The organism is Salinibacter pepae (assembly GCF_947077775.1).
Lineage (GTDB): Bacteria > Bacteroidota > Rhodothermia > Rhodothermales > Salinibacteraceae > Salinibacter > Salinibacter pepae.
In genome coordinates, this window is record NZ_CAMTTE010000001.1 from 2,960,800 (window position 1) to 3,018,470 (window position 57,671).

Annotated in this window: 39 protein-coding genes and 1 tRNA gene (2 of these 40 only partly in view); 18 read left to right on the forward strand and 22 right to left on the reverse strand. The window is 67.2% G+C overall.

Going from position 1 to position 57,671, the window contains the following annotated elements; all coding sequences use genetic code 11:
• Window positions 1-203, forward strand: the final stretch of a protein-coding gene (locus OJA40_RS12435) for a DUF4864 domain-containing protein (RefSeq protein WP_263790199.1). The gene continues 223 nt to the left of window position 1, outside the view; the window shows 203 of its 426 coding nt (coding positions 224-426); its start codon lies off the left edge, out of view; it ends in the stop codon at window positions 201-203.
• A 54-nt stretch (window positions 204-257) separates the two neighbouring features.
• Window positions 258-911: a class I SAM-dependent methyltransferase gene (locus tag OJA40_RS12440; RefSeq protein WP_263840241.1), complete on the forward strand. Its 654-nt coding sequence runs from the start codon at window positions 258-260 to the stop codon at window positions 909-911.
• 128 nt (window positions 912-1,039) lie between these two features.
• On the opposite strand, the gene OJA40_RS12445 is transcribed toward OJA40_RS12440, so the two are convergent.
• Both OJA40_RS12445 and OJA40_RS12450 read right to left on the reverse strand, forming a co-directional pair.
• Window positions 1,040-3,109 (reverse strand): methyl-accepting chemotaxis protein, encoded by a 2,070-nt coding sequence (locus OJA40_RS12445; RefSeq protein ID WP_208425861.1) that lies wholly within the window; start codon window positions 3,107-3,109, stop codon window positions 1,040-1,042.
• Between the two features lie 134 nt (window positions 3,110-3,243).
• The gene (locus OJA40_RS12450; RefSeq protein ID WP_341482958.1) at window positions 3,244-6,678 is read right to left on the reverse strand and encodes a PAS domain S-box protein; all 3,435 of its coding nucleotides are present in this window, start codon (window positions 6,676-6,678) and stop codon (window positions 3,244-3,246) included.
• Between the two features lie 598 nt (window positions 6,679-7,276).
• Here OJA40_RS12450 and OJA40_RS12455 point away from each other — a divergent pair.
• A complete protein-coding gene (locus tag OJA40_RS12455) occupies window positions 7,277-9,724 on the forward strand; it encodes a PAS domain-containing sensor histidine kinase (RefSeq protein WP_263810809.1) in 2,448 nt (815 codons plus the stop codon).
• A gap of 275 nt (window positions 9,725-9,999) precedes the next feature.
• Entirely contained in the window at window positions 10,000-12,090 is a 2,091-nt protein-coding gene (locus OJA40_RS12460; RefSeq protein ID WP_208425859.1) for an HDOD domain-containing protein, read from the forward strand.
• Between the two features lie 91 nt (window positions 12,091-12,181).
• Here the strand turns inward: OJA40_RS12460 and OJA40_RS12465 are convergent, their stop codons facing one another.
• Window positions 12,182-14,659, reverse strand: a complete 2,478-nt coding sequence (locus OJA40_RS12465) for a pyridoxal phosphate-dependent decarboxylase family protein (protein WP_208425858.1) — start codon at window positions 14,657-14,659, stop codon at window positions 12,182-12,184.
• 285 nt (window positions 14,660-14,944) lie between these two features.
• Between OJA40_RS12465 and OJA40_RS12470 the strand changes: the two genes are divergently transcribed.
• From OJA40_RS12470 to OJA40_RS12490, 5 genes are all read left to right on the forward strand, one after another.
• Window positions 14,945-15,430: a PTS sugar transporter subunit IIA gene (locus tag OJA40_RS12470; protein WP_208425857.1), complete on the forward strand. Its 486-nt coding sequence runs from the start codon at window positions 14,945-14,947 to the stop codon at window positions 15,428-15,430.
• Window positions 15,431-15,500: 70 nt separating this feature from the next.
• Window positions 15,501-16,808 (forward strand): histidine--tRNA ligase, encoded by a 1,308-nt coding sequence (gene hisS, locus OJA40_RS12475; RefSeq protein WP_263810810.1) that lies wholly within the window; start codon window positions 15,501-15,503, stop codon window positions 16,806-16,808.
• Window positions 16,809-16,968: 160 nt separating this feature from the next.
• Window positions 16,969-18,099: an endonuclease/exonuclease/phosphatase family protein gene (locus OJA40_RS12480; RefSeq protein ID WP_263810812.1), complete on the forward strand. Its 1,131-nt coding sequence runs from the start codon at window positions 16,969-16,971 to the stop codon at window positions 18,097-18,099.
• A 46-nt stretch (window positions 18,100-18,145) separates the two neighbouring features.
• Window positions 18,146-18,574 (forward strand): secondary thiamine-phosphate synthase enzyme YjbQ, encoded by a 429-nt coding sequence (locus tag OJA40_RS12485; protein WP_208425855.1) that lies wholly within the window; start codon window positions 18,146-18,148, stop codon window positions 18,572-18,574.
• A 56-nt stretch (window positions 18,575-18,630) separates the two neighbouring features.
• Window positions 18,631-19,584: an NAD-dependent epimerase/dehydratase family protein gene (locus tag OJA40_RS12490; RefSeq protein WP_208425854.1), complete on the forward strand. Its 954-nt coding sequence runs from the start codon at window positions 18,631-18,633 to the stop codon at window positions 19,582-19,584.
• A gap of 6 nt (window positions 19,585-19,590) precedes the next feature.
• On the opposite strand, the gene OJA40_RS12495 is transcribed toward OJA40_RS12490, so the two are convergent.
• From OJA40_RS12495 to OJA40_RS12525, 7 genes are all read right to left on the reverse strand, one after another.
• Window positions 19,591-20,952, reverse strand: a complete 1,362-nt coding sequence (locus tag OJA40_RS12495; protein ID WP_208425853.1) for a protoporphyrinogen/coproporphyrinogen oxidase — start codon at window positions 20,950-20,952, stop codon at window positions 19,591-19,593.
• The gene (locus OJA40_RS12500) at window positions 20,936-22,450 is read right to left on the reverse strand and encodes a hypothetical protein (RefSeq protein WP_263810814.1); all 1,515 of its coding nucleotides are present in this window, start codon (window positions 22,448-22,450) and stop codon (window positions 20,936-20,938) included. Before OJA40_RS12500 ends, OJA40_RS12495 begins: the two co-directional genes overlap by 17 nt.
• 116 nt (window positions 22,451-22,566) lie before the next feature.
• Window positions 22,567-23,829 (reverse strand): hypothetical protein, encoded by a 1,263-nt coding sequence (locus OJA40_RS12505; RefSeq protein ID WP_208427438.1) that lies wholly within the window; start codon window positions 23,827-23,829, stop codon window positions 22,567-22,569.
• Between the two features lie 90 nt (window positions 23,830-23,919).
• Window positions 23,920-26,481 carry a TonB-dependent receptor gene (locus OJA40_RS12510; RefSeq protein ID WP_208427439.1) on the reverse strand — a complete coding sequence of 854 codons (2,562 nt, stop codon included), beginning with the start codon at window positions 26,479-26,481 and terminating at the stop codon, window positions 23,920-23,922.
• Window positions 26,482-26,941: 460 nt separating this feature from the next.
• Window positions 26,942-28,810, reverse strand: a complete 1,869-nt coding sequence (gene glgB / locus OJA40_RS12515; protein WP_208427440.1) for a 1,4-alpha-glucan branching protein GlgB — start codon at window positions 28,808-28,810, stop codon at window positions 26,942-26,944.
• 44 nt (window positions 28,811-28,854) lie between these two features.
• Entirely contained in the window at window positions 28,855-32,235 is a 3,381-nt protein-coding gene (gene treS / locus OJA40_RS12520) for a maltose alpha-D-glucosyltransferase (RefSeq protein WP_263810815.1), read from the reverse strand.
• Window positions 32,236-32,326: 91 nt separating this feature from the next.
• Window positions 32,327-34,318 carry an alpha-1,4-glucan--maltose-1-phosphate maltosyltransferase gene (locus OJA40_RS12525; protein ID WP_208426610.1) on the reverse strand — a complete coding sequence of 664 codons (1,992 nt, stop codon included), beginning with the start codon at window positions 34,316-34,318 and terminating at the stop codon, window positions 32,327-32,329.
• A gap of 158 nt (window positions 34,319-34,476) precedes the next feature.
• Between OJA40_RS12525 and glgX the strand changes: the two genes are divergently transcribed.
• The 4 genes from glgX to OJA40_RS12545 all read left to right on the forward strand — a co-directional run bounded on the left by glgX (window position 34,477) and on the right by OJA40_RS12545 (window position 42,684).
• Window positions 34,477-36,771 carry a glycogen debranching protein GlgX gene (glgX, locus tag OJA40_RS12530; protein WP_208426609.1) on the forward strand — a complete coding sequence of 765 codons (2,295 nt, stop codon included), beginning with the start codon at window positions 34,477-34,479 and terminating at the stop codon, window positions 36,769-36,771.
• A gap of 337 nt (window positions 36,772-37,108) precedes the next feature.
• The gene (locus tag OJA40_RS12535) at window positions 37,109-37,378 is read left to right on the forward strand and encodes a Gfo/Idh/MocA family protein (protein WP_263811023.1); all 270 of its coding nucleotides are present in this window, start codon (window positions 37,109-37,111) and stop codon (window positions 37,376-37,378) included.
• A 632-nt stretch (window positions 37,379-38,010) separates the two neighbouring features.
• Window positions 38,011-39,876, forward strand: coding sequence for a carboxypeptidase-like regulatory domain-containing protein (locus tag OJA40_RS12540; RefSeq protein WP_263810818.1), 1,866 nt, complete (start codon window positions 38,011-38,013; stop codon window positions 39,874-39,876).
• Between the two features lie 135 nt (window positions 39,877-40,011).
• Window positions 40,012-42,684: a M14 family zinc carboxypeptidase gene (locus tag OJA40_RS12545; protein ID WP_263810819.1), complete on the forward strand. Its 2,673-nt coding sequence runs from the start codon at window positions 40,012-40,014 to the stop codon at window positions 42,682-42,684.
• 38 nt (window positions 42,685-42,722) lie between these two features.
• On the opposite strand, the gene OJA40_RS12550 is transcribed toward OJA40_RS12545, so the two are convergent.
• From OJA40_RS12550 to OJA40_RS12565, 4 genes are all read right to left on the reverse strand, one after another.
• Window positions 42,723-43,106 (reverse strand): response regulator, encoded by a 384-nt coding sequence (locus tag OJA40_RS12550; protein ID WP_263810820.1) that lies wholly within the window; start codon window positions 43,104-43,106, stop codon window positions 42,723-42,725.
• A 325-nt stretch (window positions 43,107-43,431) separates the two neighbouring features.
• A complete protein-coding gene (locus tag OJA40_RS12555; protein WP_208426606.1) occupies window positions 43,432-44,109 on the reverse strand; it encodes a potassium channel family protein in 678 nt (225 codons plus the stop codon).
• 614 nt (window positions 44,110-44,723) lie between these two features.
• Window positions 44,724-44,797, reverse strand: a tRNA-Met gene (locus OJA40_RS12560).
• A gap of 87 nt (window positions 44,798-44,884) precedes the next feature.
• The gene (locus tag OJA40_RS12565; RefSeq protein WP_043552080.1) at window positions 44,885-45,103 is read right to left on the reverse strand and encodes a hypothetical protein; all 219 of its coding nucleotides are present in this window, start codon (window positions 45,101-45,103) and stop codon (window positions 44,885-44,887) included.
• A gap of 183 nt (window positions 45,104-45,286) precedes the next feature.
• Here OJA40_RS12565 and OJA40_RS12570 point away from each other — a divergent pair, with 183 nt between their 5' ends.
• The 5 genes from OJA40_RS12570 to OJA40_RS12590 all read left to right on the forward strand — a co-directional run bounded on the left by OJA40_RS12570 (window position 45,287) and on the right by OJA40_RS12590 (window position 51,026).
• Window positions 45,287-46,474: a DNA polymerase III subunit gene (locus OJA40_RS12570; protein WP_208426605.1), complete on the forward strand. Its 1,188-nt coding sequence runs from the start codon at window positions 45,287-45,289 to the stop codon at window positions 46,472-46,474.
• Window positions 46,475-46,534: 60 nt separating this feature from the next.
• Complete coding sequence (locus OJA40_RS12575; RefSeq protein WP_208426604.1) at window positions 46,535-47,356, forward strand: tetratricopeptide repeat protein; 822 nt, start codon at window positions 46,535-46,537, stop codon at window positions 47,354-47,356.
• Window positions 47,357-47,469: 113 nt separating this feature from the next.
• A complete protein-coding gene (locus OJA40_RS12580; protein ID WP_103016583.1) occupies window positions 47,470-48,336 on the forward strand; it encodes a vWA domain-containing protein in 867 nt (288 codons plus the stop codon).
• Between the two features lie 45 nt (window positions 48,337-48,381).
• Complete coding sequence (locus OJA40_RS12585) at window positions 48,382-49,185, forward strand: protein phosphatase 2C domain-containing protein (RefSeq protein WP_208426603.1); 804 nt, start codon at window positions 48,382-48,384, stop codon at window positions 49,183-49,185.
• 17 nt (window positions 49,186-49,202) lie between these two features.
• Complete coding sequence (locus tag OJA40_RS12590) at window positions 49,203-51,026, forward strand: hypothetical protein (RefSeq protein ID WP_263810823.1); 1,824 nt, start codon at window positions 49,203-49,205, stop codon at window positions 51,024-51,026.
• Between the two features lie 38 nt (window positions 51,027-51,064).
• Here the strand turns inward: OJA40_RS12590 and OJA40_RS12595 are convergent, their stop codons facing one another.
• The 8 genes from OJA40_RS12595 to OJA40_RS12630 form a co-directional block, all read right to left on the reverse strand.
• Window positions 51,065-51,481, reverse strand: coding sequence for a co-chaperone GroES (locus OJA40_RS12595; RefSeq protein ID WP_103017888.1), 417 nt, complete (start codon window positions 51,479-51,481; stop codon window positions 51,065-51,067).
• Window positions 51,482-51,942: 461 nt separating this feature from the next.
• Window positions 51,943-52,692: a 6-phosphogluconolactonase gene (gene pgl / locus OJA40_RS12600; protein WP_263792551.1), complete on the reverse strand. Its 750-nt coding sequence runs from the start codon at window positions 52,690-52,692 to the stop codon at window positions 51,943-51,945.
• A 96-nt stretch (window positions 52,693-52,788) separates the two neighbouring features.
• Window positions 52,789-53,847 carry a sensor histidine kinase gene (locus OJA40_RS12605; RefSeq protein ID WP_208427590.1) on the reverse strand — a complete coding sequence of 353 codons (1,059 nt, stop codon included), beginning with the start codon at window positions 53,845-53,847 and terminating at the stop codon, window positions 52,789-52,791.
• 128 nt (window positions 53,848-53,975) lie between these two features.
• Window positions 53,976-54,722, reverse strand: a complete 747-nt coding sequence (locus tag OJA40_RS12610) for a PIG-L deacetylase family protein (RefSeq protein ID WP_208427591.1) — start codon at window positions 54,720-54,722, stop codon at window positions 53,976-53,978.
• 88 nt (window positions 54,723-54,810) lie between these two features.
• Window positions 54,811-55,041 carry a (2Fe-2S)-binding protein gene (locus OJA40_RS12615; protein WP_208427592.1) on the reverse strand — a complete coding sequence of 77 codons (231 nt, stop codon included), beginning with the start codon at window positions 55,039-55,041 and terminating at the stop codon, window positions 54,811-54,813.
• A 28-nt stretch (window positions 55,042-55,069) separates the two neighbouring features.
• Window positions 55,070-56,014 (reverse strand): cobalamin-binding protein, encoded by a 945-nt coding sequence (locus tag OJA40_RS12620; RefSeq protein ID WP_263810825.1) that lies wholly within the window; start codon window positions 56,012-56,014, stop codon window positions 55,070-55,072.
• 15 nt (window positions 56,015-56,029) lie between these two features.
• Window positions 56,030-56,572, reverse strand: coding sequence for a DUF6580 family putative transport protein (locus OJA40_RS12625; RefSeq protein ID WP_208427688.1), 543 nt, complete (start codon window positions 56,570-56,572; stop codon window positions 56,030-56,032).
• A gap of 55 nt (window positions 56,573-56,627) precedes the next feature.
• Window positions 56,628-57,671 carry the 3' portion of a YncE family protein gene (locus OJA40_RS12630; protein WP_208427687.1) on the reverse strand. 147 nt of this gene lie beyond the right edge of the window, so the window shows 1,044 of its 1,191 coding nt (coding positions 148-1,191); the start codon falls outside the window, past its right edge; the stop codon is at window positions 56,628-56,630.

Genomic DNA, 57,671 nt, shown 5'->3' on the forward strand with positions numbered 1-57,671 from the left:
ACCACGAGAACGCGACCTACAGCGCACCCCAGGTCGAGGGAACCGTGGCCCGCCTGGGGGTGATCCTCACCACCGCGCAGGGCGACCGCGTGGGGTACCTGTTCCGCCTTTCGAAGCAGGACGGCGGGGCGCACACGGACTGCTGGATGACCGACGCCGTTCAGCGTGTGCCGGTCGATCAGGTCGACACCCAGGAAATCTGACCCGTCCCCGACTGCCGCCATTGTTGACGAAAAGACGAGTTTAGACGCATGCCCATGCCTGATGCTGTGCTTACCGATGAGGAGCGCGCCCAACAAGACGATCGCCCCGACCGGGCGTTTTACCGGGAGCCGCGCCTCGTGCAGCACGTCGATGAGCAGTTTCGGGAGCGCCTGACCGACCTCTACCGTCGGCAGCTCGGGGTGGGCGATGAGGTCCTCGACCTGATGAGCAGCTGGGTGTCCCACCTGCCCGACGAGCTGGAGCTGGGGCGCGTGGCGGGGCACGGCATGAACGAGGAGGAGCTGGCGGCCAACGAGCGACTGACCGAATCCTTCGTGCAGGACCTGAACGAGACGCCGGACCTTCCGCTGGAAACAGGGGCCTTCGACGCGGCCCTCTGTGCGGTATCGGTACAGTACCTGCGGCACCCCGAGCAGGTCTTCGCCGAAGTGGCCCGCGTCCTGCGGCCGGGCGGACTTTTCGTCGTGAGCTTCTCGAACCGAATGTTCGCGCAGAAGGCCATCCGCGCCTGGCGGACGGCCTCCAGGCCCGGACGCCTGCAACTCGTGAGGCAGTATTTTGAGGCCGTCGAGGCCTTTCGGGGCCCCACGACGATCAGCGAGAATCCCTTCGTGCCGCCCACGCGCCGGTTCCTGGGAGGGGCCCCGGACCCCTTTTACGCCGCTCACGCCCGCACACAGGAATGAGGGGCCGGTGCACAGGCGCGTGCGCCGGAAGGGGCCGGGAAGCGGTCACGGCAGGGGCAGGCCGTCTCCGCCCCAGCCCTTCGAGGGGCTTCGGCCCAGGGGGGCGGCGTTCCGGTCGCTCGGCGGCTCTACAGCGTCGCCTCCTCCGACGGATGCCCGTCCCCGCTGTACCCCTGCGGCACCTCCTCCGGCGACTGGCCGGCGGAGGGCGACTGGCCTGACGGGGAGGGCTGGCCTGCTGAAGGCGATGGGCCTGCCCCCGCCTCGATCCGGAACTGCCGAACCGTCTCTTCCAGCTCGGTACTGAGCCGCTCCAGCCGGCCGGCGGTGTCGGACACCTGGGTGACCCCTGCGGCCGACTCCTGGGCCGCCGTCGAGATCGACTCGACCGACCGAGCGATCTCCTCGCTGGTGGTGGACTGCTGCTCGGAGGCCGCCGCAATCTCGTCGGTCATCTGCTCGACCCGGCTGATCGAGCCGACAATCTCGTCTAAAACAGCGCTGGCCTCCCGGGAGAGCTCGATCCCCTCCTCCGCGTTGGCGCTGCTCTGGCGGGCCGCCACCACCGCCTCCTGGATCTCGGCCTGGACCTCGCCGATGATCTCGGCAATCTCGGTGGTGGCCTGGTCGGTCTCCTCCGCCAGCTGGCGCACCTCCTCGGCCACGACCCCGAAGCCCTGGCCGGTGTTCTCGCCCCCGGACGTGCCCCCGGCCCGGGCGGCCTCGATCGCGGCATTTAAGGCCAAGAGGTTGGTCTGGCCGGCGATGTCGTCGATCGTGTCGACGACCTGGCTGATCTCCTCGCTGGAGGCCTGGAGGCGCTCGATGGTCTCGGCGGTGCCCTGGACCTCCTCGGCGATCTCCTCCATCTTGCCGGTCGCCTCGGCGACGACCTCCTGGCCCTCCTGGGCCTGCTGGCTGCCGTCGCCGGCGGCGTCGGCGACCTGCTGGACGCTGCGGGCGTTTTCGCCGATCGTCTCGTTCAGCTGCTCGACGGCGGCGGCCACCTCCTCGGCCTGGGCGGACTGCTCCTCGGCGCTGGCGGCCATCTGCTCGGAGGAGGCACTGATCTGCTCGGTCGCCGAGGCGGTCGAGCCGGCCGCCTCCCGGACCCGCTCGACGATGGAGCGAAGGCCGGCGACCGCCTCGTTGAAGCCCTCAAAGAGGCGCCCGATCGCCCCGTCCCGGCCGGTCGGGAGGCGAACCGTCAGGTCCCCGTCGGCAAAGCGGCCGATCGCCTCCAGCATCGTGTCGACGCTCTCCTGCAGGCGCTCCTTCTGCTGTTCGGACTCCCGGACGGCCTCCTCCACGCGGCGCTCGACGGAGGCCTTCTCGTCTTCGAGCGCCTCCATGGCCTCGGCAATCTGGCGCTGCTGCTGGTTAAACGCCTCAGCGACCGCGGTAATCTCACGGGCCCCCTCGACCGAGACGGTCACGTTCTCCTCTTCGCTGTGGGTCAGCTGGCGGGCGAGGGACCGGAGCGGGCTGGTGACCCGGCTGCGCAGGACGTAGAGGATCGCCGCGATCCCCGCCGCCAGGAGGATGAAGATGCCGACCATGGCCCACCGGACGGTTGCCGACCAGCTTCGGTTCGACCCGACCTTCTGCGCGGCCTGCTCCTCAATGGTTCGTCGAAACTGCTGCGTCGGCCTCATGATTGCCTCTTTTGCCGCCGCGTACTCCTCCCCAAACATCAGCTGTTGGGCCTTGTCGCGCTTCTCCTCGGCGGCAAGGGCCTGGTCGGCCTCATTCAGGTCGGCCTCCGCGACCGCACTGGGCATCTCCGATTCCGGCACGCCGTTGGCCTCTAGGACGAGGCGCATCGCCTGCATCTCGGTTTTCACGAGCGCATTGGATTTTTTCTTTGCCTCTTTTAGAAACTGAAGCGCCTCGTCCGACGCTCCCTTCAACTCCAGCTTGTTGACGGCTGTCTTGCGGCGCTGGGTCTCTTGGACCTCCGTCCAGTACTTATCGAGATGCTTCGGGTCGCCGGTCACCGCAAACAAGCGGGCCTGACGGGTCAGGTAGTCGGAAGCATTCGCGACCTGCTGGCCAAGATTCTGAAAGTCGTATTGTTGTTCGTACGACGACTTGAGGGCCTCGGCGGAGCGGGCGTTGACGTACAGTCCCGCGCCGAGAGCGAGCAGGAGTATCGTGAGGGCAACTGCGGCCCGGCGGGTGATCTTGGAAAGCTGCATGGACGTCCGGAGAGAGGTGTTCTTGAGTGTGTACGACTCGGTTGTCTGAATTATCGCACACTCAAAGCTGCCTTTTAAGGCGGTCTTTCTGTAGACTCCGTTAGGGGGAATCGATGGGGCCCTGCGGCGATGCGTTACGTCGGCCCGGGGAACCGCACGGTGAAGTGGCTTCCCGCGCCCTTCTCGGTGTCCACGTCGATGGATCCACCCATCTGGTCGACGGCCTTCTTGGTGACGGTTAGGCCGAGCCCGGTGCCCTCGTACTCCCGCGCCAGCCCCTCCGACTCCTGACGAAACGGATCGAAGAGGGTCTCGACCACTCCTGGATCCATGCCGATGCCGGTGTCTTCGACGTCGAGGACGGCGGCCTCCCCCTCGCGGGCGACCCGAATCCGTACCTCCCCGGCATCGGTGTACTTGATTGCATTGGAGACGAGATTTTGCAGTACGATCTGCACGCCCCCCTCATCCGCCTCGGCCCACACGGGGGGCTCTCTGGCATCCACCCGCAGGCGCAGTCCCTTGCCTTCGGCTTTCGGCCGAAGCTCCTCGGCAATGGTTTCCGCCTGCGTGGCAACGTCCACCGCCGTGCTCTCCAGCTGCATCTGCCCCGCCTCCAGCTTGGACAGGTTGAGAACCCCGTCGAGCGTGTTCAAAAGCCGGCGGCCGCTCTTTCCGATGAGGTTCGCGAAACGAAGAGCGGCCCCCTCCGCGTCCTGCGTCTCCTCCGCGATGGCGTCGGCGAAGCCGATAATCGACGTCAGGGGCGTGCGGATCTCGTGGCTCATGTTTGCGAGCATGGCGGACTTGGCCCGGCTGGCGGCCTCCGCCTCCGCCCGGGCCGTCTCGGCCTCCTCTTTGGCCTCGCGGAGGGCGCCCTCCCGGTCCAGGCGGCCCAGAACGAGGGCCGCGTAGCTGCTCAAAATCTCCAGCAGGCGAAGGTTGAAGGGATCGAAGCCGCCGCCCTCCGTCTTGCCGACGACCACGACGCCACGGGCCCCGATCGGCACGGCCGCCGCGGAGCGCAGCCTCCCGTACTCGATGTCGTTGTCGAGCTCGCCTACGTCTTCGATGATGACCGTGTCCCCGGTCTGGAGGGCGCGTGCCGAAAGGCTGTCCCCGCTTTTCGGTTGTGGCTCGGGGGCGGGGACGGAAGGGCCTGCGATCGTCGTCCGCGCCGGATGGATGGTGCTGCCGTCCACGAACCCCGTGTTGCGGAGCGGGTAGTCGAAGATGCTCCCGAGAAGCTCGTGGATGCGATCTGAGACCGCGTCGGGGCCTTCGGCCGTGAGCACCCGGCGCGTGGCCCTGTACAAGGCCTCGATCTTGTCCTGTCGTTCGTGGAGGGCCTGCTCCCGCTTCTTGCGCTCGGTGATGTCGATTCCGAAGGCCGCGACATGGGTCACCTCCCCCTCAACGTCGGTGATGGGCTTGTGCGTCCGTAGGAAGTGCCGAACCCCATCCGAGGTCTCCATCCGCTCCTCGAACTGGGTGGTTCGCTGCTCCTCGGCGGCCGTCCGGATCGCCCGATCTCGGCGGCGCCCAAGCTCCGGGTCCACGTCTCGTTTCCGGCAGTACTCCAGGTTCGTATGGCCGATGATCCACTCTCTCAGCTCCGGGTCCGCGATGCTCTGCTTGTTGACAAATTCGTACCGGCCATCGGGCTTGAACACCGCGAGGTCCTTTACGGCCTTCTCCAGGATCTGCTCGTAGTATTGCTTTGTGCTCCGCAGCTCCCGCTCGTCTTCTTTGCGTGCGGTGATGTCGCGGACGACGCAGACGATGCTCCCGTCTTCGAGGACCGTCAGGGTCAGTTCCTGCGGAAACGACGACCCGTCTTTCCGCACCCCTTGGGCCTCTCCCCGCCACTCTCCGGTCTCCTCCAGGGCCGCTATTGCCTCCGCTTCCAGGCGCTGCTGCTCCGCCTCCTCGTAGCAGGCCGTCCAGGACCGCCCCACGAGCGCCTCCGGCGCGTCGTATCCGTAGATGCTCGCGTGGGCCCGGTTGACGTACCGGTAGGTGCCCGCCTCGCCGAGAATCGCAATTCCATCGCTCGCGGCCTCCATGGCACTGGACCGATGCCGGAGGGCCCGCTCCTTCTGGCGGCGGTCGGTCATGTCCCGAACCGTGCACACGAGCCGGCCCTCGCTCACAACCGTGAGGGAGAGGGCCGCGGGGAAGGTCGTCCCGTCGGGGCGGCTGCCGGTGACCTCCCCCTGCCAGTGGCCCTCCTCCTCGAGGGTGGGGAAGACCTCTTCTTCGAGGCGGGCCACCTCGTCGTCGGCGTAGAGCCGTCGCCAGGAGGCCCCGAGCAGCACCTCCGCGTTTTCGAACCCGTACATGTCCGCGTGGGTCTCGTCGACGTAGACGTACCGGCCGTCCTCCAGCACCGCAATGCCGTCGGCGGCCTCCTCGATCGCTCGCAGCGACGACTCGATTGTGCGTCGGCGTTTCTCCTGCTCGGTGATGTCCCGGAAGATGCCCACTGCGATCTGCCGCCCCCCGACCTCCACGGTTGCCGCGCTGATCTCGACCGGCACGTTTTCACCATCGTCGGTCTGGACGTAGATGGAAGAGCCGTCCTCGAAACGCCGGACGGTCTCCGCCGCGCCCGGCCGGCAGCACGCCTGAAACAGACGCCGGTACCGACCGGCTTCCCCGTCGGGATGCAGGTCCGTCTGGTGCCGTCCGGCGATTTTCTCCTCGCCGGCCCCGATGAACTCGGCGGCCTTCTGGTTCACTTCGATGAGACGGCCCGTGTCGATGTCGGCCAGAATGACCGGTTCGGGTGCCGCCTCCAAGAGCAGCTCGTATTTGCCCCGGATCGCGTCGGTCTTCTGCTCCCGCTGGTCCTGCTCCAACACGCGCCCGATCGACTGGGCAAGCAGCTCCAGGGCGGCCTCGTCGCCTGGGCCCAACGGCGCAGAACGCGGCTCCCGGCTCCCAAAACAAACCGTGCCGTAGACCCGGCCCTCGACGATGATTTTGGTGCCGAGGTAGCAGGACAGGTCGTACGTTTGGTAGGCCGGGTCCGTCGTCCAGCCCTGCTCCTCTGCATTCTCGATCGAGAGGGCCTCGCTTTGGGTGATCAACTCTCGGCAGTAGGTGTCCGGCAGGTCCGCCTCTGCGCCCCTCTGGAGCTTCGGGTGTGCCCCAACCGCCGCGACGGTCCGGTGGGTCGACTCCGCCAGGTCAATTTGGGCTAGAAAGCCGACCTCGACCCCAAACCGGTCGACCCCCGCCTGCAGGAGAGCCTGAACCCGTTGCCTGACCGACGAGCCGTCGGTGCCCATCACTTGACGGATCCGCTTTCGAAACGAGGCGGCGAATTGACCGGCAGACGGGAGGGTGCTCTCCGGAAAAGGGCCCTCGGTGGTTGTCTCTCTCACGCCTCCGTCCGATGAGACCACAGTCAGCGACTGAAGCGAGGACAAGCCCGTGGGCCGGAAAGAATTCGGGGACGCCCTCCAGGGCACAGGTGAGAACCGGTGTGTGAAGGAGGCGGGGTCCCGTGCGTGACTCATGCGCCCGTGTGAGCAGATAAGCGGAGAGTGTGTCCTACAGGGCATCGTTTCGGGTCGCGTGCATCCCCCAAGAGAGACACGGCCCTCACGGCATGCTCCCTGCGTCATCGCGGACGATCGGCGCTAGACGGACCGTCCGTACGTATCCTTTAGACAACCAAACTGGGAAAATGTTTTCCTATAACCACGAATAAAATCCGCCTGAACGCGCACCGGTGGCAATCCTCGCCTCCCCTAATGCCCAGGCCCGGTGGGCCCGGCGGCCCGAAAGTGGCGCCAATGGACAACACCGCAAATACCATGCGCGTCGCCGTGACTGGGAAGCGCGTCGTCGTTTTCGGCCGATTCGGTTCGTTCCCCCGACGCAACGACCCGTCTGGCGGGCCGGATCGTGCCGCGGGTGGGGGCCCGTCAGCGTCCCCGATGGCATGGGGTTTGACGCCTACACAGAGGCCAGTGCAGACGAAGATCGTTGGGTGGGTTCCACCGACGAGCGCAGTCAACAGGTGTTGCTGTCGGTGCGGATCGTCCGTGGACGGCCCCCTCGGCCCGTCGCGCTCTGAGGATTGCATTCGACGGCCGCGTTCAGGTCCTCCAGGGCAGTGCGCGAAGCCACTGTTTCTGAAAAACGCTTCCCCAGTTCATGAATCTGTTTCACGCCCTCGACCCGACGCACGTCACATACCTGCTTGTCTTTGGAGCTGGGGCAGCGGGGGGACTACTCGGCCTCATGGCCTTCGGACTTGTGGGACGCCCGGCAGAAAACCGGCGACGTGAGGCGGCCCCGGACGGTCGGCAAGCGGCGCGGAATGCCCGCCTGGAGGCCCTCACCGAAACCATGCCCGGCGTGCCCTACGAATTTCGGGCCGGGCCGGACGGGGAGCAGGCCATCGCGTTCATCGGCGACGGGGCCACCGAGCTCCTGGGGCTTGCCCCCGAGCCGGACGGGTTCTACGAACGGTTCGTGGAGCACATTCCGGAGGGCCACCACCGGGAGGCGTTTCTTCAGTCGGTGGAGGAGGCGGTCACGACGCGCTCGCACTGGCGACACGAGGTTCCGTTCGATCGGCCCGACGGGACGCGCATCTGGCTCCTCGGCTCCGCAGAACCGGATCCCCAAGAGAAAGGAGTGCTGTTTCGGGGACTTCTCCTCAACATCACGGAGCGAATCGAGGAGGAGCGTCGCCGCGAACAGGTCATCCGACGTGTCACCGACGCGATCGTCGAGGTGGACGCCGAGTGGGGCTTCACGCTCGTCAATGACCAGGCCGAAGCGCTCTACGGAATGACGGAAGAAAATCTACTCGGGAGGACCCTCTGGGACGTATTTCCCCAGGCGAAAGGGACCCGTTTCGAGAAAGAATACCGGCGGGCGATGCGGTCCCGCGAGCCGGTTCGGTTCGAAGAGCACTTTGAGAGAATGGGCGCGTGGTTCGACATTCAGATCTATCCAAATCCGGACGGGGGCCTGGCCTTCTACTTCGACGACGTCACGAAGCGGAAAGAACGGGAAGAACAGCTTCGGGAGCGCGAGGAACTGCTCCGGTCGATCACCGAAAACGTGTCCGAAGGCATCTATCGGTCGACCGCGGAGGAGGGAATCGTGTACGCCAATTCCGCCTTCGTCGAGATGTTCGGGTACGAGAGTCGCGACGAGCTACGGGCGGCCGACCCGTCAACGTTCTACGCCGATCCCGGCAAACGGAAGGCACTCTATCGGCAGGAGGACGAGCAGGGCGGGCTCGACGGGGTCGAAGTGCAGTTCCAGCGGAACGACGGGTCGACGTTCACGGGCCTGCTCAGTACTCAACGGGTCGATGCGCCGGATGGAAACCAGGTGTACAACGACGGTGCCGTCACCGACATCACCCAGCGCAAGCGGCGGGAGCAGATGCTCAAGAGCCGCCGGCGAAAAATTGAGGCGCTCTACCGGGCGACCAGCGGGCTCCTCGCCGTTGAGAACCGGGATGCCGTTCCGGACCGCATCGCCGAGGTTTTGCAGGAGGTGTTCGGCTTTCCACTCCGGCACGTTGGCCTGGTTGAGGACGAGATGTTGGTTCCCAAAGAGACGGTGGGGGAGGGCCTCTCGCGCATGCCGGAGCCGAAGGCCCAGCCCCTAAGCGAAGACCTCGTGGCGACCCGGGCGATTCAGGCGGGAGAGGCCGTTGTGGTGGAATCGACCGGCGGCCTGGAAAACGACCTTGACTACGGCACGCTCTCCACCCTGGCGGGCATTCCAATCGGGGGGCACGGGGCGGTGGTTGTCGGGAAGGAGGCCGGCACCTTCGACGCGCTGGACCTGCGCCTTCTGGAGGTGCTCGGGGGCTACGCGACACTGGTGCTCGGCCGGCTCGAACGGGAAGAACGGCTCGTCCAGGCCCGGGAGGAGGCCGAGGAGGCTGCCCAGCTCAAGTCGGCGATGCTCGCCAACATGAGCCACGAGGTCCGCACCCCTCTCATGTCGATGATCGGGTCGGCGGACCTGCTTAGGGAAGACCTGGAGGAGGGGGGGCTGGAGGGGGAGCCCGCCGACATGGCCGAGCAAATCTTCCGGAGTGGGCAGCGCCTGCGGGACACGCTCGACTCAGTGCTTGAGCTTTCCCGGCTTGAAAGCGGGGCCTACACCCTCGACGACGACTCCGCCTACCTGGACGTGGTCGTTCGGGAAGTGGCCCAGGAGCTGAACCTGAGGGCCCACGAGAAGGGAGTTCAGCTGGAGGTGGACGGCCCGCCGACATCGGTGGAGGCGCAGCTGGACGAGACGGCCGTGCGCCGAATTGCGACCAACCTCGTCGAGAACGCCATCAAGTTCACGCCAGAAGGAGGAGAGGTGCGGGTGCGGGCTGAGCCCGAAGACGAGGAAACGGCCCTGCTGGCGGTGGAGGACACGGGCGTCGGAATTGCGGAGGAGGCCCGAGAGGACATCTTCGACGCGTTCAAGCAAGAGTCCGTGGGGCTCAACCGAGAATACGAGGGAAGCGGGCTTGGTCTGTCGATCGTACACCGACTCACGACCATGATGGACGGGACCATCGAGGTCGAGAGCGAGAAGGGCGTCGGGACCCGGTTTGCCGTACGGCTCCCCCGATAGGCTGAAGGCCCGCGGCGTGACAAGATCTGTGTCGTGCACGCGCAGGCGCCGGGTGTGCGAACCTAGGGCACGGCCAATGCGCCCCGGCGGTTGGCGCCCCAAGCGCGTCTTGGAGGCCACCCAAACGCTACGACGTTGCTTTGTGTTACGTGGAAGTGAAGACATGGCGCGCGCACATCCACCGTAGATTTTGTCGCCCCTAATGTTGTGTTTTTAAGTGCACAAATCAAACTAAATGCTACTCTAGTAGGCCGTTACTCAAGGCGTTTATCTTTATGGCTTCGGAGTATTTTACCGAGAATAGTCAGGCGACCGAAGGGGCCGCAAGTGTCGAGCGTGATCTGGAAGCCGTGCTGTCCGGACAGGACACCCCCTCCTTCATCGCACGCCTGGGCCGCGAGGCGGAGACGGCCCTCGGGTCTATTCTCGAGCTGGTGGGTCGACTGCAGGACGCTTCCGCCGACATCGACGCGGTGACGACGAAAATTCAGGGGCGCGGCGAAGCCCTTCGCAGAACCTTTCGGTCTCTGAGGCACCTTGCACGTCTGTCCGACGAGGACAGCGCCCCCGATCCCGAAGAGGTCGATGCCGTCGCCCTGGCCCAGGAATGCCTCGATGAACTCGATTCGGCCGCCCGCGGTACGGGACTCGAACTTGCCCTCGAGGCGCCGTCGTCCCCCGTCGAGATCACGACGAACGGGGCGACGCTGCGCCAGGCGCTGCGCCACCTTCTGGCAAATGCGATCACGTCCACCGCCCAGGGAGCGGTGACTCTTCGCGTCGACGACGAGGACGTCGGGATCGCCTTTCGCGTCGAGAGCACCGGTACTGGGGGGCTTGGGGCGCCCGACGGGGATCGTTCGTCGCTGTTTGAGCCTTTTGGGCAGCGAGAGCCGGAACAGGGGGCATCGCCAAAAGGGCTCGGGCTCGGCCTGCCGCTCGCCAACGCCTTTTCCGATTACCTAGGGGGAGCCCTTGACGTTGAGAGCGGGCCTGAGGACAGGCAGGGGGTTACGCTACGCGTGCCCCGTGACACTGTAGGGGCCGCCCAGGAGGACACCGACACGGGGGACGACCGAGACGCAGTTCGTCTGCTGGTCGTGGAGGACAACGACGTCACCCGCCGGCTGCTCCGCCGAATGCTCGAGGACGCCTACCACGTCGACATGGCCGAGGAGGCCGGGGAGGCGATCCAGCAGGCCGAAGAGGAGGCCTACGACGTGTTCATTCTGGACGTTAACCTGAAAGACCGCCGCACCGGTGTAGAGGTGCTTCAGGCAGTGCGCAGGATGGAGGGGGGCGGGGCCACCCCTGCGGTCGCCTGCACGGCGTACGCCCTGGACGACCACCGCGAGCATTTTCTCCGGGCCGGATTCGACGATGTCGTGGCGAAGCCGGTCACCAAGCGCGAAATTCTCGATGTCGTCGATCAACGGCTCGAAGAGCCTGCTTCGTCGGAGGTGGAGGCCCCGGAAATATCACTGTCGGGGATTGAACTCCCCCCAATCCCGAGCACGCTCGTTGAGGTCGCGAGTCTCGCGTCCAGCCCCGAGTCCCCCGACGTGGAGGCGCTCACGGAGGCGTTGCAGAAGGACGCGGTGGTGTCGCAGTGGCTCATTCGCCACATCAACTCGGCGTACTACAGCATGCGGGAGTCCATCGATACCGTCGAGCGGGCCGTGCGGTACCTCGGCTTTCAGCCGGTGTGCAACCTCATCCTGACGAAAGTGATTGGGGAGAGCTTTTCCGGTGCCGAGGGGCCGGACGGGGAGCAGGTCCAGCAGTACATCATGAAAACCAGCGTGCTGGCGGCCTACGTGGCCCGCGAGCTGTCGAAGGAGATTGGCTTCGAGGAGCCCGGCGTGGCCTATACCGGCGGTATTTTTGCCCAAATCGGCCGGCTGGCCCTGCTCGAAGACGAGGGCGAGACCTACGTCGACCTTTGGTTTGAGGAGCAGGACCGGTCGGCGTCCTTTCGGGGCCCGCCCCCGCAGGGACAAGAGATTCTGCACTTCGAAGAGGACTACGTGCAGAACGGCCTTGCGGTGGGGCAGGCGTGCGGCGTCTCCGACAAATTGCAGGCTGTCCTCCGGGCCCACCACCGTCCCGCCCGGGCCCGCACGGCGTTCCGCCCGCTCGTCCCGCTCGTTGCGGTGGCCTTCACGGTGGCCCACCACGCCGGCGACCTTGAAGACGAGAATCCGTGGGACGGCGAGGAGGCCCTCGCCCGCGACCTTCAGGGGGTCCCGGTGACCCGTCACGTAGTTGAAGGGCAGCCCCTTTCCGAGCGGAAGCTGATCGCGCTGGTCGTGGACATCGTCGGGGACGCCATCGAGTTCGTCGACGAGGTTCTGGATGCGGCCTAGCCCCGCCCCCGGAGGCGCCTGCGCAGCCGCTTCTGGTTGCCCGGCACGCCCACACCTCCCTGCCTCGGGGGGCAACGGGACGCACAGGCGGCTAGGAGGAGGGCCCGGCCGTGGCGGACCGGCGGGCACTGAGCTGTAGCACCAGCCGTCGCGTGCTGGTGAGGAGGTCGGGCTCGAGGATGACGTTGCGGGCCGGAAGGCCCAACTCGCCGAGGCGGGCCGTTACGTCGGTGCCGTTGCTGTGCTGGGTCGTCACGGCGAGCAGGTGCTCGGGGTCGATCTGGGCCTCGTCTACGAGCCAGCGCGTGATGCGGAGGGCCTGCGACGGGGCGGAGGGGTCGACGTGGAGGACAAGGTCGCGCACCTCTCCCATGCGGTCCCGGCGGCCCTTCAGGGTAGCGGCGCTGCAGGAGCGTACGTCGAAGTGGGCAACCACCTTCTCGTCGTGCTCCAGGTAGCGGGCGAGGCCCCCCTGGGCGCGGGGCGTCTGCTCGACGACCAGGATGGGATGGCGGTCGGCACTGGGGCGCGGGGCGGGCGGGAACGTGTGGGCTACGGACTCCTCCAGCGCCACGTCGTAGAGAAAGTCCGCCACCTGGTCGGGGAAGGCCCCCTCGTCGGTGTTCCAGTCGGACTGAAACGGGTTCATCAGGCAGGTGCGGAGGAGGGTCAGCGACGCCCCGTTCTCCGCGGCCGCCTGCACCACGTCCGTGGGCAGCAGGTCCTCCAGGATGTGCGCGTAGCCGGCCACGTCGACCTCGGTGCGGGAGAGCAGGAAGGCGTACTGGTTGATGTCCTCCCGCCCGTCGACGGTCATCTGCTGCCAGATCCGGTTCGTGTAGTCGTTCAGGGAGGCGACACTTTCGACGCCCGGGCCCGGGGCGATGACGAAGCAGAACGCGACCGTCTCCGGGTGGTGGAACGGGCGCAGGTCCAGCTCTCCCTCGGCGGCGGAAAAGCGCTCCGTCAGTGCCGCAAAGAGCTGCTGGTTGGCCCGGATGCAGTTTTCCATGAAGCGCCCGTGCCCGTCGGGCGTGAGGGGCACCATCGCCTGCGACAGGTAGCAGCTGACGGCCACGGCGCCGGGGCGGGAGCCCTCCAGCGTCCACTGCCCCAGGAAGCCGCCGAACCCGGACTGGTCCTCGTCGGCGAGGTACGGCGCCTTGTACGCGATGGCGTCGCGGACGTGGTAGTCCCGGAAGAGAACGGCACCTGCGGGGTAGGGCACGTAGCCGAACTTGTGGGGGTCGATCGTGATGGAGTCCGTCGCGGCGAGCGTCGCGAGGGCCTCCGCGTCGTCGGCGGGCAGGAGGCCGTCGGGACCCGCGAGGTCGTCGTCGAGCTGGGCGGGCGGGACGAAGTCCCCGTCCTCCGTCTTCGGGAGAAGGGAGGCGAAGAAGCCCCCGAAGGCGGCGTCGCAGTGGTGCCAGAACGTGAGGCCGGCGTCGCCGACCTCCTGGCGCACGGCCTCAATCTCGTGCAGCGGGTCGATGGCGCCCTCCTCCGTGGTGCCCACGATGGAGACGACCCCGAGCACCGGCTGCCGGTTCTCAATGCACGCGTGGAGCCGCTCGCGCAGCGCGTCGGTGTCGAGGCGGATGCGGTCGTCCACGGGAATGGTCTCCAGCGCGTCGGCCCCGAGGCCCACCACGTCCATGTTCTTCTGCCAGCAGTAGTGGGTCGCCTGCGAGATAAACACCTTCGGCAGACGGGCGGGGTCGTCGGGAAATGCGCGGTTGTACTGGAGCAGAAACGAGGCGAGCCCGGCCTGCCGCACGCTGGGGAGCGCCTCCTGAAACGCCTGCGCCCGTGCCGGCGGCCCCTCCTGCAGGGTCGCCTTGATGCGCAGGTGCAGGTCGGTGATGGCGTCGATCGGGAGGTTGGAGAGGCGCCACGTAGACAGGGCGTCGAGGGCCGCACGCTCGCCGGTGGCGGTCGTCACCTCCAGGTCGGCAAACGACGCGAACGGGTCGGCCTGGTGGGCGACGAGGCGGACGGCCAGCGGGTAGAGCCGAATGTTGCGGGCGATCCAGAGCGTTTCCAGGTTTGCCACCGTACCGCCGCTGCAGAGGTGCCCCCAGCTGTAGGCCGGGCGCCGCGCGTGGGCGTCTCGGGGCAGCGTCTCGGGAAGAAACGTAGGATAGCCCACCATCTCGGCGAGGGCCTTGAAGTACGCCCGTTCCTCCCGCACCGTCTCCGGAGACACCTCCGCGACCACGTTGTTTTGGTTGTAGAGGAGCCCGGCAAAGTAGCCCACGAAGGCGGGCAGCGACGGGTCGCTCACGATGTGGGCCACCTGCCGCGGCGAGTAGAGCGGGGCCGCGCGCTTCAACTCCGCCAGAATTTTCGAAAGCTCGTCCCGAAGCCGGGCCGACATGTCGTCGAACGCCTCGGTCCGCTTGTCCCGCTCGTCGATCAGGCGGGGGTCCCGCGGGTGAAAGTTGCGGCGCCAGAAGACGTGGTCGCGGAGCACTTCGAGGAGCAGGCGCTCCAGCTCGTCGGCGTTCTCGCCCTTCGGGCCGAGAAAGGCGGCCTTGTGGAGTGCGTCGGAGGACGGGGGGGAGGACATGGTGGACGGAAGCTGTTGGCGGGAAGCAGGAATGAGCCCTACGGGAAGGGGCGAGAATCTTTTCGGTGTGGCGGATTTTCACGGAGGGGACGGGGGGGCGGCCGGCCCCTGGCCAACGAGATCGTGAATTCTTCGTCGTGGACAGGGGGACACCCGTGCTGTGGAGCGGAACCCGGAGGGGGCTTGGGCGAATACCTGAAATCGACCGTGCCCTGTTCTATCCTGTGGCGTGCCGGCTGCCCAGTCGGCCTGCGTTCTGTCTGCCTCACCGACCCGGTCGCGCGCATGCCGACGACCCAGACCACCAAGATCAACCAGCTGCTGGACCCGGAGCACGTCCGCATCGGGCTGGCTGAGCCCTCGAAGCCCGCAGTGATCGATGCGCTCGTCGACGTGCTCGCCGGCCACGGGGCCATCAGTCGCCTCGACGATGTGCGGGCGGCGATTTTTGCGCGGGAGGAAAAGATGTCGACCGGGGTGGGGAAGGGGCTCGGCCTCCCTCACGCCAAGACCCCGGCGGCCTCCGATACGGTCGCGGCCTTCGCGACCACCGACGCGCCGGTCGACTTCGGGGCGGTCGACGACGTGCCCGTGCAGATTCTCCTCCTGCTCGTGGGGCCGGAGGAGCACAAGTCGCAGCACGTCAAAATCCTGGGCCGCATCTCGCGGCTCGTAAGCCGGCAGCCGCTGCGGGAGCGCCTCCTGGACGCCGAGACGCCGGAGACGGTGATCAAAACCCTCCGCGAGGGGGAGGCCGCGCTTCGGAGCTGAGGCCGGAGGCGGTACGCAGGAGGGGGCGGGGACCCACTTCTCTGATCTTCTTGAGCGATTCCTGTTGCCAGTGAGCACTTCGTTCCAAAACATCAAGGGCACCTTCGACATCCTGCCGGACGCCTACACCGACGACGGGGGGACGCGGGTGGCCGCCAGTGCCGAGTGGCGCCACGTGGAGGCCACGGTCCGCGACGTGATGCGCCGCCACAACTTCGAAGAGATTCGGACGCCTGTGCTGGAGCCCACCGAGCTCGTGGCGCGTGGGGTGGGCGAGTCGACCGACATCGTGCAGAAGGAGATGTTCGCCTTCGAGCGGAGCGACACACAGTACGTCCTGCGGCCCGAAATTACGGCGCCGGTCGTGCGCTCCTTCCTCCAGCACCACCTCGACCAGCGCGGCGGGGTGCAGAAGTTGTTCTACATCGGCCCGTGCTTCCGCGCCGAGCAGCCGCAGAAGGGGCGCTACCGGCAGTTTCACCAGTTCGGCATCGAGGTCCTGGGGGCGGATCAGCCCCGGGCCGATGCCGAGACCATTGCCGTGCTGATGGCCGTGTGCGAGGCGCTCGGCCTGTCCGACCTGCGCCTCCGCCTCAACACGCTCGGGACGCCGGAGCGTCGCGAAGAGTACGTCGCCGCCCTGCAGGACTACCTGGCGCCCCACGCCGACGAGCTGTCGGAGACGAGCCGCCGTCGCCTGGAGCAAAACCCGCTGCGCATCCTCGATACGAAGGTGGAGCACGAGCAGGCGCTCCTGCGTGACGCGCCCACGCTCATCGACTTCGTCAGCGACGACAGTCGCGCCCACTACAATGAGGTGAAGGGGCTGCTCGGCGATCTGGGTGTCGAGTACGACGAAGACCCGCACCTCGTGCGGGGGCTCGACTACTACACCGAGACGACCTTCGAGCTCGAACACCCGGGCCTCGGGGCGCAGAGCGCACTCGCGGGCGGCGGGCGCTACGACCGGCTCGCGGAGGTGCTGGGCAGCGACGCGCCGGTGCCCGCGGTCGGCTTCGCGGCGGGGATGGAGCGCCTCTTCCTTGCGCTCGACGCGGCGGAGGCGGACCGGCCCGGGGCGGCCGCGCCCGATGTCTTCATCGCGGCCCTCGGCGACGAGGCGGAGGCGTGGTGCTTCCGCACGGCCCAGGAACTGCGCGCGGCGGGGCTGCACGTGGCCCACGACCTCATGGGCCGCTCGCTCAAGGCGCAGATGAAGGAGGCCAACCGACAGGACGCCCCGTACACGATGATCATCGGGGGCAACGAGCTGGAGGCCGAGGCCGCGACCGTCAAAGAGATGGAGAGTGGGGCGCAGAAGGACGTCCCGTTTGACGACCTGGCCGCGTACCTCACCGGTCCCGCCGAATCCGCTTAGCAGGGATCCGCACTGGGGAATGGTTGCTGACTGTCGACAATTGTCTCTCGTCTCAATGCCGAAGAAGGTGTGGGTGCTTTTTCTCTTGTGCGCGGGACTGGTGCTAGGGTGTCGGGCCCGTGAGCAGGCCATGAATGGGGAGGGGACACCCGTGCGGGCCATGACCTACAACATCGAGGACGTGCGCACCGCCGACCTGCGCCGGGCCGACCATCCGCGCCTCCGGCGGGCGGCGGCGCGCATCCAGCACCTCGCGCCCGATGTGCTGCTCGTTAACGAGATGACCTACGACCAGCCGGGCGACCCTGGCTACCGGGCCGGCGATCCGGAGGGCCGCAACGCCCATCGGTTCGCGCATCATTACCTCTCCACCCCGCAGGCCGACTCCCTCGACGGCCTCTCGTACCGGACGGTGATGCTGCCCGTCAACACCGGGCTGCACAGCGGGCTCGATCTCAACAACGACGGGCAGGTCGTCCCGGCCGTCCCGGAGATCCCCGGCGCGCCCGAGGACGGCAGCGTGCCCCCACAGACCGACGCGGGGCGCACCTACGGCAACGACGCGTGGGGCTTCGGCACCTTTCCGGGGCAGTACGGCATGGCGCTCCTCGTCCGTGACGATTTGACGGTGCTCCGCGACTCGATCCGCACGTTTCGGCTCCTGCCGTGGCACGAGAAGCCGAACGCGTCGGTGCCCCTCGACACCACGTCGTTTGAGCCCTGGTATAGCCCCAACGAGTGGTCGGAGATGCGCCTCTCGTCCAAGAGCCACTGGGACGTGCCGGTGCGACTGCCCAACGGAGAGGTCCTGCACGTGCTGGTGAGCCACCCCACGCCGCCCGGATTCGACGGGAGGGCCCGACGCAACAACCACCGCAACCACGACGAGGTGCAGTTCTGGAGCGACTACCTGAACCAGGCCCCGTACGTGGAGGACGACTCCGGCCGGACCGGCGGGCTTCACGCCAACGCCCGCTTCCTCGTCATGGGCGACCTGAACGCCGACCCGGACGACGCGTCGATCTTTCGGAACGCCATCCGGCACCTGATCGGCCACGAGCGCGTCGACGGGGACGCGGTGCCCGAGGCTTCGCCGGCGCGGCAGGCGGATTACCCGGACCTTGACCCCGACGACACCTCGCGCTGGCAGGCCCGCATCGACTACGTGCTGCCCTCGTCCAATCTATCGGTTCAGGACGCGGGGGTCTGGCGCCCCCGTCCGGCGTCGGTCCCCGACGTCCCCGTGAGCGACCATTTTCCGGTCTGGATGGACGTGCGCGTCGGCCCGTAGCACGAATGCTCAGCGTTACGCCCTCTTTCAACACCCCCTTCTCGTTATGGAGTGGAGACAGGACACCGTCCGCCTCGCCCCAAAGTCCCGCGGCTTTCACCTCGTGACCGATGAGGTGCTGGGCCAGGGGCCCCGAATCGACGACCTTCGAGTGGGGCTCCTCCATCTCTTCATCCAACACACCTCCGCCTCGCTTACAATTAACGAAAACGCGGCCCCCGCGGTGCGCGGCGACATGGAGCGCCACTTCAACGAGATGGTGCCTGAGAACCAGCCCCACTACCAGCACACTGTGGAGGGCCCCGACGACATGCCCGCCCACATCAAGGCCTCGATGCTGGACACGAGCCTCTCGGTTCCAATTCAGGACGGGCAGCCGGCCTTCGGCACGTGGCAGGGCATCTACCTGAACGAGCACCGAGACCACGGTGGCGCCCGCTCGGTGGTGGTGACCATTCGCGGCGAGACGACGTAGCCGCGCGCTCGGCGTCGACCCCGACCCGCAATCCGCTTGCAAAATCCCATCGCTCCATGCGAGTTCTCGTCACGGGGGCGGCAGGCTTTATTGGCTCACACCTGGCTGAGGCGCTGGCCGACGCGGGACACGACGTGACGGGCCTCGATGCCCTGACCGGATACTACGACCGGTCCCTGAAGCGAGAGAACGTTGGCCGGCTGGCGGCCCGGGGCATCGAGACGGCACGACTCGACCTCGCGGCGGACCCGCTCGGCCCCGTCCTGAGTGAGGTCGAGGCGGTGTACCATCTGGCTGCCCAGCCCGGCTTGTCCCCCGATACCGACCGTCGCGCCTTCGTCCGCAACAACGTCCGCGCGACCGAGCGGCTCCTGGACGCCCTGGCGGGACACCCCCATCTCCAGGCGTTTCTCTTTGCCTCGTCCTCGTCCGTGTACGGGCGGGAGGCGACCGGGGCCGAAGACGTGGAGCTCTCCCCTGCGTCCGTCTACGGCCGTACGAAACGCCGGGCGGAGGCGGCCGTGCGGGCCCGCGCCGCGTCCGAGCGGTGGGACAGCTGCATTCTCCGGCTTTTTTCCGTGTATGGCCCCCGCGAGCGGCCCGACAAGCTGATTCCGAAAGCCCTTCGCTGTGCCCGGAGGGGACAGGCCTTTCCACTGTTTGAGGGAAGTGAGCACCATCGGCGGAGCTTCACGTACGTCGGGGACGCCGTAGAGGGACTGGTGGCCGCACTCGCCCGCTTTCCGCGCTGTGCAGGGCAGGCCATCAACATCGGGGCTCCGTCCTCCACCTCTACACTCCGCGTGCTGGAACGGGTGGCGGAGGTGGTGGGCCGGCCGCTCTGCATCGAGCGCAGACCGCCCCGGCCGGGGGACCAGCAGAACACCCGCGCCCAGATCGAGACAGCCCGGCGGCTTCTTGATTTTGCCCCGGCCACGCCGCTCCGGGACGGCATTGCCCGGGAGGCGAACTGGTTGGAGCGAACCCGAACCGGCCAAGCAGCGCCGTAGGCCGCGTTAGGCCGCCGGGGGGGTGCGTGCAGCGAGCGACTGAGTGAGGGTCCTGGCGTCCGAATAGAGATCGTGGGTGTGCGTGTAGGCAAAGTCTGCGCTTCGGCCCAGGCGGTGGAGGTTGTCGAAGCGGTCCAGGTACTGCTTGAGCCGCCCTGCTTTCTCCGCGGCCCCGACCTCCAGGATTGGGTAGGCAAAGGGCACCTCGTGGTGCGTAGACGCCACCACCTCGTCGCGCGCAACAAGTCCGTGGTCGGCCAGGAGAGATACTGCTTCGGCCCGCAAGGCGTCGTCCGGCTGTTGCCAGGCAGTGGTGTCCGGATGGCACGGGCGCTCGAGGACGACGACGGTCTGGCCGTCGGGGGCCATGTCGGGGCTGCGGTTCTTCGGCTCGTAGAGGCGGGTGAACGGGACCGACCGTTCGGGAAAGTACAGCGAGGCATTCGGGGTGAGGCGCGATCGGTCCAGCCCCAGCACCACGAGGCGAAGGTGACGAAAGCGCATCGACCCGGCCACGGCCTGAACCTCAGTGGGGGGCGGGGGATCGAGGAGGCGCAGCACGAGGGGAAGTGGCAGGGTGCTCACGACCGTCTCCGGGTCGACGGAGTGGGTGTCGTTGATCGTGACGCGTTGGATGCGCGCCCCGTCGTGGGCGATGCCCGTGACACGGGCGCCGGTGCGGATGCGCTCCCGGCCGATGGCGTCGGCGGTGGCCTCGGCGATCTGGCCGTAGCCGTGCTTGGGGTAGTAGAAGGAGCCGTCGAGGTGGCGTGCCTTCGTCTTCGAACCGCCGAAGGCCTCCAGGAGGAAGGTCTTCAGGTCGAGGCCCTCCAGGCGATCCCCGGCCACGCGGGGCGAAAGCGTGTCGGCGTCGGCGCCCCATAGCTTCTCAGTGTAGTTCAGGAGGAAGAGGTTGGCGAGCGTAGGCCCGTAGCTCTGCAGGGCCATCTCTTCGAAGTGCTCGGCGTTCTCGGAGACGCGAGGAATGGAGAGTTGCTCCCACGCAATCTGCACGAGGAGGGACAGCGGAAGCTCCCGCACCAGGTTGTAGGGGGCCAGCGGAAAGTCGATGCGCCGCCCGCGCCAGCAGATTTGGCTGGGGGCATCGATGCGGCGGAGGTCGGCGCCCAGAAGCGCCTTCACGTCGGCGGTCACCGCGTCGTTCTTGTCGTGGAAGCGGTGCGCGCCGGTGTCGTAGCGGAACGGGCCCATCTGGAGCGTCCGCGCGTTGCCGCCCACGGCGTCCGCGGCCTCGAAGAGGCGCACGTCGAGCCCCTGCTTCCGGGCGTAGAACCCGGTCGCGAGCCCGGCGGGGCCTGCCCCCAGTACGGTCAGAGGGGACTCCTGCGGGTCAGTGGTCGTAGACATAAACGGTTACCTTGGGCCACATGCGATTGACGTGCGGGTTGTGGTAGAACGTGCGGGTGCGGGCCGGGGCCCGGTCGAGCAGCGATGCGTAGGTGCCCACCACCAGGGTGCGTCCCGTCTCCGCTTCCCGCAGGCGGCGCACGTCGGACGAGTCCTCAATTGAGAGAAACCGGGCCCCTACCTGCTGGGTTCGGAGGTACGTGTTGACGAGCGGAACGGACGCGACGCGCGTCGGCCCGGAATCCGTCCGGGCCGTGGTCTCGACAAACGCCTTGGCCTGGGCGATGGCCGACGGGCTGCGGTGCTGGGCCACGAGCACGAGCGTGACCGCGGCGTAGGCCCCAGCGGCCGCCAGGATTGCCCCGCGGATGGGCCACGCACGGGCCCGCCACAGGGCCGCCGCGCCCGCCGCCAGCACCGGGAGCAGCAGTGCCAAGAGGGGGAGCACGTGCCGGCTCTTGTGCACCACGTTCTGGAAGAAGAACATCCAGAGGGCGTAGGGGGCCGCGCCGGCCACGATTATCCAGGCACGGGAGCCGGAGAGGGCCCCGCTCCGCCACAGCCGCCACGTGCCGGCCCCACCGGCCGCCACCCCTCCCGCCCCCACGAAAGCCGTGCTCCAGTGACGCCCCGGCCACCAGCCGCCGAGGCCGTCGGCCCACAGCCCCTGCGCGGTGCCGGCGAGGCGGCGCCCGAGGTCCGACTCCGTCTGCACCGTGCCGCCAAAGTCCGTAAAGTGGCCGGTGGTCTGGCCCCACGCCACGTCGATCAGGGTCCACAGGCCCGTGTCCAGCACCATCGGCACGAGCCACACCCCCACGCCGGCCGCCCCCGCCGCGATGAGGCGGACGGGTCGGGCGGAGCGCCCCAGCACGAGGAGCGCCGGGATCACCACGAGGGGCAGGTACGAGAGCCGAAGCCCGGCCAGCAGTCCGGCCAGGGCCATGCCCCCGAGCGCGGCCCGTCGTTGTGATGGCCCCTCGTCGTCCCAGGCCCGAACCAGAACCGCCAGCGTCGCCACGGCCCACGCCGTCCCCAGGAGGTCGGGCATGTAGCGGTTGGCCATCAGCCACAGGAGCGGGTTCAGGGCGACGGCGCCGGCCAGCGCGGCCCCGTCGACCGAGCGCAGCGGGCGGCCCCACAGGCGCAGGAGCGCCCAGACGAGGCCGACGGTGGCGAGCCCGCCGACCAGCGAAAAGCTGGTGCTAAACGAGCCGGTGGGGAGGTAGAAGAGCTCCGCCGCGGCCCAGAAGAGAGGGTATCCCGGGAAGTGCGGCTGCAGCGCCGCGATGTCGTACGTGTCCGCCACGCTGAGGGCGAAGCGCAAGCTGTCCGGGTCCTCAATGTACGTAATCGTGGTGGCGAGGCGGCTGGCGATGCAGACCACGGCCAGCGCGCCCCATGCCACGCCGGGCGCCCGCCCGATCCGCCGAAGCATCCGGCGCCAGGGCGACGCATCGGCAGCGGTCACCGGCGAGGCTGTGTCGCGCGTGCTCACGAGGTCGAACGGGCACGTTGGGGAAACAGACACCGACGCCCCTCCCCCGCCGGGGCGGAAGAGGGGCGTTAGTCGTTATCTCATCAGTGTACTCGCCATGCGGTTCTCTCGTCGGTCTACCACGCGCTCACGTTCGCGTCCTCGAAGCTGTATGCGCCCTGGATCTCTTCCTTCACCTTGTCGAGATCACCCGAGTAGGTTGATGAATCCACTCCTTCACCGTACGGCGGATCGTTCCCGAGTTGATCGTGGATGGTCCGAAGCTGATCGTCGTCCAGCGTGCTGTTATCATTGAACTGGAGGGCCCAGGCAAACGCCTTGGCCTCGCCCCAACTGTCCTCAAAGCCGCCGGGGCTGTCGAGTTTCTCTTTTGTGACCTCACCACTGACGTTCTCCAGGGCTGATTGCATTCCATTCACGTAGTGAATCACATTCACTGCCACTGTAGCCTCCCAGGCGTTGAGGGCCGTTCGGGCGTGGTCGGAGGGATCATTCCCGTTTGCGATGTCCTCTCGGCCCTGGCGGAACGCCTCAAAGGCCCGCCGAGCAAAGTCGTTGGGGTTGCCGGTGCCCTCGGCCGCTGCCGCCCGCTCTGCGGTGTAGCCGGCCCAGATGTAGACGGCCTCGCTGGTGAGGTCGATGCCGCCGTCCCCGTCCACGTCCTGGAACGAGCCGACGAGTCCCTCCCCGCTGCTGTAGTCGAGGAACGCCGCGAAGTCGCGGGGTGCCCCGAAGTGGCCGAAGGCTTCGTTCCACTTGTCGGCCGGGTCCGACGCGACACTGCCGTCGTCGGCGAAGTCGTTCAGGATCTCCGCGCCTTCGTAGTAGCTGAGGGCGCCGGCCACCCCTTTCTCACTCAACTGGCTGAAGTCAACGCCGTTGGACGAAGTTTCTTGCGCCTGACTGAGGTAATAGCTGATCAACTGATCCGCGTTTCGGAGCTGGCCCTGCTGATCGGTGTCCGCAGCCACCAGCTGGTCGCTTCGCAGGAGGTTTTCTGTGGAAATGGCGGCCGAGAGGTCCACCCCACCTCCAATATCGCTGTACGTCGTCTGGTCGAAGGTCAGGCTCGATCCCGAGATGCGCCGGATCGAGCGGTCGCTGGACGGACCGGTGTAAATCTCCTGCAGTATGCTGGCGGACGGATTGTTTTCCAGCCGAATTCCGAGGCCCGCGGATTGTAGGTTGATGGCGACCTCGTCGGCGTAGCTGCTTGCGCTGGCGGGATACGTGCCCTGAATGGCGATGTCCTCATTGCCGGAATCTCCGCCGTTGTCGTCCATATTGCTCCCGGTGCTATCGCAGCCCGTGAGCACCAGCCCCACGGCAAGGAGGGGAAGCAGGAATGCGGTCGTGTAGCGAAAAAGGGAACGTTGCATAGGAGTTGATGCGTTCATGAAAGTGTATCTGTGTGAAAAAAGCGCTCCGCCTCCCACGATTCGGGGGGCGGAGCGTTTTTCTGTGTGGGGTTAGAAGTCGTACTGAATCGAGAGATTGACCTGGCGGCGGGCACCGGGGATGATGCCCGTACTCAGGTTGGCACTCGGCTGGCTAGGGTTGGAGTGCAGCCGCGAGCCGATGTACACGTTGTCCGTCACGTTCTTGGCGGTAAGCTGGATGCTGAGGGCGTCGGAGTACGCGTAGGTCGCCCCGGCGTCGATCACCGTATGGGCCGGCACAGGCCCCCGCTCGCCCCGGTTGTTGGTGGCCTCCAGGTTTTCGAGGTCCGTGTAAAAGCGGCCGGTGTAGCTGAGGTCGGTCGACAGGGTGAGCCCGATGTCCGAGAAGGCTTTCGACAGGCCCACCGTGGCGGTGTGACGCGGGGCTGCCGGCAGCTCGTTGCCGGTGATGTCCTCCGGCAGGCCGTCGATCGCGCTTGAAATGACGCCCTGCACGACCGACGATTGCAGGTAGGTATACGAGACGTCCAGCGTGGGGAGGGGAGCGGCAAAGACCCCGCCTTTCACCCGGGTTCGGGCCTCCAGGCCGTAGCTCTCCACCACCCCTAGGTTTTGCTGGAAGCTCGTGCGGCCGCCCACCAGGTCCTCCACGTAGAGGTAGAAGCCAGTGACCTCGAACTGGCCGGCGTCAGAGCGGCCCCGCACGCCGAGCTCGGTATTCCAGCTCTTCTCGGCCTTCAGGTCGAATCCGCCGTCGCCCGCGCCGGTGGCGCTGGGCGGATCGAAGCCCACGATGGCGAAGGTGGCACTGGAGGGCGGCGTGTAGCCGCGGTGGACGCCGCCGAAGAGGCGGAAGTTGCTTTCGCTCAGCGACGGGCCCAGGTCGGCGGTGCCCATGTTCCAGTTAAAGCCGAGCCGGGGCAGGGGGACGACGCTCGTCTGGTCGCGGTACTGGCTGCCGTTGAGGCGGTTGATCTGGGATTGCTTGAAGGCCTCCAGCCGAAACCCTGGTGAGAGGCGAAGCGGGCCCCACTGTACATCCTCCAGCGCGTAGAGGGAGAGCGCACGTGTCTCGTAGACCGAGCTGCCGCCGATGATCGTGACGGGGTCGGAATCGGACACGTCGCCCCGAAAGAACACCCCCTCTCGCACCCCCACCTCGTCGCTGATCTTGCGGTTGTCCTTGAAGCGTTCCCAGTGCAGGCGACCGCCCACCTCCAGGTCCGCCTCCTGCCCGAGCAGGCTGTGCTGAATGCCCATCGAATGTTCGACGCCGGTAACGTAAAAGGTGCGCACGTTGCCGAAGTACGGCTTGTCATCCAGCGTGATGTTTGCCTGGTTTCTCACGTCGCTGATGCCGACCCGCATGAGCGGCCCCGGTTTGTTCGGAGCGACCGGCTCGGCGTCCCTGTCTGGGGCCTGGTAGGCCTCTGCATCCACGAACACATCCTTCTCTCGCCACCACGGGCGGTGGAAGACGTTGGCGTAAAGCCGCGTGGTGCCCTGCACGGCGTCGCTGTAACGGCGGTTGTAGATCGTTCCCAGCGACGCCCGGTAGATCTGGTAGAGATCGTCGTCCTTGGGGTTGAAATCCGGGTCGGTGCGGAAGGAGTACGGCGTGAGGCCGGTATATGTGGCGTTCAGCCGCTCGTAGTTGGCATTGGTCTTGACGTACAGCGATCGATTGGCGCCGAGATCGGCCTGCAGCTTAGCAGTGCCATTGACCTGGCGGAAGTCGTTGTGCTGGCGAAAGCCGTTTCCCCGCTTGAAGAGCAGCTGGACCTGTGGGCGCACGTCGTCGGTCCCAAAGCCGCCGACCTCCCCGAAGGCGCTGACGTAGCCGTTCGTGCCGGGGGTGAGTTCAAAGGTGCCCCCCGGCGAGCGGCGCTGTGGGCGGCTGGTGACGTAGTTGATCACGCCGGCCATTGTCTGCGGGCCGTGCCGGATCGTGGAGCTGCCCTTGATGACCTCGATCTCCTCGATGCGCTCGATGGGCGGGTTGTAGTAGAGCGGCGAGAAGACGTACGGGGCGGGCTGGATGGGCATTCCGTCTTCCATGACGAGAACACGCTGGGTCCGGCGGGGCTGCAGGCCCCGGATGCCCACCGACATGCGGGTTTGCGACATGCCGTCGTCGGCCAGGCCATAGACGCCGGGCACGTGCTTGAGGGCGGCCTGGGTGCCGATGGGGTCCATCTGGTCCAGGGCGGCGGCGTCTACCTTCGTGGCCGCCCCCGGAAGGGCCGTCCGGATGCCGCGCGTGGCGCCGGTAATCTCGAGTCCTGACAGCTCTACGGTGGCGCTTGCCAGTTCTATGGTCAGGCGCGCCGCCTGGCCGGCCCGGACCTGGACCGTACGCGTGGTCGTGACGTAGCCCACGTGGCGGACTTGCAGGGTCGTGCGCCCGGGCGGCAGGTTGGTGAGCACAAAGCGACCGTCCGCGTCGGTGACGGTGCCTTGGGGCCGGTTGCTCCCATCAATCCCCACCGTTGCGTCGGCAAGCGCCCCTCCTGTTTCTGCGGTAACGACGCGGCCTTCTACACGACCCGTCGGTCCCTCCTGGCCCGCCGCCGGCCCATTATTTAGACCAAATACAAAAAAGAAGAGAGCGAGAACGTATATGACGCGCATGCTGCGAGGTCCGGTTCTGTGTCCGTGCAAGAGGCGCCCACCGCCGAGACTAGAAGCGGGCCGGGTTCGTTGTCGTACTATCCGCCTTTGACGAGGACTGGCTGGAATCCACGGTGGTGGCAGGTGGAGACAGGCGGTTGAGGGTACTGTAGCTACCTCCTTCCTCGGAAGCTCCGTCTGATGGGCCCAGGACGGGATCGTCCGAACACCCCGGCAGAACGACGAGCAGAAGAAGCAGTGCCCCAAGCGCCGCCCCTATAGAACGACGTACGAACGAGTGGTCCATGCAGGATGCAGGGGTAGTTTCTGACTATTTAGACCACTTATAGATAAGAGGGGTTTTTTCGACGATCAACCGCGGATCATACAGAAGCTGTAAAATTGAGGAGAGGGCGGCGCGTACAGCGGGGCCCCAAGGCCTTCGTCTTCGTTCCTCGGAGGCGGGGTAGGCCCGGACGGACTACTCGGCCGGCTCCAGGACCAGGGCCCCGAGCGGGGGGAGCGTGAGCTCCAGCGAGTGGGAATGCCCGTGCTGCCCGATCGGGTCGCTGTGGACGAGGCCTTGATTGCCTACGTTGCTGCCGCCGTAGGCGTGGCTGTCGCTATTGAGCCGCTCGTGCCACCGGCCGCTCCCCGCAGTCCCGATGCGGTAGTTCTCGCGGACGACGGGGGTAAAGTTGAGCACAAAGACGAGCGACCGGTCCCCGTTGAGGCGGCGGTAGGTGAGGACGCTGTTCTCGCGGTCGTCGTACGCGATCCACTCGAAGCCGTCCTCCTGGTCGTTCCAGAGCGCCGGTGCATTCTGGTAGAGGTGGTTGAGGTCGCCGAGCCACTCCATCAGGCCCTCGTGCAGCGGCTCCTCCGTGAGCCTCCATTCCAGCTCCTCGTCGTGGTTCCACTCGTGGTACTGCCCGAACTCGCCGCCCATGAAGAGAAGCTTCTTGCCGGGGTGGCCGAACATGTGGGCGTAGAGGAGCCGCAGGTTGGCCGCCTTCTGCCAGTCGTCGCCCGGCATTTTGCTCCAGAGGGAGCTCTTGCCGTGCACCACCTCGTCGTGGGAGAGGGGGAGCGTGTAGTTTTCGGAGAACGCCCAGCTGAGGGTCCAGGTCAGGTCGCCGTGGTGGTGCTTGCGGTGGACCGGCTCCGTGCTCGCGTACTCGAGCGTGTCGTGCATCCAGCCCATGTTCCACTTGTAGAGGAAGCCGAGGCCGCCGTGCTCGGTGGGGGTGGTGACGCCGGGCCAGGCGGTCGACTCCTCGGCCAGCATGATCGCCTCGGGGTACTCGTCGTAGACGCGCTCGTTGGTGTCCTGGAGGAGGCTGATGGCGCCCAGGTTTTCGCGGCCGCCGTGCACGTTGGGCGACCAGTCGCCCTCCCGGGAGTAGTCGCGGTAGAGCATGGAGGCGACCGCGTCGACGCGCAGGCCGTCCACGTGGTACTTGTCCATCCAGAAGAGGGCGTTGGAGAGGAGGAAGTTGCGCACGCCGTTCTTGCCGAAGTCGAACACGCGCGTGCCCCAGTCCGGATGCTCCCGCATGAGCGGGTCCTCGTATTCGAAGAGGTGCGAGCCGTCGAAGTAGGTGAGCCCCTGCGGGTCGGTGGCGAAGTGGCCGGGCACCCAGTCCATGATGACCCCGATGCCACGCTGGTGCAGCGTGTCGATGAGGTGCATGAGGCCTTCGGGGTCGCCGTAGCGGAAGGTGGGGGCGTAGTAGCCGAGAATTTGGTAGCCCCACGAGCCGTAGTACGGGTGCTCGGCGAGGGGCAGAAACTCGACGTGGGTGAAGCCGAGGTTCTGCACGTGGTCGGCCAGCGGCTCGGCGACCTCCCGGTAGCTTAAAGATTCGCCGTGCTCCTCGTGGCGCCACGAGCCGAGGTGCACCTCGTAGATGGAGAGCGGTCCGTCGATCCCGCTGGGGCCCTCCCGCTCGTTCATCCAGGTGGTGTCGCCCCACGTGTAGGTGTCGAGGTCGGTGATGAGGGCCGAGAGGCCCTCGTAGGTGTTCTGGGCGGGCGGCTCCATGCGGAAGGCGTAGGGGTCGGTGCGGTCGAACCACTCGCCGTCGGCCCGGAGGTGGTACTTGTACTTGTCGCCCGGCTGGGCGCCGCGGACGTAGCCCTCCCAGAGGCCGCCCTCGCGGCGCTCCAGCACGTCGGCCCCGAAGCGCCAGTCGTTAAAGTCGCCCGTTACTTCCACCCGGTCGGCATTGGGGGCCCAGACGCCAAACCAGGTGCCCCGCTGGTTGGGGTGCGCCCCCATCCGCTCGTAACTGTGGGCATGGGTGCCTTGCCGCCAGTAGTAGATGTCGTCGTCGGTGAGATGGGGCATGGGGGGAGAAGAGTGGGGGAGCGGGACACTCGGGCGGGGAGGGATCAGGCGTCGAGGGGGTCGGAGGCGGTCGCGTCCCGAGGGGCGAGCAGGCGGTGGAGGCCGTGCAGCGGAAGCCAGGCCCAATCGGGACGGTGGTGGAGCTCGTAGCGGACCTCGTAGAGGGCCTTGTCGAGCAGGAAGGCCCAGAGGAACGAGTAGCGGGCGGGGGCGGCCGGAAGGAAGGCGGCGTCGCCGGTCGTGTCGGCGTAGGCGTCGAGGAAGGTGGTCTCCGTCCAGTAGAGCAGCGCGTCGATCCACGGCTCGTAGTCCGGGTCCACGTCGGCGTGATCCTGCCAGGACGCGAGAACGGCGTACTCCAGGGATCGAAGCATGCCCGCGACGTCGCGCAGTGCATTCTTGCGCCGCCGCCGCTCTTCGAGGGGGCGGGTCGGCTCGCCTTCGAAGTCGAGGACATAGATGTCGCCCTCGGCCCGCAGAAGCTGGCCGAGGTGATAGTCGCCATGGATCCGGATGCGGTCGTGGGTTCCGGGCACGTCGTTGAGGGGGGCGAGGCGATCGCGGGCCGCCCTCCACGCCGGGTCGGACGGCACGTGCCCGGAAGCGGGGTCCGGCTGCCGATCCAGAAGTGCGCGGGTCTCTTCCATCTCGGTCCGGATGCGCGCGCCCAGCTCCGCCCCCGCGTCCGTCGGTGCCTCGATGGGGCGCATGTCGTCGCCCCCGGCCCGAGCCAGCGCGTGGTGCATCTCGGCGGTGCGCACCCCGAGCGTCCGCGCGAACGAGATCAACTCGGGGGCCAGGTCTTCGAGCCACACCGGCACGGTCGCCTCCGAGAAGCGGTCCGCCGTCCAGTGCGGGCCATCCGCCGACGGGCCCGTGTTTTTGGCCTGCTCGTGCGGGAACGGCGAATTTTCGACGCGGTCGAGGAAGGTGGTCGTGCAGGAGAGGGCGTAGCTCCAGGCGTCGGCATCCACCGCGAGGGCTTCCTGAAGCACGCCCAGGGTGTACTGGCGGCGGCGGCGCCGAAAGTGGAGCGTGCCGTGGAGCCGGGGCGAAAACGTAAACTCGACGTCTGTAAGGTGCTCCAGGAGCTCTTTCTCGGGGTTGGGGCCCTCCTCCAGGCGGCGGTAGAGCTTGAGGAAGTAGTCGTTGTTGACGATGGCCGAGGTGTTGCTCTGCTCGCCGGTAAAGAGGCGCACGTCGTGGGGGGGCTCGTTGCCCATCGCCTCGGACGGCTCGGCCGTATAGAGGCCTTTCAGCGAGCGGCCGGTGCCGCCCCGCTGCCACCAGCGGAAGAGGGTGGCCCAGAACTGAGGGTTGACCGTGGCGTCGTAGACGAGCCGACGCTCTTCGGTGTCGTCCACCTCCAGCCACGCCAGGGTGGCGTTCGGGTGTTCGTCGAGAATGTCGGGGGCCTCCGGCTCGGGGGCCGCCATCAGGGGGAGGGTGTAAAACGACGTGTCCTCCGGCAGGTCGACCCGGAGCACCGACAGGTAGACCACGGGGTCGCTCTGGAGGCGCACCGCGTCCTCGACCTCGACCCCTTCGATGCCCTCGCCCTTGCCGCCGAACCAGCGCTGCTCGTTGATAAACTCGGGGAGGAGGGCCTCGATCTGTTCGGGGCCGCGGCGCTGCGCCATCGTGGGCACGAGTACGTTCTGCAGGCCCTCGGCGACCGGCAGGACCGGACGGGTGCGGCCGTTTTTGTCCTCGAGGGGCTGAAGGCCGCTGCGGCGGGTGTCGTCGCGCTGTACGTCCTCTTTGGGCACGAGCTTGAACCAGTAGAAGTGGTGGGGGCCAACGGTCAGGTGATAGTCGTCGTTGTCGATGGGCGGGAACGCGGACTGGCCGGACAGCTCGACCGGCGCCAGGCCCTGCAGGTCCTCCCGGGCCGGAATGTGGACCGACTGCGTGAAGCGGGACAGGTTGTTCACCACCAGGATGCGCTCGCCCTCGTACTCGCGGAGAAACGCGAGGATGGACTGGTTCTCCACGGGCAGGAGCTCGAGGCTGCCCCGGCCGAAGATGTTTTTGTGTTGCTGCCGGAGGGCGATGAGGCGGCGCATGAAGTGGAGCAGCGAGTACGGGTCCGCCTCCGCGTCCTCCACGTTCACGAACTCGTAGCTGTACTTGCCCCGGTTGATGGGCGGCATGAACAGCTTGTGGTGCGGGGCCCGCGAGAAGCCGCCGTTCTTGTCGGGGCTCCACTGCATGGGGGTGCGCACCCCGTTGCGGTCGCCGAGGAAGGGGTCGTCGCCCATTCCGATCTCGTCGCCGTAGTAGATGATGGGGCTCCCTTTGAGGCTCAGCAGCAGCGCGTTCATGAGCTCGATGCGGCGGCGCTCGCCCCCGAGCAGGGGCGTCAGGCGGCGCCGAATGCCCACGTTGATGCGGAAGCGATCGTCGGCGCCGTACTCGTGGTACATGTAGTCCCGCTCCTCGTCGGTCACCATCTCGAGGGTGAGCTCGTCGTGGTTGCGGAGGAAGAGGGCCCACTGCGCGTCGTCGGGGATGCCGCTGGTCAGGTCGAGCATCTCCACGATTGGCCGCCGGTTCTCGCGCCGCAGCGCCATGTAGAGCCGCGGCATGACGGGAAAGTTGAAGGCCATCTGTACGCCGGTGCTATCCCCGTCCGCGTCCTCGCCGAAGTAGGGAAGCGTGTCCTCGGGCCACTGGTTGGCCTCCGCCAGAAGCACCTTGCCGGGCCCGTAGCGCTCCTCCACGGCGGCGCGCAGTTCCTTCACGTAGGCGATCGTCTCGGGCAGGTTCTCACTACTGGTGCCCTCCCGTTCGAAGAGGTAGGGCACCGCGTCGAGCCGGAGGCCGTCCACCCCCATGTCGAGCCAGAAGAACATGACCTCCTTCATCTTCTCCCGGACCTCGGGGTTGTCGAAATTGAGGTCGGGCTGGTGGGAGAAGAAGCGGTGCCAGTAGTACTTCTCCGCCTTCGGGTCCCACGCCCAGTTCGAATCCTCCGTGTCGGTGAAGATGACACGGACGTCGTCGTACCGCTCGTCCGTGTCGCTCCAGACGTACCAGTCGTGCTTGTCGGAGTCCGGGTCGCGCGCCTCCTGAAACCAGGGGTGCTGGTCGGAGGTGTGGTTCAGCACCAGCTCCGTGATGACCCGCATGCCGCGGGCGTGGGCGTCGTCGAGAAAGGCCCGGAAGTCGTCGAGGTCGCCGTGGATCGGCAGGACCTTGAAGTAGTCGGCGGTGTCGTAGCCGTCGTCTCGGAGCGGGCTCTCCAGGAAGGGGAGCAGCCAGAGGGTGTTGACGCCCAGTGATTCGAGGTAGGGCAGCTTTTCGCGAAGCCCTCGAAAGTCCCCGTAGCCGTCGTTGTTCGAGTCGTAGAAGCTGCGGACGTGCAGCTCGTAGATGACGGCGTCCTTGTACCAGAGGGGGTCGTCGAGGAAGTCGTCGGGCATTCGGGTACTGCGTTGGAAGGTTGGAACGTTGAAGGTTGGCACGTTGACGGCCGAACGTGAAAACGCTCAACCTGCCAACGGTCAAACGCCGTTATGCGTGCACGAGGCGATCGTAGGCGGCGTGCGTCTGCTCGCTCGTGCCGGCCGGTTCGAGCCGAAAAATGTGTGCGGGCCGGTCGGGGGAAAGGCGGAGGTAGTGGTGAGTCCCCTGCCAGGTGTAGTGGGCGTCGTGCAGGAGGTCGTGGGCGGAGAAGGCCTCGTCGGCCGGCAGGCCGAGGTCGTGGGGGGGCAGCACGAGCTGGCCCTCGCACTCGCTGTGGGGATTGAGGCTTACGACCACGACGATCAGGTTGTCCCCGGCGGCCTTGCTGTAGGCGATCAGGTCCGGGTGCTGCGTGTCGAGGAACCGAATCGACCGCATCTGTTGCAGGGCGGGGTTTTCGTTGCGGAGGCGGTTCACCCGCGCCATGAACGGCTGCAGCGAGGTGGGGTCGTTCCAGTCCCAGGTGCGGAGTTCGTACTTCTCGTTCCGGGCGTACTCCTCCTTGGACTCGCGCTGCTGGGTGTCCACGTGCTCGAAGGGCGGGCCGTAGACGCCGTAGGTGCTGGACATCGTCGCCGCGAGCACGAACCGACTCTTGTGGGCGGGGCGCCCCCCGTCGACCAGCTCGTCGTGTAGGATGTCGGGCGTGTTGGGCCAGAAGTTGGGGCGGAAGTATTCGGCCGCCTCGGTGTGGAACAGCTCCTCGCCGTACGCTTCGAGCGCGTCGGGGGTGTTGCGCCAGGTGAAGTAGGTGTAGGAGTTGTTGAAGCCGAGCTTGGCGAGGTGGTACATTGTCTTCGGCCGGGTGAAGGCCTCCGATAGGACGACGAGCTCGGGGGTGTCCGCGCGGAGTTCGCGCAGGCACCACTGCCAGAAGGCAAACGGCTTGGTGTGCGGGTTGTCCACGCGAAAGGTCGTGACGCCGTGGTCAATCCAGTACTCGAAGACGCTCTTCAGCTCCTGCCAGAGCGCGGGCCACGCCTCCGTCTCGAAGTTGATGGGGTGGACGTCCTTGTACTTCTTCGGTGGGTTTTCGGCGTAGCGGAGGGAGCCGTCCGGGCGGTGGTAGAACCACTCGGGGTGCTCCTCGACGTAGGGGTGGTCGGGGGAGCACTGGAACGCGACGTCGAGGGCGACCTCCAGGCCCAGGTCGTGGGCCGTCTCGACGAACCGGTCGAACGCCTCGATGCCGCCCAGCTTGGGGTGGACGCTCTTGTGCCCCCCCTTCGAGCCGTCCGCCAGAAAGCCGCCGATGGCCCACGGGCTGCCCGGATCGTCGGGGCCGGCCTCGGGGGCATCGTCCGGGCCCTTCCGGTTCGTTTCGCCGATGGGGTGGATCGGGGGAAGGTAGACGATGTCGAAGCCCATCTCCTGGATGCGCGGCAGGCGCTCGGCGGCCTCGTCGAGCGTGGCGTGCTCGTCGTCGTCCCGGGCGGAGCGCGGGAAGAACTCGTACCACGCGCCGGTGCGGGCGCGCTCCGGGTCCACGAGCACCTCGTAGGTCGCGCTGCTCGTCTGCTGGTGGTGGGGCGCGTGGCGGCGTACGAGCTCGGCGATCTCGTCCCCGAGGGCCGCCTCCGCGTTGCCGTCCGCGAAGGCCTCGATGTGGGCCGTCAGCATCTCCCGGTCGTCCTCGGGGGCGTGTTCGGCGGCCGCCCGAAGCAGCGACGCCCCGGCGGTCAGCTCGCTCTCAATCTCGGACGGCGGCTCGCCCCCCTCCACCCGGCGTCGAAATTGGTCCTGCCACGTGGCGAAGCGGTTGATCCAGGCCCGCACGCGGTACAGGTAGCGGCCGGGGGCCGACACCTCGAAGGCGCCGGCGTACGCGTCGTTTTCGACGTGGGGCATGCGGGTGACGTGCTCCGTCTCCTCGCTCGCGTGGCGGACCACGAGCTCGACGGCCAGGGCGTCGTGGCTGTCCACCAGGACGCCGGCGGTTACCTCTACCTGCTCCCCCACGGCCCGCTTGATGGGCCACTGCCCGCCGTCAATGGCGGGGGCCACCGATGAGATGACGACCCGGGACCAAGACTTGGGCATGGTCGGATCGGGCGACGCGGGCGGCGACGTGGCAGAAGAGGCCATGCTGGCGTGGGGCAGGGGCGAGATGCGGCGAGCAGGGGGCGACGACGGATATACACGCTACGCATTGGGGGACAGAAATCCCAACATGAGGGCCACGGGCGCCGAAGCCGCAGATGCAACTGTGGCCGGTTGGGCTCATTGTACCCGGGGTCTGCGGCCCGATTTTTGTGGTTCACATTGAGCGCTGCAGACTGCTCTGCGCTTTTGAGTTGTCCCTGTGCTGTATGGACGCGTCCCCTCCCTCATCGATCGACACGAACCCGCAGAATCGGGGCGACCGTCACATCCAACCCGGCAAGCCCTATCCACGGGGGGCTACGTGGGACGGCATCGGCGTCAACTTTGCCCTGCACAGCGCCCACGCCGACCGGGTTGAACTGCTTCTCTTTGAGGACGCGGACGCCCCCGAGCCGGCCGTCACGTTCGAGCTGCCGGAGCACACCGGTCCCATCTGGCACGGCTACGTCACGAACGTGCGTCCCGGACAGCTCTACGGCTATCGCGTCTACGGCCCCTACGACCCGGCGAACGGGCATCGGTTCAACCCCAACAAGGTGCTGCTCGACCCCTACGCGAAGGCCATCGGGCGCCCCCTCCGCTGGGACGACAGCCTCTTCGGCTACGACGTGGACGCGGAGGGGGACGACCGTTCGTTTAACACGCAGGACAGTGCCCCCCACGCCCCCCTCGCGGCGGTGGTGGAGGAGACCTTCGCCTGGGGCAACGACCAGTCCCCCGAGATCCCGTGGCAGGATACCCTCATCTACGAGACGCACGTGAAGGGGATGACCCAGAAGCACCCGGACGTGCCCGAACGGCTGCGGGGCACGTACCTGGGAATGGCGTCCGAGCCGGTGCTCGATCACCTCAAGACCCTCGGCGTCACTACGGTGCAGCTCCTGCCGGTGCACGCCAAGCTGCATCGCCGGGAGTTGCTCCGGAAGGGCCTCCGGGAATATTGGGGGTACAACACCCTTTCCTACTTCGCGCCGGAGCCGGAGTACGCCGCCAACGGCCCGACGAGCGCGGTGCGTGACTTCAAGATGATGGTCCGTGCCCTGCACGACGCGGGGCTCGAGGTCATCATCGACGTCGTGTACAACCACACCTGCGAGGGCAACCAGATGGGCCCCACGCTCTCGTGGCGGGGCGTGGACAACCGGACCTACTACAAGCTCAACCCCGACGACGAGCGCTACTACATGGACTACACCGGAACGGGCAATACGCTCGACCCCGGCGACTCGTACGTCCTGCAGATGATCATGGACAGCCTGCGCTACTGGGTGACGGAGATGCACGTCGACGGCTTCCGGTTCGACCTGGCCTCGGCCCTGGCGCGCGAACTGTACGACGTGGACATGCTCGGCTCCTTCTTCAAGGTGGTCCAGCAGGACCCGGTGCTGAGCCAGGTCAAGCTGATTGCGGAACCCTGGGACGTGGGGCCCGGCGGCTACCAGGTCGGGTCGTTCCCGTGGCAGTGGGCCGAGTGGAACGGCCGCTACCGCGACACCATCCGCCGCTTCTGGCGGGGCGACCGCGGGATGAACGGCGACGTGGCCACCCGGGTCACCGGCTCCAGCGACCTCTACGAGCGGTCGGGCCGCCGCCCGTTCGCGTCCATCAACTTCGTGACGGCCCACGACGGCTTTACGCTGCAGGACCTCGTGAGCTACGAGCGGAAGCACAACGAGGAGAACAAGGAGGGCAACGAGGACGGCCACGACGACAACCACTCGACGAACTGCGGGGTGGAAGGCCCCACCACCGATCCGGAGGTGATCGAGCGCCGCGAGCGGCGCAAGCGCAGCATCATGGCCACGCTCCTGCTGTCGCAGGGCGTGCCCATGATTTTGGGCGGGGATGAGCTGTCCCACACCCGTCGGGGCAACAACAACCCCTACTGCCAAGACAACGAGATCAGCTGGTACGACTGGACCCTCGACGAACGCGAGCAGAAGTTCCTCGCGTTCGTGCAGCGACTCACGGCGTTCCGGCAGGAGCATCCGAGCTTCCGGCGACGGCATTTTCTGGACCCGGTCGACGAGTCGGACGGCTCCGGCGACGTGCTCTGGTGGCACCCCGACGGCCGTGAGATCACGGACGGAGACTGGCACGACGAGGGCCTGCACGCCTTCGGGTACCTGCTCCGTGGGCAGAACCTGGCGCCCGACTCGAAGGGCCGCCCCCGCACCGACGACGCGTTCCTGGTGCTCATGAACCAGGGCGGGGCGCCGGTCGAGGTTGAGGTGCCGGCGGAAACCAACGAGCTCGACGATGTGCACTGCGTGGCCTGGCACGTGGTGCCGGAGCTGGCCGAGTTTCTGGACGATCCGGGCCCCGTCGAGCCGGGGGGCGTCCTGACGCTGCGTCCCCATCGACTGCTGGTGCTTCGGGCGGAGCAGTAGCGCCGGCGCCCCCTCGTGCCGCGTGGTTCCGCTCCACAAACCACACCCCGACCGCGCGCCTTCTCGTCCGCGCGCGGCCGGGCGCCGCGGCTCCGGACCCGACGGACTTCGCTGCGCTCCCCAATTGGTCTCCGTACGGCATGTCCGAACCCACCTCCCGGCGAGAGTTTCTTGAGCGGCCTGGGGCCACCGTAGCCGCGTCGACGGTGGGCGTTCCGTCCGTTCTCCTTCCTGATGGAGACGACGTCCTCGGGGTGGCCCTCTGTGGCCTCGGCAACTACGCCACGACCCAGCTGGCCCCGGTCTCCAGAAGACCGAGCACTGCGCGCTGCGTGGCATTGTCACCGGCTTCCCGGAGAAGAGTCCGAGGTGGCAGCGACGGTACGACTTTCCGGGCTCGAATGTCTACAGCTACGACACGCTGCCCGAGATTTCCAACAACGCCGCCCTCGATGAGGTGTATGTCGTGACCCCGCCGGGCTTCCATGCGCGGGACGCCATCAGGGCCGCCGAGGCCGGGAAGCACGTCTGGTGCGAGAAGCCGATGGCCATGACCGCGAGCGAGTGTCGCGCCGTGATCGACGCCGCCGAGAAGAATGGGGGCTAGCTCACCGTCGGCGACCGGATGCAGCACAAGCCCAACACCCAAACCATCATCCGGTACGGCGAGGACGAGACGCACGGCGCGGTCACCTCCGTCGCGACCGCCGCGGGCCACGACGGAACGCCCCCCCGACCCGACTGACCAGCAGGCCCGGCAGATGGACAACGACGCCCGAGCTATCAAAAACGACAATGCCCCTCTGGTCCCGGGCAGGGAGGGGCTCGCCGACATTCGGGTTGTTCGGGCCATCATGGAATCCTCCGCGAACGACGGAGCAAGAATGGAGCTTTGAGGCACGACGCGGTGGGCCGGCCCATCGCGTCCGGAAAACGCGTCTGCCCCCGTCCGGTGCCGTCGCGCCCGGCTCTTCTCCTCGTTCCAACCCCCATCTCTTTCTGGCCGGAGCAGGCCGCATCGAATCGTCGAGGGCCCACTGCCGATTCCGCGCGGAAAGCGCTGCACCCGGCCGCGTCCGGCGAGACGCTATTGGTGTCGCCAAATAGTGAAGATTTGAAGAACCAAACGGCGGCAAGTTATGAACCACATCTTCACGTGCCTAACACACAAACGGCTCATGAGTGGTTGGGCCGCACTTCTCGCCGGACATGCACTTCAATCGTCGTCTACTACGCGCCATGCGATACACGTTTTTCGGACACCTCTGCGGACAACTCTGTTCGGACTGTCAGGAGGACCTGGCACACGCTACCCTTCGGCTCTACCGACCCAAAGACGGGGACGATCAAGTCGTCGCCCGTGCGACCGCGGACACCAAGCACACGCATCAGATTCTCGATGCGGCGGAGGCAGAACAAAAGGCGGATCGTCTCCTGGTCGAGGCGGGCCTCGACTCGGAGGGCCGCTTCAACGTCGTGCTCGGCGAGGAGGTCGACTACGACGGGGAGGCCATCGAGGCAGACGTGTACCTCGAATCGGTCCCCGGGAGGCCGGAGGGCACGGAGGCAGGCCCGCTGCAGGTGAGCATCACCACCCTCCAGCCCCAGTGGCGCAAGGGCGAAGAGGGGGCTCGATTTGGCTGGGAGTACTGCATTCCCGAGCGGTTCTGGTGCCAGGTTCGGGGGCAGTTCGGGGCCTGGACGATCTGCGGGGACGTAACCCTCTGCGAGACGGACGCCCCCGTGGAGGGCGTGACGGTCATTGCGTTCGATCGGGACTGGATTCAGGACGATGAGGTCGGGATTGCGACCACCGACGGCAATGGTCGCTTCCGCATCGACTATTTGCAGCAGGACTTCGAGCCCGGCACCGTGATCGACGTTGAACTGGTGGGCGGGCCGGACCTCTACTTTCGGGTGGAGACGCCGGCCGGACAGCCCCTGCTCTCCGAAGACCCGTCCGAGGGACGAAGGAGCAGCCGGGAGAACGCCGGGCCCTGCTTCTGTGTGGACCTCTGCCTCGACGAGGAGCCCGACGACCCGGATCCTGAAGTCTACCCGGCCTTCACCCACGTGGGCGGGTACGACTTTCAGACGGACATCGACAGCGGCCCGGCAGGCACGGGGGAGACAGTGCGCGGCGGACGGGCCTTCCACCGCACCCTCCGACTGAATGGGATCATGTCGAAGACCCTAAACGGAAACCCCCTGGAGTACAAGTTTCAGTACCGAGAGCGAGGGGCGTCGTCCTGGAAGAACGTGACGCCCTCTCAGCTCCGCAAGACGAAGATTGGGGCGCTCGAAAAGGTGGACACTTCTGTCTCGCCCCCGCGCATCAGCACCAAAGATTACGTCGTGGGGGGAACACCTGACCCCGATGAAGTGGCCGTTACTCCCAACGGGAACTGGATCCCGATGCCCCAGAAGTCGGGGGTTTTTGGTGGGGATGGGTCGTTCGTGCCGAATCACAACCAGGTCCAACTGGACTCCCGGACGCTGGGGACGTTCACGCCCGCGGTCGACCTGACTGGCATCGACGCGGGGGACAGTGCCGAGGCCCCCTCCGGGGTGTCCCTCGTACAGAACAAGCATTTCGAGATCCGGATGCTCGTTCGGGAAAACCCTCCGAACTCGAGTCCCAGTGCGCCTACGGAGGTGGGCCACCTTGAAAAGATTGCGGTCAACAATCGGCCCTACGACTATGTCCGCCATCCCAATTGGATGAGTCAGCAGATTGACGACGGGCTCGCCGTGGCGATGGTCAATCTGAAGGAACTGGGCAGCGGTGGGTGCGAGGGCATTCAGGACACCCTGAACGTGCGCTTCACCGCGGCCCACCCGAACCTGGGAAACGTCAGCATCCGGATTGACGGGCCCGGCGGTCCCTACCGCGTGTCGCCGGCCCCCAGTGATCCGAACGTGAACGGGAGCCGGGACGAAAACCTGCACGGGTCCGTCGACTTTCAACGCATTTCTGGCGGCAAAAAGGTCGAGGAATTGGAAAACTGCGCCTACAACGTGACCCTCTCCGTGGGGGTATTGCTCACGAACGGCGATGCCGTGCCGAGCAACCGCCACGATCAGATTGCATTCTGCAAAGGGTAGGCTGTGGTCGGGCAAGGACGGCTGGGTGACGTCTCGGACGTACATGGAGATGACGTCCCGTGCGCCGGGGCCTACTGACGCCTTGCGACTGGGGGCGCTCGTTCTCACCTTGTGGGACGGTCGTCACTCCGTCTCATGAGCGCCCCCACCATGCCGTCCCCCTCCCGCCTTCTCCCGATTGCTCTGACCGTCCTGTTCGTGGTGGGCTCCGCCGGGGCCCAGCCCGCCGACCTGACGCCGGAGCGCTTCTCGTTCGAGCCGAACCTCGCCTACGACAGCAGCGTCCCGTCGCCCGAGGACGCGCTCGGCTACGAAATGGGCACGCAGTTTACCCTCCACGCCGACGCGGTGGACTACCTGCGCACGCTGGCCGACGCGTCCGACCGGGTTCGGATGGACACCTACGGCGAGACCTACGAGGACCGCACCCTGCCCTATCTTGTCGTCACGAGTGCACAAAACCAGGGGCGGATCGACCGGCTCAAGCGCAACAGCCGGCGCCTCTCGGCCCCGGCGAGCCTGTCGGCGTCGGCCCGAGACCGGCTCCTCCAAAACCAGCCGGTGTTCGTCTCCTACAGCTACAACATCCACGGCAACGAGCCGGCCTCGACGGAGGCGGCCCTGCAGGTGGCCTACCGCCTCGCCGCGGCGCGGGACGACCGCACCCGGGCGCTCCTGCAAGACGCGGTCGTGATCATGTACCCGACCGTCAACCCCGACGGCCGCGACCGCTACGTCTACTGGGCCCGCTCGATGCAACGGGCGCAGGTGGCCACCGAGCCGGCCGACATCGTCCACGACGAGCCGTGGCCGCAGGGGCGGACCAATCACTACTGGTTCGACCTCAATCGCGACTGGGTGTGGAACGTGCACCCCGAGATGGAGGGCCTGACCGGTGTGTACCAGGAGTTCATGCCGCAGGTGCATGCCGACTACCACGAACAGGGCTACAACGACCACTACTTCACCATGCCCGGCACCACGCCGCGCAACCCGATCCTACCGGACCGCTACGTGGCCTGGGCCGATACCTTCGGGCGCGCCAACATTGAGGCGTTCGACCAGAACCAAGTCGCCTACTTCACCCGCGAGGCGTTCGACTTCTTCTACCCCAGCTACGGATCGTCCTACCCCAGCGTGATGGGGGGGATCGGCATGCTGACCGAGCAGGCCGGCATCGGGGCCGGGCGGGCCATCGAGAACAACGACGGCTACACGCTCACCTTCCGCCAGCGCGTGCACGACCACTACGCCACCTCGCTGGCGACGATCGAGGCGTCCGTCCAGAACCGGCGGGCACTTCTGGAATATGACCTCAACGCTCACTCGCAGGCGAGCAACTCGATTGAGACGGCCGCCTACGTCTTTCCCGACGATCAGGGGACCGGCTACCTCTACGACGTGCTCGACATGCTCCGCCACCACGGCGTCGAGGTGGAACGGACGACGGGGGCCACCCGCCTCGACAATGCGCTCGACTACCGCACCGGCGAGCGAGCGGATCGTCGGGTGGAGGCCGGGGCGTACGTCGTGCCCACCGACCAGCCGCGCCACCTCTTTGTGAACACGCTCCTGCAGCGCCAGGTGGCGTTCCAGGACTCGGTGATGTACGACATGTCCACGTGGTCGGCCCCGCTGGCCTACAACCTGGAGGCGTACAGCACGCGCGAGTCGGTCGGGGCCGAAACGGAGGTCGTAGAGACGGCCCCCACGCCGGACAGCGGCGTCACGAATCCCGACGCGCGGTACGCATTCGTCGTGGAGTGGAACCAACGGCACGCCCCGCGCGCCCTGTCGGCGCTCTGGGAGGCCGGGTACCGGGTGCGGGCGGCCCACGAGCCGTTCAGCACCGGGCCCCGGTCGTTCGGGGCCGGCTCCCTCGTCGTCCTCCTGGGGCGCAATCCGGACCACGACGACCCGGCGGCCGACATGCGGCGCATCGCGTCGGAGGCCGGCGTTGAGATCGTCGGGCTGGATACCGGTCGCATGGCGGAGGGACCCGACCTGGGCTCGGCCGACAATGCCCCGGTGAAGCCCCCCGAGGTGGGCATGCTCGTCGACCAGCCCTTCTCCACCTACACGAGCGGACAGATCTGGTACCTGTTCGACCAGGAGACCGAGCTCCCCATCACCCGCATCCGGGCGTCCAACCTGGAGGAGTCGGCCACCGGGGAGGGGCGGTACGCCCGCTACGGGAAGGCGTCGCTCGACGCGCTCGACGTGCTCATCCTGCCCGGCGGCTACGGGCTCGATGCGGTCTTCGACTCCACCCGCGTCGACGCCCTGCGTGCGTGGGTGCGCGACGGCGGTACGCTCGTCGGCACCGAAGAGAGTGCCCGGTTCCTAACGGCGGACGGATCCGGCCTTACGGACGTGGAGGCACTGCCGGACACGACCGACAGTCCCATCGGGCCGTACACCTCGTATGCGGCGCGGGACGATTCAAGCGGGCTCGACTATGTGCCGGGCGCGGCCCTCACCGGCCGCCTCGACGCCACCCATCCGCTCACCTACGGAATTGGGGACGCGGTCTACACGCTGAAATACGGCGTCTCGGGCCTGGAGCCGAGCCCAGACCTCCAGACGGCCGGCCACTACGCGAGGGACACCGAGGCGCTGCTCGTGAGCGGCTACGCTTCGCAGGCGAACCTGCAACAGATGGCGGGCACGTCCTTTGCCGGCACGGTCGAGATGGGGGACGGGCGGGTCGTCTTCCTCGTCGACAATACGCAGTACCGCATGTTCTGGCGCGGCCCGAGCCGCATGATGCAGAACGCCGTGATGCTCGTGCCGGGACTGGTGAACTGAAGGGCATGGCGGGGCCGGGATGGCCCCTGGGCGCCGGCCTACCCGGCCGGCAAGGCGTCCTCAATGGTGTCCACCAGCCGGTCCCGAGTGAAGGGCTTGCCAACATACTCGTCGAACCCCTCCTGGAGAAAGTCGTCCCGGTCCCCAGGCATGGCGAAGGCCGTGACCGCGACGGCCGGAATGTCGTCGATCTGTTCCCGGCTCCGGATCGTGTGGAGGAGCCCTACGCCCCCGTCTTTCTCACTGAGGTTGATGTCCAGGAGGAGAAGATCGAACGAGTTCGTCGCGATGTGGTCGAGCGCCTCCTCCACGTTCGGGACGACGGTAACGTCGTATTCGCCTTGTAGCGTGTGCTCCAAAAGGAGACGAGTGTCCGGGTTGTCCTCGACCGACAAGATCCGCGGGGGATCGGATGTGCTCATGAAATAAGTACAGCCCAACGTTGTGAAATGTAAAATCTATAAGACGGAATATATGATCTACGGGAATCGTTCCATCCCTCATATGCTCATAACGTTGGGGGTCGGTCCCGGAAAATAATCCCCTGAACAAAATGAGAACTGAAAGGAGAGGCGTCGCATTCGTAGGGGGAAAGCCGTTGGGCCCAGTCCGATGGCCCGATTCGTGCCTGCGGACGCCTGCTTGAACGCCTTGAAGAGGGTGGGCGCTCGCTCCGAGTCCGTGCCGATGCCGGTGGGCGCGCGCCCCGGCACCGCATCCTGAGTGTGCGCCCCGCGCGCCCCGACCTCACTCCCAGAATAGCTCTTTGAGGTCGTCCACGGCGTCGGGGCGGGTGGCGATCATGTATTGGCGGCCGGCCTCGATCACCATGTCCCCATCGGCCAGGTCTTCGGTCCCGAGGTCCGTGATGACGGTGGCCTTCGTCGGCAGGTCGAGCTCCTCGAGCGACCTGCCGACGGCCGGGGCGCCGGGCTTCGCCTCAATCTCGACGAGTTCAAACCGGGTTGAGAGATCGGTAATGGGCTGAACCGGAGCCCCGAACACCCGGCCGACCGCGACGCGCGCCCCAGCACGCTCGGGAAAGACGAACGCCTCCACGCCGTCGGGATTGCCAGTGGCAGCCGGGGGGCGGTGGCTCCGGGCCACGCAGCGGGCGTCCGGCGCAAAATTGGCCGCCTGCTGGCAGATGGCAACGTTCGTCGTTTCATCGTCGGTCAGGGCGAGGAAGACGTCCGCTTCCCGGATGTCAACAGAAGTGAGGGTCTCTGCCTCTGTCGCGTCCCCCTGCACGAACGTGACGTCCTCGCGCCGCCCCGAGTGCACCCGGGTGATGCGCGGGTCCTGTTCGATGATCGTGACCCGGTGGCCGTACGCGGTCATGAGCGTGGCCGTCTCCCGCCCCACGCGCCCCCCGCCTGCGATGATCACATTGAGGGTGTGCTCCCGGTAGTGCGATACGCCCATGGCAGGTCGGTATGTGGACGTGAGCGGCCAATGAGTTGTGCTTGCGCCTTCTCCATCCTCTTCATCCCCTTATATATATGGGGCCTTTGCGGGGACTGCTCTCGTTGCCGTCAGGCTTGACCGGACGAGAGGGGGGACCCACGTCTAGCGCCTGGGGCGGTCGTGCGTCCGGTCCGCGCTCGTCTCGAAAACACAAATAGACTTTGCTGAACGCAGAGAAGACGAAAAAGAATTGAGGCCGTCCGTTCCGCCCCGCCGCAGACGTAACCCGCACCGCAAGATGCGCGTCGCGTGCGGCTGGATCACGGCGGCACGCCGACCGGGGCAAGAGAGGACGCACGGCCCCCCGGAGACGCATGGACCACTGAGAGGGCGCTTCCTTCGAGAGGGCGCTTCCCTTCGGAAGACCACAACCAGGTGTGGTCCTGCCTGCTCGGACCGCTAATTGTGCCGTCTCCCGCGAAGTCCGCCGTGGGGTAGAGGGAAGAAGGGAAGAGACACCGCAGCCGTATGCAATTCGGGAAGGGAAGCTCTGTCGATTCCAATGTCCCCGTGGGAACAGAAAAACCCGCCTCGGGAGCAACCAAGACGGGGTGCAGAAGGGACAGTACCGGTAGCGTGGGAGGGATTTGAACCCTCGACCTCCGGGTTATGAATCCGACGCTCTAACCAACTGAGCTACCACGCCGTCAAAACCACTAGTTTGTATGCCCGACTGCGCGTCGGGTGTTTCCGGCGTGCGGTGAAAAAGGAGTGGACGGCACCGTGTCCCTGTTCAGTTGAGGTGGTCGACGTGGCGGAGCGTCGCCGGGTCCATGAGGCGGTTGATCTCGTGGCGCAGCACGTCGCGCAGGTGCCAGCCGCTGGGCAGCTCGCCGTCCGAGACCTCTACGAACAGCGTGATGCGTCCCCGCGTGGCCCGGAGGGCATGCTTGTCGGTGTGGGGGGCGTTGGGCCGGTACGCGTGAAATTGGAAGCCACGATGAGAGTCCACGGGACAGAAAGGAAGGGTGCACCATTGCGTGAACGAGGATGCCGCCTCGTTCCACGGGGGGCCATGCGGCTGTGTTCGGGGCCCTGTCCATGCGCGCTGGGCCGGTCTGGGGTTGTCCTCGTAGGCCCTGGGTCGTACGTTACAGGGTCCAGTTATCCCCCAGACAGCCGCCACACACGTCCGATGGGCTGGAGTTCTGTTCTTGACCAGGAACGGGTTGTTCAAACGCTGCGCCGGGCCCTCACCCAGGAGCGGGTGGCCCACGCCTATCTGTTGCACGGGCCCGACGGGGTGGGCAAGCGGGCCGTCGCCTACGAGATGGCCCGGGCCCTGCAGTGTCCCGAACAGGCCGACGAGGCCTGCGACGCGTGCCCGACCTGTCGCAAGACCCGGCGCATGGTCCACCCGGACGTGCACGTCAACCTGCCGCACCCCTGGAGCCAGGAGAAGGACCGTGACGAAGAAGACATGGGGAAGCGGATCCGCCGGCTCGGCGACAACCCGTACGCGGCGATTGACTACGTGCGCCGCCCCTCGCTCGCCGACCCGTCCGAGACATCGAACCAGCAGGTCTACTACCGCATCGACCAGGTGCGGCAGGACATCATCCAGCCCATGAGCCTGGCGCGGGGGGAAGGGGCGTACAAGGTCAACATCCTCATCGACGCCGAGAAAATGCGGGAGGAGGCGGCCAACACGTTTCTGAAGCTGCTGGAGGAGCCGCCCCCGCAGACCGTCTTTTTGCTCACGACGAACCGGCCCGAGCAGCTGCTGCCCACGATTTTGTCGCGGTGCCAGCAGCTGCGGTTCGACCCGCTCCTGCCGGAGACGATCGAGCAGGCCCTCGTCGACCGTGAGGGCATGGCGCCGGACGAGGCCTCGATGCTCTCACGCATGGCGGACGGGTCCTACAGCCGGGCCCTTGAGCTGGCGGAGAACGACGCCCTGATGACCAGCCGCGAGCTGGTGCTCGACTACTTCCGGGCGGCCTATACGCAAAAGGTGGAGTCGCTCGACTCGTGCATCCAGGAGCTCAAGAGCCAGGGCCGCGAGCGTGTAAAGAGTGTGCTCCGGCTTATGCTGCGCTGGATGCGCGATCTACTCCTGTACCGCACGATGGGGGAGGAGGCCCCGCTGGTGAATGTGGACCAGAAAGAGGCCGTAGCCCGCTTCTGCAACAACCTGCCCGACGCCGACCTGGAGGGCATGGTGACGCTCGTGGAGGAGGCGATGGAACTGGCCGAGCGCAACGTGCGCGTCGCGTTGGTCCTCACGGCCCTTGCTCAGGGACTGGCCCGGGCGATGCGCGGGCAGGAGGTTGAGTCGTTGTACGTGCCGCTCTCCGAGGCCGAACGCCTAGCACCCGCCTAGAGTCCGCGTCCACCGACAGGGCGGGCCCGTTGATCCACTCGCCAATTGGCTTCTTGTGTTATGGGCCGTTCGTTCCGTATCTCTGTGCCGGTGCGCTGGGGGCAGGCGTTTGCGATGGCCCTAGCGGGGCTACTGCTGGGGAGCGCACTTGCGTCGTCGGCGCGGGCCCAGTCTTCCGACGCGGCCAAGCCGGAGTTTGGGGACGCGCTCGCAGCGGTTGACAGTCTCCGTGCAGCGGGCGCCTTCCCGGCCGCGCAGGAGCGCCTGCAGTCGCTGCGCGAGCAGCACCCCGAACGGGTCCCGGTGCTGTGGCGCCTCGTCTACACCTACGCCGACCTCGGACAGTCCACCGACGAGGAGGACGTGCGGGCGCAGTACTACAACAATGCGCTCAACGTGGCGAAGGCCGGCCTGGCAGCGGACTCAACCAGCGCCCGGGCCCACCTCGCAATGGCGGTGGCCCAGGGGCGGGCGGCCCTGGACGCCGGCACCCGCGAGCGCATCGAACGGTCCCGTGCGGTCAAGCGGCACGCGGACCGGGCCCTCGCCATCGACTCGACGCTCGACGGGGCCTACCACACGCGGGGCCGCTGGCACCGCGAGGTGGAAGACATTGGCTTCTTTCAGCGGGCCCTCGTCAAGACCGTGTACGGCGGGCTGCCCGAGTCCTCGATCGATCAGGCCGTGCGGGACTTTCGGCGCGCCCTGGAGCTCCGGGACCGGATCTTCCACCACTTGGAGCTCGGCAAGACCTACCGGCAGATGGACCGGCCGGACGCGGCGCGGCGCGAACTGCGGGCGGTCCTCGACATGCCGGCCGAGGAGCCCTTCGACCCGAAGTATAAGGACGAGGCGCGCCGGCTGCTCGACGATCTCGAATAGGGGCCATCGAGCGTTTTTACATCGAGCGTTTTTAACAGTGCGCCCGGAACGTCGGCAGGGGCGGTCGATGCCACTTCTGAGCCGTTGCCTGCGTCGCCCAATCGCCCGCCTGCATGCCGTATTCCGCCGAAATCAGTCGCCAGCAGCCCACCGCAATCCTGTTCTTGCTCGACCAGTCGGCGTCGATGCAGGAGCCGTTCGGCGGGGCGGAGAAGACCGGCGACGCCGCCCCCAGCCGGGCCCGCGTGCTGGCCGATACGGTGAACGACCTCCTGCAGAATCTGGTGCTGCGGTGCGCCAAGGAGGAGGGGGTGCGCGACTACTTCCACGTCGGCGTCATCGGCTACGGGCAGCGCGTCCGGCGCCTGGTCCAGCCGACGGAGGAGTACGACCCCGGCACCGGGCTCGTCCCCATCAGTCACCTCGCCGACCGCCCCCAGCGCATGGAGCAGCGGGTAAAGGAGGTGGACGACGGGGACGGCGGCACGACGGAGACGCGGGTCAAAACGCCGATCTGGTTCGATCCGCAGGCCAAGAACGGAACGCCGATGTGCCAGGCGCTCGACCTGGCGGCCCAGTCCGTGCGCGACTGGATCGACCAGCACCCGCATAGCTTCCCGCCCATCGTGCTGAACGTGACCGACGGGGAGGCGACCGATGGCGATCCGCTCCGCTACGCCCAGGAGCTCCGCTCGTTCGCGACCGACGACGGGGAGGTGCTGCTCTTCAACATCCACCTGTCCGCCTCGGAGGAGGCGCCGGTGGAGCTGCCCTCGGCCGCCGACGAGGTGCCAACGGACGACGAGTACGCCGAGGTGCTGTTTCAGATGTCGAGCCGCCTGCCGTTCTCCATGCGGTCCGCCGCCGAGCAGGAGGGCTACAGCGTGACGCTCGACACGCGCGGGTTCGTCTTCAACGCCGACCCGGTCTCGCTCGTCACATTCCTGGAAATCGGCACGCGGCCGAGCAACTTGCGGTAAGGGAGGCACGGTTTCGTCCAGTCCATGCATTGATGAGGGGCGTCCATGAGCGCGACCGCAGGGCCCGATTCGTCGGGGGGAGACGCGTCTGCGGTGGACGCCCGTGTCTGGGCCGTGTCGAAAGGCGATGCGAGCATGGACGCGTACGAGGACGCAGCGCATGTCCGGGCCGAGGCGTGGCCGGTCCGGGCCGCCGTGGCCGACGGGGCGACGGAATCGGCCTTCGCCGGGGCGTGGGCCGAGCGCCTGGCGTGCGGCGTGGTGGAGGAGGACGCAACCACCCCTGCGGCCCTGCGCCGGGCCGTCCCGGCGTGGCAGGCAGCGTGGCGGGACGCGGTCCGTGAGCGCGCCGCAGGGCGCCCCTGGTATGTCGAGGCGAAGGCGGAGGAGGGCGCCTTCGCCACGCTGCTGGGCCTGTCGCTGCGGGCCGGGGGGCAGTGGCGGGCCGTGGGCGTCGGGGACTGCTGCCTCTTTCGGGTGCGAGACGAGGCCCTCGTGCGGAGTTGGCCCCTCACCGCGGGCGAGACCTTCACGAATCGTCCCGCCCTCGTCCCCAGCCGCCCGAGTCAAACGCCGCCCACGCCCGAGGCTGCCTCGGGGGAGTGGCGCGCGGGCGATACCTTCGTGCTGGCCACCGACGCCGTCGCCGCCTGGCTCCTGAATTCGGAGTCCCCCGTCGGGCCCGCGACGGTCGGGGCGTGGAACGAGGAGCAGTTTCGGCGGGCCGTAGAGCAGGGGCGCACCGAGAACACGCTCCGCAACGACGACGCCACGCTCCTCGTCGCACACGTGACCGAACCACCGTCTCCAGGCCGGGAGGCGGCGGCACCGCCCATGAACCAATCGTAGGGACGAGACGCCCCGTCATGTCCAGCTATCCCACCCCGAGCGAGTACCAGGAGGCCCTCCAGGCCCCCGCCGTGGCGTTTGCGGACCCTGAGCTCCAAGACAGCACGCCCCGCACCAACGCGCTCGGCCTGCCGCAGCCCATCACCGGGTCGTTCGCCGCCGTCTTCCCGGTGACGACGGACTCGGGGGGGCGGTACGCGGTCAAGTGCTTCCTATCGGAGAGGCCCGCCCAGCACGCCCGGTACGAGGCCGTTGCCGAGGCCCTGGACGCGGTCGGCCACGACGCGTTCGTCGAGTTTGCGTACCAGCCGGAGGGCATCTCGGTGCGAGGGGACGCATATCCATTGCTCAAGATGGAGTGGACCGGGGGCACCACCCTGAACCGGTTCGTGGAGGACCACCTCGATCGGCCCGATGTGCTCGCTCGCCTGGTGGAGGCCTGGGCCCGCCTGATGGCGGACCTCGAGGACATGGACCTGGCCCACGGCGACCTTCAGCACGGGAATGTACTGGTGGAAACGGCGGGCGAGGCGCTGCGCCTCCGCCTCGTCGACTACGATACCATGTATGTGCCGGCGCTGGAGGGGCGGGCGAGCGCGGAGGTGGGACACCGCAATTACCAGCATCCCGACCGCACCGACGCCGACTTTGGGCCCGCCCTGGACCGGTTTTCCGGGCTCGTCGTCTACGCCGCCCTGCGGGCCTGCGCCGTCCGGCCCGAGCTGTGGGACGAGTACGACACGGGAGAGAACCTGCTCTTCCGCGACGCCGACTTCTACGCCCCCGAAGAGTCGCCCCTCTTCGACGCCCTGGCCGAGACCGAGTCCCTCCGGGCGCTGACCGGCGCGCTGCGGACGGCCTGCTACGTGGAGCCCGCCGACGTGCCGCCCCTGGCGGACGTGCGGGAGGGGCGGCTGGAGCCAAGTCAGGTCTCGGTCTCCCGGTCCCGGGCGCGGCAGGGGCGCGACGCGGCGGAGCGGAGCACGGCGGCCCGCGCCTTCCTGCCCGCGACGATCGGGGGCGGCGGGATTGCTCTTGGGCTGGCCGCGGCGGGGTGGGCCCTCACTGCCGCCGCGGTGCTGCTGGTTGGCATCGGCGTGGGGGCGGGGATCGTCGCGACGCGGTACCGGCGTCTCTCCCTCGTCCGGCGCCGCCGCCGACTGGAGCAGGAGGCCGACCGCTTCGCGTCCACGATCCGGGAGCTCGAGCGCGAGGGGGAGAGCCTCCAGGAGAAGCGCGCGGAGTTGCGCACGTCGATGGACGAGCGGCGGCAGGAGCGGCTGCGGGAGATTCAGGCGAAGGCGCTTCACGACCGCCTGAAGCACCACTTTGTCAGGGAGGTGCGGGACATCGACGGGCTCACCCACAAGCACGTCGTGCGGCTGAAGGCCGCCAACCTTCGCACCGCCTCGGAGGTCACGCCCGAGGCCGTCGAGGACGTGCGCCGCATCAGCGACCGGGCCCGCGCCCGGCTTAAGATGTGGCGGGCGGCGTTGGAGGAAAAGTACGCCGACGAGATTCCGGATGCGCTGTCCCCGGCCCAGGAGCGGCGCCTGCAACGCTACATCGAGCACCGGATCGATGATCTCGACGACCAGATCGGTCGCACCCGCGAAAAGATACAGACGCAGCGGACAGAGCGCGAGCGCATCAAGGACCGGCTCGACGAGATGCCGGACCTGAGCGTTGGGCGCTACGTGCGCTACCTGCTTCGGCTCGACACGCTGCCGGACCGGACGGAGGGCCCCCCCGTGCCCGCGCCGCGCTCCGGTCCCGAGTCGTCCACCGATCATGTGCCGGTTCCAGGGCCGGTTGACGAGGACCGCTCGTGGTGGGAATGAGTGCCGGGCGGCGGCCCCGTTGACGGAACGGCCCCGGACTACTCGTCTTCGTCCCAGAGGTCTTCCAGGTCGTCGATCGTCGTGTCCGACGGTTCCTCCTCGGGGGTGTCGTCGCCGCGCACGAGGGCGAGGATGGCGTTGTGTTGGACGATCATGTAGTTCGTCTCCTCGTAGCGCAGGTCGATCGCCTCATTGCCCATAAAGAAGGCGTAGTCGCCCGGGTCGGCCTGGAGCGGCAGGTACCGGACGGGCGTTTCGGACTCCTTCCAGGTTTCGCTCTCGCTGTACTCGGGATTCTGGGTCAGGTAGCCCGGCCCGGTTTTGACGACCCGCCCGCTCACCACCTCTCCCTGCTGGGATACCGACGCGGGCAGTACAAGACCGGTGTCCGTTTTGTCTTCGCCAGTCTGTGGCTCGATGAGAACGCGATCGCCGACGACAATCAGGTCCGCCATAAACAGGAGCGTGAACTCGTAGAGAGAACGGGGAACGGGACAAAAAAAGACAACGGACCCAACGGTGCCGTCGACTGCAGGTTCATGCTCCCGCTCGGTTTGCACAAAAACCATACGTGTCTTTGGCGCCGGGCCCGGACGAACGCGGGTGTCCTGGACTAGACGAACTGAAACACGGCGTAGACGAGAAGACTCACGACGCCCGCAGCAATGGCCATCAGCCGGATCGTGCGGTCAATCGGGTTCTCCATGGTGGGGGTGGAGGGACCAGAAGTGGTGAAGAAAAACACGATTGTCGGTTCCAAATGTACAAGATCGTCTCGTTTATTCAAACTGGGTGCACCGGAGGTTCATGCCTTCTTTTGAAAGCCGTTGCGGCTCGCAGGGCGACCCTGGCAGGGTGTGGAGGGCGGTGGATGAGCCTACGGGGCGTTAAAGTGGGCATGACCGCACGGTGCCCCTTATTCCGAGGGATGGGGGCGTGCCGCCGCGTCCACGTACCAGAGCAGCGCGGCCCGGGGGGCGACCTGGGCGGCCGGCAGCGACGAATCCTCTTGGTCGAGCACGCGGGCGAGAGCGTCTTCCTTCCCCGCGCCGGCCACGAGAAAAACGGCCCGCCGGGCGCCGTTGAGTACCGGCAGGGTGCACGTGAGACGGCGGGGGGGCTCGTGGCGGGGCGGAGCGGTCACGGGGCGGACCCACGCCTCGTCGGTGCGGCGCTGCTCGGGCGTGCCGGTTTCGGGGAAGAGGGAGGCCGTGTGCCCGTCGCCCCCGAGGCCGAGAAGGACCGTGTCGAATGTCGTGGAGCGGTCGGAGAACTGGTGCCGGAGCGTCTCCCCGTAGGCCGCGGCGGCCGCGTCGGGGGCGTCCAGGTGCGTCGGCATCGGGTGCACCTGGTCGGGTGGGATGGGGACGGCCTCAACAAGTGCATCATTCGCCATGCGGGCGTTGCTGTCCGGATGGTCGAGCGGGACGAACCGCTCGTCGCCCCAGAACAGATGGATCTGGGACCAGGGCAGGGGGCCCTCGGCCTCCGCCGCGAGCAGTTCGTAGAGGCGCCGCGGCGTGCTCCCGCCCGCCAGGGCGAGGGCGTAGTGGTCTCGTGCACGGAGGGTCTCCTGGATGTCGGCCGTCAGGTCCCGGGCCGCCGCCCGGCTTAGGGCGTCGAGGTCGGGAAACCGGCGAACGGCAGACGAGGGCGATGGGGGCATGTGGGGACGTGGATGTGGAACAAGGGCCGGATCCGTGCGGTGGCGTGGCGGCGGCAGGCTGCCATCGGCCCGGACGAGCATGGCAGTGGGACCGGCCTACGCCGGCTGCAGGCTGGGCTGGGGCGAGGTCGGCAGGGTGAAATAAAACGTGGAGCCCTCCTCCGGCGCGCTCTCAACGTGAAGTTCGCGGTCGTGGGCGGCGAGGATGTGCTTTACGATGGCGAGCCCCAGTCCGGTGCCCCCCTGGTTGCGAGACCGGCTCTTGTCCACGCGGTAGAAGCGCTCGGTGAGGCGGGGAAGGTGGTCCGGCGGAATGCCGATGCCGTCGTCCACGACCCGGATCACGACCTCGTCGTTTTGGCTCTCGGCCTCCAGCTGGACGGTACCGCCGTCCTGGTTGTACTTGATGGCGTTGTCCACCAGGTTCACGAGGACCCGACGGAGACGGTCGAAGTCGCCGTAGATCTGGGGAAGGTCCGGCGCGACTCGTTGCCGGGGCATAATGCCCTTCTCCTCCGCCCGAATCTCGACCGACTCGATCGCGGCGTCGAACAGCTCCGCCACGTTGAACGCTTCGTTCGACATGTCCAGCTCGTCCGTCTCGATCTTGGTAATGGTCGAGAGGTCGCGGGCAAGGCTGTCGAGGCGATTGGCGTGGTGGAGGATTTTTTTGAGGAACGTGCGGTTCACCGACTCGTCGTCCAGGGCGCCGTCCAGCAATGTCTCGGCGAAGCCCTGGACGGAAAAGATCGGTGTTTTGAGCTCGTGGGACACGTTTCCGATAAACTCGCGCCGGTAGCTTTCCATCGCCTTGAGCTCCTGGATTTCGGTTTCCAGGCTCTGGCCGGTGCGGTAGACCTCCCAGAGAAGCGTGCTCAGCTCGTCGCCGTGGGGGCCGGAGGGGGGCGTCTCGGCGGCAAACTCATGGGTGCGGATTTCGTGCAGGACCCCCTGGAGGTGGCGGAGGCGACGGTGGAGCCAGACGTGACTCGCGGCGTAGACGAGGACGGCGGTGCCCAGTCCGAGCAGGGCAGCGCCTCCGCCGGAAGCGCTCGACGCGGCCACTGCTCCCAGCCCGGCGATGAGGCCCGCCGTGGCCCCAAGCTTCAGGCCCAGGCGGCTCACGAACGGGGGGAGCCGGGGAACAAATGACACGGGCTCTGCGGGGTTATCAGAAACTCAACATGCGGTTGGATCGGATCATACTTTCTTGCCCCAGCTGCGCGTTCCACTGTCCAGGGGGCGGAGGCGTTAACAAACCGAAAACCGTCTCCGGCGAGACGCTACGGGGCGCTGGGGAGGCCCGCCTCGTCGTCGAGGGCGGGCAGGCGGTCGAGGAGCGAGGAGAGGGGCGGATCGTGCGTCTCTGCAAATAGCTCGAACGACACGCGATCGCCGATGGTGTCGAGGGGCCGATGCTCCTCGATGACGGGGCGGTAGGTCTCGTAGCAGTGGAGGGCCTCGCGCCCCGTTTCCAGGTCCTCGTCCCGAATGGGGACCTGGCAGTCAATGAGCGCTGGGGGGGAGTGCGAGAGGTGGGGCGGTCGGTCTGCGTCGTCGGCCGGAGGGAGCGTGTAGAACGCGAGGCGACGGGGAGAGGCCGCCCCGTCTCGACGAAGGGCGCACACCGCGCGCTTCACGACGGCGTGGGCCACGAGGTGGTCGGGGTGTCCACTAATCCCGTGGACGGGGTACGTGACGACCACGTCCGGCTCGTGAGCGTGGATGTGAGAGGTCACCTCGTCCTCCAGCACCAGTGGATTGAGCTCGGCGAGCCCTCCGTCCGGGTACTCCAGGACAGTCAGGGAGCTAAGGTCCAGGGTGGCCGCCACCCCCTGCATCTCCTCGTAGCGGGCCGCCGCCATGTCCGCCTTCGAGTACCCGAGGCGCTCCCGTTGCGACGTGGCCTCGCCCCGCGTGAGGGTGAGCAGGTGCACCTCGTGCCCTGTGCGGCGCTGCCGGGCGAGGGCGGGCACCGGGCCGAAGCATTCGTCGTCGGGGTGGGGAAAAACGTACAGCAGAGAGGCCATCGGGGGGCGGAGGCGTTTCGAAAAACAGCACACGTCCTCCTATGCACGAGCCGCCCGCGTGGTCGCCGCGAGGGCCGCGCGGGGGGCATCAGGACGAGGCCGGTCCCGCGTCGGACTCCTCGTCCGCCTCGAGGACCTCGTGGAAGACGGTCTGCCCGGTTTCCAGCATCCGGTCCACGTAGGGGTGGCAGAGCTGGCAGTTTTCGCCGAAGGTGACGTGGGCCTGGAGCTCCTCGATCGAGTCCGCCCCCGTGTCTTCCGCCACGGCCTTCAGGGCCGCGAACGTTTGCTCGTAGCAGTAGCAGCGGTCGATGGTCATTGTGGAGGGGACGCGGATGGGAAAAGAACTACTGGGACGGCGAGGGATCCGGGGCCGGCTCGCGCCGCCAGGCCGTGTCTCGATGAGAGCGATCAACCGCGGCGTGGAAGCGGTCCGGGTGGAGGATCTCGGCCAGAATGTCGAGGGAGGCCGCCAGTCGGGGCCCGGGCCGGTTGAAAAAGTGATTGCCATCGGCCCGGTACACGTGGCCGGTCTGCACGGCCCGGAGGGCGGTCCACTGGGGGTTGGTCCGGAGAACGTCCAGCTCCGCATCGGTCCGGGACAGGCCGAACCCACACGCCATCACGACGATGCGGTCCGGATCGGCCTCGTGCAGGGCGTCGAGGTCGCCGCGGCGACGGGCAAAGACCGGCGTCCCGCCCGCCGCCTCCAGGAGCGTCGGGACCCAGCCCCCGGCCCCCATCAGCGGATCGATCCACTCCAGGGCCGCAACCGTGGGGCGGTCGGTTGCGTCAGCGGGCGCCACCGCGTTCGAGGTCGCCTGCATCCGGTCGCGCATCCGGCGCACGAGCCGGTCGCCGCGGTCCGGGCAGCCGAGGGCCGCGGCCACGCGCCGGATGTCGTCGCGCACGTCCGCCAGGGACCGCGGCTCCAGGGCCACGACCGTCGGGGCGCCCTCGATGCGATCGGCCACCGCCTGCTCGACCGTCGGTAGGGACACGGCGCACACCTCGCACTGCGACTGGGTGAGGATGACGTCCGGCTGCAGGGCGTTCAGCCGCTCCACGTCCACGTCGTAGACCGACATCGCCTCGTCGAGCAGGGCGCGCACCCGATCGTCAATCTCGCGGCTCGATCCCTCGAGCGGGACCTTCGGGGCGGTCAGGGCGGGCAGCGCCTCCACGCCGGGCGGGTGGTCGCATTCGTGCGAGCGGCCCACCAGGTCGTCCCCGTGGCCGAGGGCGGCCACGATCTCGGTGGCGCTGGGAATGAGCGACACAATCCGGGGCATAGGGCTGAGGGAGGGTTACGCTGAGGCAGTAGTCGTGTCCAACCGGAGCGCCGGCACCCCCCGCTTCAGCAGGGCGACCCCGCCGAACAGTGCGGTCACGTACACGGCGTTCCCCGCGAGGCTGTTGGCGAGGTACGGCAGGCCGGCGACGTAGCAGGCCCAGAGGCCGGCGGCCGTCGGCGGGTAGGTGTCGAACAGCCACCACATCCCGAAATTGGTGACCAGGAAGAAGAGTAGCGACCCGGCCACGGTGGCCCCGGCGATGCGCCCCACGCTCCGTTCCGACCGAAGCCCGAAGCCGAGCACGCCGATGGCCGCGAAGCCGCCGTAGACGAACGGCACGAGCGCGTGGAACCCAATCACGAGGTCGCCCAGCAGCAGGGCCACGAGGGCCACGCCGAGGCCGACCCACCGGTTCGCAAAGTGCGCCCCGCCAAAGAGCGCCAGCGCGGCGATGGGCGTGACGTTGTGCGGGTGCGGGGCGATGCGGGCCGCCGCGGCGAGCAGCACGATGCCAGTGAGGACGGCGAAGCGAATGAGGCGATCACGAGATCCCATGGGACCAATTCGGGGTGTTTTCGCAGGGAAGGAGCGGTAGGGCCATGCTGAGTGTCTACTGGCTATCGCGCAAGAAGGCGATGTGGCCCGGGGTGTTGCCGGTTTTGAAGCGTGTGACTTCGTCTCCACTTCGGTCAAGGATGAGCGCGGTCCCGTCCGCCGAAAAGAGCGGTCCGCCAGCGTCGCCAACGGGAAGGCGTGTCACGTATAGGTCTTGCGTAACGGCGTCGTAGCCGACTGCAGTGAGATTGACAAGTTCATCGTCCTGTGGAACCTCTAAAGTCGCGTCGAGCACGTTGGTGTCGGTATCTACCCGAAAGATCTCACCAGTTCCCCCCAACGGGGGGCCTCCGAACGTCTCGACCCCACTGATGGCATACAGTTCCTCAGCCCCCTCCGAGTAATACGCCGACTGGGTCGCGTTCGCCGAGCCAATGGGGGCACCAAGCTCTACCCGGTCTTTGATCGTCTCCTCGATCGGGCTTAGGAACAGCACCTCGGAAGCCTGTTCGCCCCCGCCCTGGCAGACCACCGTCACCTCGTTCTCGCCGTCCACGAACACGCTCTTGGGGTTATCACAGCCGGAGAGGGACAGCGTCGTGTTTACGGTGTCGGCGTCCGCGTCGAGAACCGAGAGGGTGCCGTCCGCGGAATTCGCGACGAACGCCTTCCCGCCGGCAACGCCGATGCCCCGAGGCTCACGCCCAACATCAACCCGTTTCGTGACCGAGTTGTCATCCAGGTCGACCACCGACACAGTGCTCGGCTCGGGGCTAAAGTTCTCGTCGAAACGGCTCAGGTTGGAAACGTACCCCTTGTCCGCGGTCGGAAAGGCGATGTACCGTGGGGGACGCGGGTTCGAAACTTGGTCAATCGGCCCGAGCTGATCGGTGTCGAAGGTCGTGATCCGGCCGGCATTGTCAGCCTGTGTGTTGTCGACGACGAAGAGGCGGTCGTTGTGCAGGGCCAGGCTGTTGATGAACGCCACGTCGATGTCCTCGAGGGTGGCCGTAGAGTCGGTGGGGTCGTAAAGCGTAAGGGAGCCGTCCTGAGCACTGAAGTTGCCCGAATTGGCGATCACCACGTCCGTCGTCACGCG

Excerpts from the sequence above, each read along its gene's own strand:
- OJA40_RS12440 (WP_263840241.1), top strand. The coding sequence starts at position 258 with ATGCCTGATGCTGTGCTTACCGATGAGGAGCGCGCCCAACAAGACGAT.
- OJA40_RS12445 (WP_208425861.1), bottom strand. The coding sequence starts at position 3,109 with ATGCAGCTTTCCAAGATCACCCGCCGGGCCGCAGTTGCCCTCACGATA.
- OJA40_RS12450 (WP_341482958.1), bottom strand. The coding sequence starts at position 6,678 with ATGCCCTGTAGGACACACTCTCCGCTTATCTGCTCACACGGGCGCATG.
- OJA40_RS12455 (WP_263810809.1), top strand. The coding sequence starts at position 7,277 with ATGAATCTGTTTCACGCCCTCGACCCGACGCACGTCACATACCTGCTT.
- OJA40_RS12460 (WP_208425859.1), top strand. The coding sequence starts at position 10,000 with ATGGCTTCGGAGTATTTTACCGAGAATAGTCAGGCGACCGAAGGGGCC.
- OJA40_RS12465 (WP_208425858.1), bottom strand. The coding sequence starts at position 14,659 with ATGTCCTCCCCCCCGTCCTCCGACGCACTCCACAAGGCCGCCTTTCTC.
- OJA40_RS12470 (WP_208425857.1), top strand. The coding sequence starts at position 14,945 with ATGCCGACGACCCAGACCACCAAGATCAACCAGCTGCTGGACCCGGAG.
- OJA40_RS12480 (WP_263810812.1), top strand. The coding sequence starts at position 16,969 with ATGACCTACAACATCGAGGACGTGCGCACCGCCGACCTGCGCCGGGCC.
- OJA40_RS12485 (WP_208425855.1), top strand. The coding sequence starts at position 18,146 with ATGGAGTGGAGACAGGACACCGTCCGCCTCGCCCCAAAGTCCCGCGGC.
- OJA40_RS12490 (WP_208425854.1), top strand. The coding sequence starts at position 18,631 with ATGCGAGTTCTCGTCACGGGGGCGGCAGGCTTTATTGGCTCACACCTG.
- OJA40_RS12495 (WP_208425853.1), bottom strand. The coding sequence starts at position 20,952 with ATGTCTACGACCACTGACCCGCAGGAGTCCCCTCTGACCGTACTGGGG.
- OJA40_RS12505 (WP_208427438.1), bottom strand. The coding sequence starts at position 23,829 with ATGCAACGTTCCCTTTTTCGCTACACGACCGCATTCCTGCTTCCCCTC.
- OJA40_RS12510 (WP_208427439.1), bottom strand. The coding sequence starts at position 26,481 with ATGCGCGTCATATACGTTCTCGCTCTCTTCTTTTTTGTATTTGGTCTA.
- glgB (WP_208427440.1), bottom strand. The coding sequence starts at position 28,810 with ATGCCCCATCTCACCGACGACGACATCTACTACTGGCGGCAAGGCACC.
- treS (WP_263810815.1), bottom strand. The coding sequence starts at position 32,235 with ATGCCCGACGACTTCCTCGACGACCCCCTCTGGTACAAGGACGCCGTC.
- OJA40_RS12525 (WP_208426610.1), bottom strand. The coding sequence starts at position 34,318 with ATGCCCAAGTCTTGGTCCCGGGTCGTCATCTCATCGGTGGCCCCCGCC.
- glgX (WP_208426609.1), top strand. The coding sequence starts at position 34,477 with ATGCAACTGTGGCCGGTTGGGCTCATTGTACCCGGGGTCTGCGGCCCG.
- OJA40_RS12540 (WP_263810818.1), top strand. The coding sequence starts at position 38,011 with ATGCGATACACGTTTTTCGGACACCTCTGCGGACAACTCTGTTCGGAC.
- OJA40_RS12545 (WP_263810819.1), top strand. The coding sequence starts at position 40,012 with ATGAGCGCCCCCACCATGCCGTCCCCCTCCCGCCTTCTCCCGATTGCT.
- OJA40_RS12550 (WP_263810820.1), bottom strand. The coding sequence starts at position 43,106 with ATGAGCACATCCGATCCCCCGCGGATCTTGTCGGTCGAGGACAACCCG.
- OJA40_RS12555 (WP_208426606.1), bottom strand. The coding sequence starts at position 44,109 with ATGGGCGTATCGCACTACCGGGAGCACACCCTCAATGTGATCATCGCA.
- OJA40_RS12570 (WP_208426605.1), top strand. The coding sequence starts at position 45,287 with ATGGGCTGGAGTTCTGTTCTTGACCAGGAACGGGTTGTTCAAACGCTG.
- OJA40_RS12575 (WP_208426604.1), top strand. The coding sequence starts at position 46,535 with ATGGGCCGTTCGTTCCGTATCTCTGTGCCGGTGCGCTGGGGGCAGGCG.
- OJA40_RS12580 (WP_103016583.1), top strand. The coding sequence starts at position 47,470 with ATGCCGTATTCCGCCGAAATCAGTCGCCAGCAGCCCACCGCAATCCTG.
- OJA40_RS12585 (WP_208426603.1), top strand. The coding sequence starts at position 48,382 with ATGAGCGCGACCGCAGGGCCCGATTCGTCGGGGGGAGACGCGTCTGCG.
- OJA40_RS12590 (WP_263810823.1), top strand. The coding sequence starts at position 49,203 with ATGTCCAGCTATCCCACCCCGAGCGAGTACCAGGAGGCCCTCCAGGCC.
- OJA40_RS12595 (WP_103017888.1), bottom strand. The coding sequence starts at position 51,481 with ATGGCGGACCTGATTGTCGTCGGCGATCGCGTTCTCATCGAGCCACAG.
- pgl (WP_263792551.1), bottom strand. The coding sequence starts at position 52,692 with ATGCCCCCATCGCCCTCGTCTGCCGTTCGCCGGTTTCCCGACCTCGAC.
- OJA40_RS12610 (WP_208427591.1), bottom strand. The coding sequence starts at position 54,722 with ATGGCCTCTCTGCTGTACGTTTTTCCCCACCCCGACGACGAATGCTTC.
- OJA40_RS12615 (WP_208427592.1), bottom strand. The coding sequence starts at position 55,041 with ATGACCATCGACCGCTGCTACTGCTACGAGCAAACGTTCGCGGCCCTG.
- OJA40_RS12620 (WP_263810825.1), bottom strand. The coding sequence starts at position 56,014 with ATGCCCCGGATTGTGTCGCTCATTCCCAGCGCCACCGAGATCGTGGCC.
- OJA40_RS12625 (WP_208427688.1), bottom strand. The coding sequence starts at position 56,572 with ATGGGATCTCGTGATCGCCTCATTCGCTTCGCCGTCCTCACTGGCATC.